This window comes from Ruegeria sp. AM1, from assembly GCF_056540745.1.
Map to the genome: position 1 here is coordinate 1 of NZ_JBQFXH010000011.1, position 56,585 is coordinate 56,585.

Sequence of the window (56,585 nt, forward strand, 5' to 3'; positions counted from 1 at the left end):
CTTGAGCTACGCAACGGCTCCGCTCAGCAGGCCTTGACCGCAACCTAAACACGAGAAAGAAACAGGAACGGATTCTACATCCAAACGGCCCGGATCAAGGGGCTGGGTCAAAGCACATGTCGAGCAGGAATTGCGTGGCAAGCTAGCGCAGATTGATCCCGACTATTTCAAACGGTAGCGCTCGGAAAAAATCGCGCGGACAGCCCTCATGGTCTGTCCGCGTTTGTTTCGCAGTTATGCTGGTGCAAAGCAGCCGTTCGATGCAATAGACTGAAAAGCACAAGGAGTGGGACTTTGCCGACATCTCAGCGGAAATCTCACGAGACTGTTTTGTACATTCACTATTGGAAGTTGGCACTGAACTCGCACCGACAGCTACGAAGCGCACTACCGATAGCGTTCAGTTCGATATGCTCCAAAAAGAAGTATTGAACTGATTTAAACTCAGGTCGAAAACCTGACTTCGACTTTGACGATAATCTACGGTAAACTCTTCAAACCAATCAGCATAGGCCTTGAAATCAAATTTTTCACGTATGATGGATTCTGCAGCTAAGGATGCTGTCTTTAGTGAGAAAGTCCAACCGGCTCCCGAGAGCGGGTCAAGAGCCATTGCTGACTGCCCGATCCGCGCCCAACCTATCCCGGCCACCGGGCGCCGGAGGTAGGAACTCGCGGGCATCACTGCGATTTCTGTTTCTTCGCCAGCACTGCTCAAAGCTAGACGCTGTTGTGTTGCGAAAGTCCTCTTAAGGCGATCGTAGAAGTATCGCTGTCTGTCCCACCTCTGTGGAGCCTCAAAAGCTTCGCAAAGGTATCCGAACACAGCTTTGCCATTCGGAAGCCCGGCTGAATACCACCATCCGTCTGGGTCGATCTCAACCAGAAGCCGAGGGTCCTGCGAGATCTTACCCTCTCGGTCCGAGACATAAGCCATTAGAGCAACCCGGTTATCTAACTCTTCTGTTTTTTCCGTGAACGCTGCATTGAAAGACGATCGACCGGAAGCAAATAACACCACGGGCGCGGTCGCAGTGAATGTACTTACTCCAATCTTTACGGAAATTCCGTGTCCGGAGCCGACTCGCTCCATCGACAGAATCTTCGCATCCTGCCAAATCCTTACGCCTCGCTGCACGAGACTATCCGCGAGCGAGCGGTCTAAGCCCGGACGCGTAACATTCCATCCAGCACCGTGCCGCCCGAAGATGAAGTCAGTCTCGTCTACGCGTTGCCCGTGCCAGATTGAGAGACTACCATGGGTTTCAATATAGAGGTCTTCGGGTATCTGCTCAGCTAACCCAAAGCTCTTTAGCAAAGATACAGCCAAAGGCGAGACCACTTCACCCGGCCGAAAATCATCGTACTCGCTACGCTCAACAACTGCGACCGCGCATCCCTTTTCCTGAAGTAACCAAGCGGCGGCTAGTCCAGCAAGTCCACCGCCAACAATTACGCAGTCAAAGTGCTCGCGAACTAAGCAATTGACCACCTCTCTCACCTAGGCAAGGTATTGTCGCGCTCGGTCTCAACATAGACTGTCTCGCCTGAGGTGCTCTGTGCTTCCCGCACGATACCAAGCCTATGGTAGTTCGCAAGCAACTGCTGATGCGACCCGTGCGTGCCTACATCGCCAAAGCTACTGGAAATCCATTCCACATAGGTGCCCGTGTTAGCCCCCGATAGGCTGCGATCCGGTCGTTGCGCAGGCCACCAAAGCCGAGTACCGCCAAACAATTCGGAATACCCTGCGCATTCCAAGAAATCGGCCTGCCATGGAATAGCCATACGCGCGGTCATGAAACCTGGGCCAGATATTGTGCGCGCCGGCCCTACGGGGTTGTTCCGGGTCAACGACAGTTTGCTTGGATCAAGCCGTGGTGAAAGGTGACCATCAATCAAATCGAACGCGTATATTTCATCCTGCGCCCATTCCCCGTACTCAATTCCGGGCAAGAAGCCTCCACCCACAGTTTGATCGAGCGCCGCGTGATCCAGTTCTGAAGCGGTGACAGGCAGAGTGGGATCGAATACAGGCGTCGCAGTGCCCAGATCCTCAGTGAAGCTACCAGCCTCCCAAGCATCTAGAATATCGACGAGGTGGCTAGGCACTTGGAGGTTTCTTAGTCGGGCGAAGGCGGCATTAAAATCGTCTCTTGCCTCGGTGCGGAAATTGGCATTCCCGTCGCTAGCATCAGACAGTTGGATCATACTTGTCGGCAGTCGCGCAAAGGCCCGTGTGTCGCGGCAGACATGCTTCAACAAAATCATGCGTTGGAGAATGGGTTGAATGTGGTGGGTGAAGGACACCGGGCTTGGTGCACTAACTACACCTGTCTGGATAGCCACCTGGCGTGCCACATCGAGAAGAGTAATCGCCGCGCGTGCCTCGGGAGCGTAGTCGGGCGGAGCAACTACAACCCAAGCCACGGGCGTGGTAAATTCCTCCCCTGTATCGCGGAGTTTGATATGTGCAGTGATCGAACCGTCTGAAGTGTCGTCGTACCAACCATCGTTATTGGCGAAGTCCATGTGGTGGTCCGGATCTCCCTCAATGCGTTCTGCTTGCGCCATCCCGCCGATTACAATCAACCTTCCCGCAGCGTCAGTCTTCAACTCACCGAGTGAGACCTCGCGTTGACCGAGGAACTCGCCCTTGGTCTTCTCGCTTGCGCTTTGCCGTGGTCCGGAGATTGCGTCGAAAGTTGAGATCAACTCTAGGTCAGATTGGGCCTTGGTCTGGTTGCGAAGCCCCGGCTTGAAAATGTTTGGGCCTGCCGATTTTTTGTTGGCAAGCACCACTGTCCAGGAGATTTCAGCCTCGGCATCGGTGATCTCACGCACTGAGGACAACGCCCCGGTTGCGTCGTCATGTTCAAAAATCCTAAAACGAGTAGCCTGTCGTTTCACTCGGCCCGCCGCCTTGTATGCCGCCAGCGGTTGCTCGCTGTCAGTCGCCAGATCAATATCAATCGCTGTTCCGCCAACGCGCTCGGGCGCTAAAAAAAAGTCGTTGCTATTACCAACTCGGGCGATTCCAATAGCGGGATGTATGCGATACACTTTCGTCATAAGTCTTCTCCTCCTCAAAAAGTCTTGAACTCAATACTTTGCTGCCCGCGAAAGCAACGCTCAGCCAAGTGCTGAGTGTTCGTTGATAAATTCCGTTCGATCCGCATCTATGCTCTTGAACACCACAAGCATTTCTTCTTCGCTTGAGTCGAGGTTACCCTTCGCTTCAATATCAGCGATTAGTGCATCTGCCCTGCTAACAAGCGTTTTCATACGCTCCAAATGCTCTTTGAACTCGTTCGGCATGGCCAAATTCGGGAGCGCAAATGGCGGTGAACCGACGGTGCCCGCGACATCAGAAGTGTCAATCTGACGCTTGAGCAAGCTACCGGTTAGGCGGGTAATGCCAAAACGCATCTCCGCGAGCGACCATGCTGCGGCTCGCTCCCGGATTGCTAAGCCATTTTCTTCAGTGCGCGCCGTTGACAGCCAAAGAGTAAAATCCATTAACATCAGTTCGTAGCGTAAATTGGATAGGTCCGAAAATGCACGCAGTGTAGATCCTTCTGGATAATCACTGGAAGTTGGGTTGACCAAAATTTTGTGGATCGTTGGCGGTGTGGAACCGTAGGTTTTATAGAGGTCAAGGAACTCGCCAAAATGCGATTCCCCGCCACTGATAGCGCCTTCTCCTTCCTCCATAACGTTGAAGATCGCTTGTAGGCAGGTCGCTCGTTCGGCTGGGGTCTCGATGGTCAATTGCACAGCACCGAGGTTAGGAAACTCCTCAATATTAGCTTGTTTGGCCGCAATGTCGGCTGGGTCCGCGAAGTCACCATCAGCAATATGGCCTGCGACACTGTGAGCGCGCAACTCCGCGGCTTCTTCTGGCGAGAAATGTAGTGGCCCCTCAGGATTGTCAGAGGACTGAAACAGCCAATAGATCTTGGCGTACAGAACGCCCACCCGGTTCACTTCGTCGCCGACTACACATTTGGCCAATTCCTGGATTGTCTTGACCAACGCTTTGTCTGCATCGGGCACGTCGTCGATGCTGGGCATCTCGGCCGCTACGGCCTTAGCAAGCATGTAGATGTCGAGCGGACGGAGAGAGAAGGGGAAGGGATCGATCTCCGGCTGAGGGCTCGCATCCTGACGAGCGAAATACGGCGGCGCGTCTAGCACCATCGCGAGGTTCTGTACACTCATCAGATGGCCCATCTCCTGAAGCGCAACCTTGCGAATGCCGGATTGGAAGCTCGAACCTTCTTTGATCGAGAGCCAAGCGTAGAGATATTCGACCATTAGTGCATGCTCGATCTCTGCGGCAACCCGAAGTAGCTCGATGGCTTCTTGTTTGGGTGAGATCGCGCCTTCGACGCGCGGTACACCATAGTTTTGCATGGACTTCAGAAGCCCGGAGCCCTCGCCATGCAAATCCATACTAGGTCGCACGGCGCTAAAGGGATTAATCGGGCCCGGAACGCCCGTGCTTGTTGACTGCGAGTTGGGTGTGAAGGCCTCGTGTGTCACACTGAGCCCTGATGGAAGCGCTTCGCGTTCCCAAATCACCTTTATTCTACGCCGCTCCTGCGCCATAATTGGCCCTATCTCATATGTTCACTTGGGTGGCACCGTCTTTATGTACGCTCCAAGTTTGCGGTCTTTTCTTGCCCCCATTTCGCTGAAGAATACGTAGCCTGAGAAAGTGCTTTCGCCAGATTACCGCTTCACTGCACGCTATCTGATGGTACCAGCGGAGACAGATTCAAGCCTCATCCTTCGAGTAAGTCAGCACCGATGTCAGCGACTTCGATAGTTTCTGGCTTCTCGGTAGAGACAACCAAAATAAAGCGCGACTGCTCGTCTGAAGTATTGCGTATCCAGTGAATAAAGCCCTGAGGAATAAAGGCGGCATCACCCTCTTCCAAAGTAAAGACTTCACGCTCGCCGCCGGGACCAACGATCCCGACCTCGCCCTGACCGCTAACGCAATAGTCCATCTGCATAGCATTTGGATGCAAATGGGCTCGCCGCAACTCGCCTGGCACCATATCAAGGTCCTGGATCGCCATTCCTCTTAAGGCGGGGAAATTCTCAACAGTAATGCGAAAAAAATCGTTTTCTTGCTTTGACGCTTGCGATCTCTGGAAGTGGAATTCTTTCATAACGCGAATCTCCAATGGTCAAATAAAAATAATAGTAGCACGATACTGTTGAATCGTGCATCTGAAACTTCTGGCCTCTATGATAGTTCAGCCTGCTGAGAATTGTTTGGTTGCTGCATCTGGTGGCTTGTGCTCTTTCCCGCTGTTCTCCTTGTTTTAAGTGTAAGCCTGATGTCGCGGTCTCTGCACTACTACCCCATCGACGGTCCATCCCGACCCCGTGTTTGCGTCGGACTAGCGCGCCGCTGGTGATCCATCGCCCAAACTGGTCGATCCTGAGTGTTGATAAAAAACCGCATGTCTTCGCGATGGCGGGTCATGGCGACATAGGCCAGATGTCGGTCCATTGAGCGGGAGGCTAAGACGAAAGACCTATCGACCGTTGCCCCCTGGGATTTGTGGATGGTGACGGCGTAGCCATGATCGAAACTTCGGAATTCCCTCGGATGGAAACGCACAAGCCGATCCTTGTTCCCATCAAGCGCAACAGCGATCTCGCCGTCGGAGGCCGTCACAACTGTGCCCAGCATACCGTTTTTGACGCCAATGTCCTTATCATTGCGGGTGAAGACAATGCGGTCTTCGGCGGAAAAGGCCCGTTTGCCGGTCTCTGTTGAGAACATCGTCTCAGATGGAGCGCTATTGTCCGACCGGAGCGCAGTTCGGATCGCCTGATTGAGTGCATGTACATCTTTGCGTTTGTGCGCAAAGGCAAGACGCGACTTGGATGCGCCATCGGCAGCAACGTCCATCGTGTAGCTCTCAACCAGCGCCTCAATCGCAGACCTGCGATCATCTACCTGTGTGACAGCATCGCGATTGCGGTAGTGATCAAAGGCTTTCGACAATTCACCCGCAGCCAGATCTCGCGAGGCCTGTTTCTGCCATTCGGCTTTTTGGCGATGAATCTCGGTCAGGCATGCCGCGCCGTGGGTGTTGACGACGTGTCGGAAGGGTGTGCCCGCTTCGATGGGTTGTAGCTGATCCGGATCACCCACCAGAACCAGCTTCGCACCGATCTCATCCATCTTGGTTGCAATGCGCGCCAACTGGCGGGTGCCGATCATACCGGCTTCGTCAACGACCAACACGTCACCTTTGGCGATTGGTTCGTATCCGTTTTTCCACGACAGTTCCAAAGAGGCGAGCGTCCGGCTGGCGATCTCAGACGCGCTCTGCAGTTCTTCTGCGGCTTTCCCGGCCAGTGCGGCCCCATGTACAGTGACACCTTGACGTGCCCAGGCATCACGGGCGGTTGCCAGCAAGGTGCTTTTACCAGCGCCTGCAAGACCGACAACCGACGACAGTTGTTTGTCGCCAAGAACACGGTTGAGAGCGATGCGTTGTTCTTCGCTCAACTCTCCACCGAATGCGCGTCGCATCTTGGCGTTCTGGGATTTGACCGCCTGTTGGATATGGGGCGCACCGACACCAAAGCCGGTTCGGGACGACATTGACCGGGCCGCACGATCCAGCGATTGCTCGGCGCGCTGATAGTCTTTGGTTGTGAAGACAGGGGCTGATCCATCATCCGGTAGACGCACCAACTGCGTTGCTTGCATCGCCCGATCCGCAGTCTTTTGCAGCACCATTGGATCGTCAATGCGTTTTGCAAGTGCCCGCAGCACGTCGACGCGTTTGAAGGCCGCGTTGGTCTGCGACACGTGATCAAGCACAAGCTCCGGTGATTTTATCAGTTGCGCCCTGGAGTGAGGCAGCCCGTCGTCGTTCAGCACAAGCGCCTGTTGCGGATCAGACTGGGTTTGTTTTTGGAACGCGGATGACAGTCCTTGTTTTTGGCCATCGTGGGTAAGGGCTTGCCGTTCAGTGAGATGCCTGGAAATGAGCGCCTGCTGCGCGTCCCGTTCGCGCTGCGCAGCTTCTTTGACCTCTTCCTTAAAACGCAGCTGCAGCGCCTGATACTGACCCGTGGCACGCGCCAGGAGGCCACGCAGGCCTTTTGGCAATTGCGCCTGACGCGCTTTGACGTCCGCGATCCGCTGTGCTTTCTGAGCTGCCATCAGGGCGGTGCGTTCCGCACGTTGAGCAGCAACCAGCTTCGCCCGCCGCGCTTCAAAGGCCGCGTTGCGCGGATCAACTGGCTGTTTTGGAAGGACTTGCAGTCGCTGGGTGACGTCCTCGACAGAAGGCAGGTCCATCTCAGAGCCAAGCCGTGCCCGCATCTCTTTAGGTTTGACCCCGCACCAGCGCGACAGCGACCAGATTTTGCCGTGGGCGTCAACGGCGACAAACCCGCGTCGATCTCCGCGTGCCAAAGCAAAACCCTGTCCATTCAGTGCAGCTTCAAAACCAGCCTTGGAATCAGAGGCCTCCCAACACGTGCGAAACATCGCTTTGAGTGCTTTGGGGTCGCGCTTCTGTCTCTTGGCCTGTCCGGCTTCCTGTCTTTTGTAGTTAAGGGGATCGCGCTTGGCCGCATCTTCGAACCCGCGCGGGACTTCCCAGTCATGCGACAGGTAGAGTTCATGAGACAGCGATGTCAGTTTGCGCTTATAGTGCGGCAGGTTGATCGCTTTAAGCTCCTGCCCATCAATCCGTGACCACACCACATGGGCATGCCGCCGCCCGTTCTTTTCATGAAACACAATAGCGCGCGGTTGACCGGAGAGCCCAAGCCGCTGTTCGGCCTGAGCAATGGCTGTCTCAAACTCTTCAACTGAAACCTCCGCACCAATTGGCGGGTTCAGCGACAATGAAAACAGGTACTTTTGACACTGCGTCGCGCCGGAGATCGCCTCAGCTTCGGCAAAGGCACCAAATAGGTCATCGGCAACAAACCCGTCGATGCGATGCACAGTGACATGATCATTGTCGCGCGGATTCAACAAATGCCGCGCCAGTTCTGCTCCATATCCGCGTTCATTGCCTTCGAGGATCATCGTGCTGACTTTTGCTTCTTGCCAAGGGCCTCCATCAGCAAGGTGCGAATGGCCATCAGATGAGCATTGGCCTCCGCGATCTGTGTTTTCTCAGCCTCACCAACGATCAGTGCGCCGATATTGGCGTGGTAGGCAAGCTGGTTAAGATTGCTCGCAATCCGCGACTGCCCCAGCAAGGCCAAGGCTTCCGCTGCGGCTTTCTTGTCCTCAATGATATCTTTAGGCCGTGTTTTGCGCAGCTTGGCGTCTTCGGCAAACACACAAGCGCGGACATAAGCGCTTAGCGTCATGCCTGCTGCCAGTTCTTCGAGACGAGTGCGTTCTTCTGGTGTAAGGCGCAGCGTCAGAGGCGACAGCGCCGTGCGTTTCTTTGGCGTGCCATCCGCCGCAGTCTTGAAAGCCGGTGTCACATTGCGATCTGGTCGAGGTGCTCCACTCATGGCGATGGCTCCTCGGGTGCTGACTGTATCAGCAGGCTATCGATATCTTCTTCTGCTTCACCGACAGCCACACGCGCAAACTCAGCCAACCTGTGGATAACTTCTGGCTCGGACTTGAGAACCTCCGTCCAGTTCTCTAATTCTTCAAGAACCCGTTCGCACTCGGAAGGTTCTAAGTTGTTCCTTTCCGGTGCACCACAATCCTTAACTGTGAGAGACGCCGTAGCGGGCCATGAACATATCGACCGCCTGCAAGGCGATCTGCTCTATTTCGTCCTGATCAAAGCTGGCCTGAATCCCCAAAATCGCGCGCCCCCACAGGCGGACCTTGCACAATTCCGAAAACTGCTCGGCCGCCATATGGATGTCTTCGACAACCAATTCGCCATTCGATACCGCTATGCTCAGGTATTCGGCCAACTCCTGCTGCCCGTTCTTGGGACCTGCCTCATAAAAAGCTTTGCCGAGCTCGGGAAAACGATCCCTCTCGGCGACGCAGATACGAAAGATCTGTTGCGAAAAGTCTGAAACAAGAAACGCCGTCAGCTGTGTGGCCGCAATCGTCAGGACCTCGCGCGCGGGCTTCGTTTCGTCGATCATCGAGATCACACGCTCGGCCAGCCGATTGCACTCTGTCTGGGCCACTTCCATAAAGAGCAGTCTTTTGTCCGGGAAATAACTATAGAGCGTCGCCTTGGACACGCCCGCAGCGCGCGCGATGTCGTCAACGCTCGCCCCTTCGAACCCATCCGCCATAAACACCTCTCGCGCGCCACGCAGAACCTGATCGAATTTGCGACCGGTGCGCAGGATGGTGGCGGCGTTGTTCATGTCTGCTCCTATCTTACGTATGCGCTAATCTTATAAACCGTTCGGTTCACATTCAACGACTTTCGGTTCGGCAAACCCGCCGCGTGCCCTGCCAGCGGCGCTTAATGCCTTGAAATCCTTGAAGCCTGGTGCGTTTCTCTGGGTCCCGACCAGTCCGCCATTGGTCGCTGGACGACGAGGTACTTGCGATGCGGTAAAACTATGTTACCAATCCTGTCATGGTCGAGATCTTTCTGCGGACGCTGCCTTTCTTTGCAATCATCGGCCTGGGGTACTGGGCCGGGCGCAGTCGCTTTTTCAGCGAAGACGCAACCGCTTATCTGACCAAGTTTGTTTTCTACTTCGCCCTGTCCGCCATGCTGTTTCGTTTCGCGGCGACCTTGCCATTTGCCGACATTTTCAATGGCAGGCTGGTGATCGGTTATCTGATAGGCACGCTGGGCGTCTACGCGCTGGCGACGCTTGTGGCGTATCTGCGCGGCCTCGACATCCCAACCGCAGCCATCGAGGCGCAATGCGCCGCGATCGGCAATGTGGGGTTCCTCGGCCTTCCCATGTTGGCGTTGCTGCTCGGCGAAGCGGCAATTGGTCCGGTAATGCTGGTGCTGGCGGTGGATCTGGTTGTTTTCTCTTCTTTGATCGTGATCCTGATCAATGGCGGGCGTGACGGACGGCTCTCGTTGGGCACGCTGCGGCTGATCGGGATTGGGCTGCTCAAAAACCCCATGATCGTCTCAATCTCTGCCGGCCTTCTGTGGTCAGCGTTGCAGGCACCGGTGCCCACGCCCCTGAACGACTTTCTGACAATCCTGGGCGGCGCTGCGACGCCGGGTGCTCTTTTTGCTATCGGCGCATCGCTGGCGACCAAATCGGCCGAACGCATTCAGGTGGCCGCCTGGCTTACGTTCTGCAAACTGGTCATTCATCCGGTCTGCGTGGCCATCGTTCTGATCTGGCTAATCCCGATTGACCCCTTTTCCACATCTGTTGCAATTGCCGCTGCCGCGCTTCCTGTGGCGGGCAATGTCTATATTCTTGCCGCCCACTATCGTATCGCGCCGCAACGGGCATCGGCGGCCATTCTGCTGTCGACAATTATCAGCACCGCGACTCTGCCCTTCGTGATTGCCTGGGTCAGCGCCTACTGACCCAAAACTGATCGAAAAATATCCGCGTCCCGGGCAGCTGCACTTTACGGCAGAGCCGCAGAACGTTAGCCATGGGCAAACCAAATCCAAGGATATGCCAGATGGAAACCCTCTCGGAAAATGCATGTTTTGGCGGTACGCAGGGCGTGTATCGCCACGCCTCAACATCGTGCAAATGCGACATGACGTTTGGGCTGTTCCTGCCCGCCGAGGCCAAAGATGGTCCGGTGCCGGTGTTGTGGTACCTCTCAGGCCTGACCTGCACGCACGAGAACGCAATGACCAAGGCCGGGGCGCAAAGCTGGGCTGCGGAACAGGGGATTGCGCTGGTGTTCCCCGACACCTCTCCGCGTGGGCCGGATGTGGCCGATCATGAAGACTATGATCTGGGGCAAGGCGCCGGTTTCTATGTGAATGCCACACAGAAGCCCTGGGCACCCCATTTCAACATGTGGGACTATGTCGCCGATGAGCTGCCCACGCTGTTGACCGAGCGCTTTGCCATTGATGGTGATCGCCAGGCAATCACAGGCCATTCCATGGGCGGTCACGGCGCGCTGACATTGGCGATGAACCTGCCCGGCCGCTATCGCTCGGTTTCTGCCTTCGCGCCGATCTGCAACCCAACCGGTGCAGACTGGGGACGCAAGCAGTTAAGTGCCTATCTGGGCGACGATGAGGCAAGCTGGGCCGCGCATGATGCCTCGCTTCTGATGAAGGAAAAGGGGTTTGACGGCCCGATTCTGATCGACACCGGCACCGATGATCAGTTCATCGACCTGTTGCGCCCCGAAGAACTGGCTCAGGCCATCGCCGAACGGTGCCAGCAGGCCATGTATCGGCTGCAACCGGGCTATGACCATTCCTATTTCTTTGTCTCGACATTCATGGAGGACCACATCTCCTTCCATGCCGAAGCTCTGTATGAGGCCTGATGTATGACGCATTACGATTATGATCTGATCATCATCGGTTCAGGCCCATCCGGCCGCGCCGCAGCGATTCAGGCAGGCAAGCTCAAACGTCGGGTTCTGGTTGTCGATCGCAAGGATCGGTTGGGGGGCGTGTCCGTCCATACTGGCACCATCCCCTCCAAAACGCTGCGCGAAACCGTTCTGAACCTGTCGGGCTGGCGCGAGCGCAGTTTCTATGGCCGCTCTTACCGCGTCAAAGACCAGATCCGTGCAGAAGACCTGAAGGCGCGGCTGCACATGACGCTGGATTATGAGGTCGATGTGCTGGAGCATCAGTTCAACCGCAATCACGTCGAAACGCTGGAGGGTCTGGCGAAATTCATTGGCCCTCACGAAGTCGAAGTGGCCACCGATGCGGGCGAGACGACACGCCTAACCGCCTCAAAATTCCTGATTGCAACCGGCACCAAAACCTATCGGCCGGACTATGTTCCGTTCAATGGCAAGACAGTTGTGGACGGTGACGATTTCCTTGAGATGGCCGAGATTCCGCGCTCGCTCTGCGTGATCGGCGCTGGGGTGATTGGCGTTGAATACGCCACCATGTTCTCGGCCCTGGATGTGCGGGTGACACTGATCGAACCGCGTGACACGTTTCTGGATTTCATCGACAGCACGATCATCCACGATTTCACGCATCAGATTCGCGAGAACGGCGTGGATCTGCGGTTGGGCTCGGCTGTGGAAAAGATCGAAGACGCTGGCGGTCATGTCGAAGTCACGCTGGACAATGGCCGCCATGTTCGCGCCGAGATGCTGCTATTTGCCGCCGGACGAATGGGGGCGACCTCGACCCTGAATCTGGACTCGGTTGGCATTGAGACCGACCATCGCAACCGCATCACTGTGGATCGGAAGACCTATCAGACCTCTGCGCCGCATATCTATGCGACCGGTGATGTGATCGGGCACCCGTCTCTCGCCTCGACCTCGATGCAGCAGGGTCGGGTTGCGGCCTGTCATGCGCTTGAAACGCCGACGCTGCCGGAAAGCCCCTGGTATCCGTACGGCATTTATTCCGTCCCCGAAATCTCGACCTGCGGCATGTCTGAGGAAGAACTGCAAGAGCGCGGCATCCCCTATGAGGTTGGCGTGGCCCGGTTCCGCGAAACATCACGCGGGCACATCATGGGGCTGGAACACGGCATGTTGAAGATGCTGCTGTCGCTGAAAACCCGGCGGGTGCTGGGTGTGCAGATTGTCGGCGAAGGTGCGACTGAGCTGATCCATATCGCTCAGGCGGTGTTGAACCTGAAAGGCACGGTGGACTACTTCGTGCAAAACACGTTCAACTATCCAACGCTGGCCGAAGCCTACAAGATCGCGGGTCTGGACGCGTTCAACCGGATGCCGATCCCTGAGGAATTCAAAGTCCGAAAAAAATCCTCGGACACGGCGCCCGTCAAGAAAGAGGCCAAAAAGGCGTGACAACAGTTTATGTCGATGGCGACGCCTGCCCGGTCAAAGCCGAGGCCGAACGGGTGGCCACCCGGCACAAGGTGCCGCTGGTTCTGGTCTCAAACGGCGGGTTGCGGCCATCCCGCAACCCATTGGTGCAGATTGTCATCGTCGATGCCGGGGCCGACGAAGCGGATAAATGGATTGCCGAACGCTGTGATCCCGGGGACGTGGTGATCACATCCGATATCCCGCTGGCAGCAAAATGCGTCGACGCAGGCGCGCGTGTTTTGCGCCCAAACGGTGAAAGCTTTACTGCGGCCAATATCGGGCAACAGCTTGCCATGCGCGATCTGATGGCAGATTTGCGCGCGGCCAATCCGCTGGGCACAGGCGGGGGTGGCAAGCCGTTTGGCAAGGCGGATCGTTCACGGTTTCTGGACGCGTTGGAGCGCGAGGTTCGGGCCGCATTGCGAAGCTGACCCTCCCGCCGGTGGGATGATGCATCAAAGATGCCCCCTCCACCGTTGGGCCCGGCAGCGCGCGGGCAAAGCCCCCGCGCTGCAGTTGCGCCTTGAAACTCTGCCCCGGTGCTGTTTCATAGCCGACGCAAGAGCTGATCAACCTGACAGGACACGAAAATGCCCGTTGAAGCCGTGATATTCGACATCGGAAACGTTCTGATCGAGTGGCAGCCCGAGCGGTATTATGACCGTGTGATCGGAGAAGACCGCCGCAAAGACATGTTCGGGACCGTGGATCTGCATGGGATGAACGATCTGGTCGATCAGGGGCACCACTTCACCGACACCATTTATCAATGGGCGGAAAAATATCCCGCGTGGCGCGATGAGATCCGCATGTGGCATGACAACTGGATCGAGCTGGCCTCCCCCGAAATTCCGCACTCTATCCGCTTGCAGCGAGCCCTGCGGGCGAAGGGTGTGCCCGTGTTTGCGTTGACCAATTTCGGGGTTCAGAATTTTGACTATGCCACCACAATCTATCCGTTTCTGAACGAGTTTGACCGGCAATACGTCTCTGGACGGATGAAGACGGTGAAGCCACACAACACGATTTACGAAATGGTTGAGGCAGATTGCGGGCACGCGCCAGAGACGCTGCTGTTTGCGGATGACCGGATCGACAATATCGAAACTGCACGCCGCCGGGGCTGGCAGACGCATCATTTCAAAGACCCGCAAGGATGGGCAGATCGTCTGGTGGCCGAGGGGTTGTTGCAGGCCGGCGAAGCCGTTTGACTCAGGCGGGTGCCGCAACCCCGGGGCGGTTCTCGCGCACGGGCAGATGGACGATCGCACTGAACGCGCCGATGGCAACGCCGATCCACCAGACCAGCACATAGTCACCATATTGGTCGTACATGCGCCCCCCGAGCCAGACGCCGAGGAAACTGCCCAACTGATGGCTGAAAAAGATGATGCCGTAGAGCGTTCCCATGTATCGCACACCGTAAAGATGGGCCACCAGACCGGATGTTAAAGGCACCGTCGCCAGCCAAAGCGAGCCCATGACGAGCGAAAAGATGATCACCGACATCGGGGTGATCGGAACGATGATAAACGCAGCGGCCGTAAGCGCACGTGCCGCATAGATCGACGCCAGCAGGTACTTTTTAGGAAAGTGGTTTCCGGCCCAGCCCGCCAGCAGCGTACCAGCAATATTTGCAAGCCCGATGAGCGAAATAGCAAGCGCGCCAAGCGCTGATGTCGAGATGATGCCGATCGAATGCAGCACACCGCCCGGCTGCACGGGGCCACACATTTCGGTCACGAAGGCCGGGAAATGAGCGGTGACAAAGCCCAGCTGATAGCCGCAACTGAAAAAGCCCAGAAAGATCAGGGTGTACGACGGATCGCGCAGCGCCTTACCCAAAATCTGGCCCATGCTTTCTTCGATATCCTGTTTGCTTGCAGTCTGCTGCGGTGCCCGCATGAACGGCAGCACAAGGATCAGTGCAAGAATGGCGGCGGCAAACACCACAAAGACCTGTTGCCACGGAATAAAGCCAAGCAACCATTCGGCTGTTGGCGCGCCGATCACCTGGCCGAAACTGCCTGCTGCGGTGACAATGCCCAGCGACATTGACCGGTTCTTGTCCGAGGCAGCGCGGCCAACAACCGCTAGAACAACGCCAAATCCCGTGCCAGCAATGCCAAAACCCACCAGCCAAGCATATAGCTGATGACCAAACGGGGTGACCGACCATGCGGACAGCACCATGCCAGCCGCATAGGTCAGCGCCCCAAGTATGATAGCGCGCCGGTCTCCGACCTTCTCTGCAACCGCGGCAAAGATTGGCTGACCGATACCCCAGGCCAGATTCTGGATTGCAATCGCCAGCGAGAAATCGGTGCGCAGCCAGCCAAACTCAGTTGCGATTGGAATCTGGAAGACACCAAACGAGGCGCGCACGGCAAAGCTGACCGTGATGATGATACATGCGACAATCAGAATAGGGTTCATCAGGCGAGTTGATTGCGGCATGGGGTCTCCGACCAAACGATCTGGATTGAACCTCAACAAGGTCGGGCGCGTCAAATCAGTTATTTTGTATCGTCGAGTCACCAAAATTGATGCGCGGTGAATTTGTCTGCTTTTCAAGGCCCAAAGCGACCGCTATGGCTCTGATATGACGGATTTGATTTCGCTTTATGAAACCCGGATTGCAGACGGCATCCTGACCCGGGACGACGCGCAAGAGGCGGTTTTGCCCGAGTTTGAGCGTATCCGCGCCGCTCTAACCGCTCCGGCAAAACGCGGGTTGTTTCGCAAGGCCCCGCCACCGCCCAAAGGTCTGTATCTGTGGGGCGGTGTCGGGCGCGGAAAGTCCATGCTGATGGATATGTTCGTCGAGACCCTGCAGGATGTTCCGGCGCGACGGGTTCATTTTCACGCCTTCATGCAAGAGGTGCATGCAGGCATGCACAAGGCGCGCGAGGACGGTGTGCAGGACGCATTGGCCCCCGTTGCCGCGACGGTAATCAAATCTGTCCGCCTGCTGGCGTTTGATGAGATGCAGATCACCGACATCACCGATGCGATGATCGTCGGACGGCTGTTTGATCTACTGCATGAGGGAAATGTAGTAATTGTAACAACTTCAAACCGGCATCCTGATGATTTGTACAAAGATGGTTTGAACCGACAACTGTTCCTGCCGTTCATCCATCACATCAAGGAACGGCTGAAGGTGTGGGAGCTGACCTCACCCACCGACTATCGACAAAACCGGCTGGAAGGATCGCCTGTTTATTTCTCGCCCATCGGCCCCGAGGCGCGAGCGAGCATCCGGGCGGTGTGGAACGACCTTTCCGGGGGGCCTGCTGATCCGCTCAATCTGCAGTTCAAAGGGCGCGAAGTGGTGTTGCCCGCGTTTCGCAATGGCGTTGCACGCGCATCGTTCTATGATCTCTGCGGGCGGATGCTGGGACCGGGCGATTATCTGGCGATTGCAGATGCGGTGAAGGTTCTGGTGCTGGAAGACATACCCCAACTGTCCCGCAACAATTTCAACGAGGCCAAACGCTTCGTGACTCTGATAGACGCGTTGTATGAAGCCAGGGTCCGTCTGATTTGTTCGGCGGCGGCAGAACCCGAAATGCTTTATGTCGAGGGCGAAGGCACGTTCGAATTCGAACGCACTGCATCGCGATTGCGTGAGATGCAGGACAAGGATTGGGGGCAGGAATGATACTGCGCGACCAGCCCAACCAGTGGGAGATCTTTCTGATCGTCAAAGGATCGATTGTCCCACGAATTCTTCCCAACATTGTCGGCGCGGCACTTTGGGCGCTGATTGTTCTGCTATTGGATCAGTTTGTCGGCTGGATCCCTCGCGTATCAATCGGAGTGATGGGAGTCTTTGGCCTGTCGCTGTCTTTGTTCTTAGGCTTTCGCAACAACGCGGCTTATGACCGCTGGTGGGAGGCGCGGAAAATCTGGGGCAAGATGGTTGCCGATGTACGCAGCTTTGCGCAAGAGTTGCGGATATTCTCGAACAGTCGCGAAGACGATGCATTCATCCTGACGCATCTGCTGGCGTTTCACCATTTGCACCGGGGCCAGCTGCGCGGCGACGATGTCAGAGACGATGTCACCCGCTGGGTTGGAGAGGATGAAGCCGAGCCACTTATTGAGGATATCAACGCCCCGAACGCCGCGCTGCGCGCCATTTCGGTACGTCTGCGCGACATGGCAGAGGCTGGCAAGCTTGATGGGTTCGGGCAAAAAGCGCTGGCCGAAAGGCTGGCTTGTTTTCCCGCCGCGCAGGCCGGAAATGAAAGGCTGCTGACCACGCCGCTGCCGTTCGTGTATTCCTTGCTGGTTTGGCGCACGACCTATCTGTATTGTCTGCTGCTGCCCTTCGCCCTGTTGGACAGTGCCGGGTGGTTTGAACCTTTGGTTGCAGCAGTTGTGGCCTATGTTTTCTTTGGGCTTGCGCAGGTCACACACGAGTTGGAACACCCGTTCCGGGACAAGGCTGCAGGCATCCCCCTGTCGGCGCTGTGTCGGGTCATGGAGATTTCCGTTTGCAACGCGCTGAACCGCCCTGCCCCGTCACCGCTAACACCCACCAACTACGTGCTGGAATAGGTGCCGCAGCCTAGCCGTTTTCACGCAGAATATGACCGGCCAGATAGAGCGATCCGCAAATCAAAACCCGCGCTTGCGGGTCGTTTGCGATGATAGCTGCCAAAGCCTTGGCCACGCTGTCTGCGGTGGAAGCAGGCAGGTTCACTTTGGCGGCGGCAGACGCTGTTTCTGCGGCGGGAAGCGTATTGGCCTCACCCGGAATCGACACGGCTGTCAGGCTGCTGGCCTGCGTGGCCAGCGGGGCCAGATAGCCGGTCACATCCTTGGTGTTCAGCATACCGCAAATCATATGGGTCGGGCGTTCGGGAAGTTTGGCCAGAACATCCGCCAGCGCGATCCCGGCGGCGGCGTTGTGACCACCATCCAGCCAAAGCTCGGCCTGCGGTGCGGATTGCACCAGCGGGCCGGTTTTCAGGCGCTGCATCCGCGCGGGCCATTCTGCCTGCGTAACTGCAGCCTCATAAGCCTGATCCCCCATATCCAAATGGCGCAGAACCGCCAGCGCTGCGCCTGCGTTCTGGATCTGATGCGCGCCCAAAAGGTTGGGCAAGGGCAGATCACGTAGGCCGGTTTCATCCTGATAAACGAGACGCCCGTTTTCTTCATGCACGTGCCAGTGTTGGCCATGCACCAACAACGGCGCGCCAAGACGGGCGGCAGTGTATTCGATAACCTCCAGCGCCTCGTCTTGCTGCGGGCCAACGATACAGGGCACACCAGGTTTGATGATCCCCGCCTTTTCCGCCGCTATCTTGCCCAGCGTATCGCCCAGAAACTGCTCGTGATCGATCGACACCGGGGTGATCACGGTCACGGCAGGCTGTTCGATGACGTTGGTGGCGTCCAGACGCCCGCCCAGACCAACCTCGAGCAGGGTATAGTCGGCCTGCGCGCGCGCAAACGCCAGCAGCGCCGCGCAGGTGGTGATTTCGAAATAGGTGATGTTTTCACCGCCATTGGCCGCGTAGCATTCATCCAGCACCGCCGTCAGATCCGGTTCCGAGATCAGCTCGCCCGCCAGACGGATACGCTCGTGAAAGCGGGCCAGATGGGGCGAGGTATAGGCGTGCACCTTGTGCCCTGCTCCCTCAATCCCCGCGCGGATCATCGCCTGGGTTGACCCCTTGCCGTTTGTTCCGGCGATATGGATCACCGGCGGCAGTTTGAGTTGCGGATTGCCCAATGCGGCAAGCAGCCGCCAGACCCGGTCCAGCGTCAGGTCTATAATCTTGGGATGCAGCGCCATCATCCGGTCAAGGATGACGTCAGAGTTTTGTGCACTCATTCCTCGGCCTTAGCCTCGGGCTCGGCATCTTCTGCGACCTCTTCTGGCTCGGGCGCGGGCAGATCACCTTTAATCGCCGGGGGCTGGTTCATCAGCATACGGGTGATGGTGATCAGTTCTTCGCGCATCTCGGTTCGTTTGGTGACGCGGTCGAGCATACCGTGATCCAGCAGATATTCGGCGCGCTGGAACCCTTCGGGCAGTTTTTCGCGGATGGTCTGTTCGATCACACGCGGGCCGGCAAAGCAGATCAGCGCGTTAGGTTCGGAGATATGCACATCGCCTAGCATCGCATAAGACGCGGTCACGCCACCCGTTGTCGGGTGGGTCAGTACAACGATGTAAGGCAGGTTCGCCTCTTTCAGCATCTCAATCGCAACCGTCGTGCGTGGCATTTGCATGAGGCTGAGGATGCCTTCCTGCATCCGCGCGCCACCAGCGGCGGAAAACAGGATCAGCGGGCGACCGAGTTTCACCGCCTCTTGCGCGGCGGCGATGATGGCGTTGCCGACATACATGCCCATCGACCCGCCCATGAACGAGAAATCCTGCGCCGCTGCCACGATGGGTGTGCGCCCGATTTCACCGGAGGCGACCAGCATCGCCTCTTTCTCACCGGTCTTCTTTTGCGCGGCCTTCATGCGGTCGGGGTATTTCTTTTGATCGCGGAATTGCAGCGGGTCGTCTTTGGGGGCCGGAACGTCGACTTCGGTGAAGATGCCGCCATCGAACAGGTGCCCAAAACGTTCACGCGGCGTGATGGCCATGTGATTGTCACATTGGGTACAGACGTTCTGGTTTTCCGCCAATTCGCGGTGAAACAGCATCGTTCCGCATTCATCACACTTATGCCAAAGGTTTTCGGGCACCTCGCGACGCGAGAAGATCGAGTTGATCCGGGGACGGACGTAGTTTGTGATCCAGTTCATGTCGGAACCTTGCTAATACGGCGTTGACGTCAAATAAGACGCAATGACAGGAATTGCAATCAACGCCTGAGTGCAAGGCGCACAGCCAGCCAGCTGACGATCATAACCGCAAAATCAACCATCAGCCATTGTCTGAGCATGCCGGTATCCGACATCTCGAAAGGCAGATGAAAGAGGGCCAGACCGCTAAGGCTGTCTGGCAGGGACACAACCAGCAAGGCAACGGCATTGTTGAGAAAATGCATGGCAATTGCCGGGCCAAGCGTTCCTGCCCGCGCGGTCAGATCGGCGCTGAGCAGGCCAAAGACAAAGGCCCAGATCGCCACCAGCAGCGCATTGGCCCCGGCCACCGCCGGCGCATAGTGTCCGACCGCGAATAACAGCGATGGAAGACCCATCCAGATCAGCGGGGACGGGAAACGGACCGCCAGGCTTTGTTGCAGAAAGCCACGAAACAAAATTTCTTCGGCGCTGGTCTGTATGAGAACTGCCAGCAACGACAGCGGCAGCAGCAAGAGCCAACTTACGAAAGGCAGGTTCGGCTCAAGCGGGGTGCTGAAATTATACGGCGGCAGGATGAAAATAACCGCGCCCAGCAGCAGCAACACCCAGATAACACGGAGAAACTGCGCGCTGGCAATGGTCCGTGATCCGATGACGGTGGCAAGGCTGCGGTGCTGCATCTGTTGCACTGCAAAGGCGACACCTACGGTTACGAAGCTGAAGCTTGCGAGCAACATCAGCAACGCGGTTGGGGATGAACCATCCTGTAGCGCAGAAATCAGTGTGTCCGAGGCGGTGCCGGCCACCAAACCAAACATGAACAGGTTCAAAACGGTATATACGGCAAGGACAATGGCGAGGCCAACGAGCAGCCGCCATAGTTCCGGATAGAGCCGTACCCTGTTCAACAACAACTCGTGGCTGGCATACCCAGCAGGCCAGCGCTTATCCATCTTCGATCCGCGCGGGTTCATCTGCGGTTATCAGTGTATTTGTCTCGCGCATGCGTTCGGCCAGACCGGTCAGATAGCCTGACACGGTTTGAAGCAACTGCATAGCCACGGTCGCATCACTTTCGACAACCGCCAGTAACTCTTCGGCTCCTATTCTGAGGAACGAACAATCCGAGATCGCAACCAGATCCAGCTGCCTTGTTTCGCCCGTGATAATCGACAAATCCCCAATCAGGCGCCCGGGCTCGACAATCGAGATTGAGCCCTTTTCGCCATTGCCTTGCGTCCAGTCCAGGCTGGCCTGACCCGAGATACACAGATATGCAGCATCCGGGTTCTGACCCCGAGAGAATATCGTTTGGCCTGCCTTTACATCATACCACTGCGCCGAAAATGCCAGCAGCCGCTGGTTGCGCGCATCGATGCGGGAGAACAAATCGGTGGACGCAATTATCTTGAGCTTGCGACTTAGATCAGCCGACCCCCCTGTTTCGATATCTGGCTGCGTCCGCGATATGCCGTCGATCCGGCCCTCTTTGACCTCGACAAACAGATCATAAGCCTCTGGATGAGCAAAGTGATCTTCCATGAAGATCATCACCGAGTCAGGCAGCAGCTCGCGCAGCTTGAGCCGGGTGCGTAGCCGGCTTTCGGAATCGTGACTGGCCAGCGCTTTGTCGAGAATCAGAACATCAGGACGTTTGATCCCTGCCCGTGAAAAGGCAGCCCGTTCCTGAAAGACGGTTGGCAGGTTGTTTCCACCCAGACCGGACGGAAGGTCATAAATGATTGATGCCGCCCGGCGCCGCAACCCCGCCTCGTTCAGAACCTCGGCCACCACTTCTTCGATCTCGTCAGTGCGGGCACCCGCCATCAGCGAGATCCGTCCATAGATCGCGTTCTCGATGACCGTCAGCCGCGGTGCATAGGTCTCGGGGGAGACAGGAATGAACAATCCTTCCAGAGAATTCCGCAATCCTTCGGCATGGCTTTTGCGAATCGACAAGATGCGTTCTTTGTACTCCTCGGGAAAGCTTGGTCCGATCTGCTCAGCCGTCAACAGAAATGGAACTGTAAGCAGCAGCGCCCGTTCCTCATCGCTGAGATCCGTCTCTCCCTTAGTTTTTCGGCGATCTTCGAGGTCGAGCAGCCGATGGAACATATCCTTGGCCATGCCAAGCCGCAGGAATAGCGGGTGATCGGTCCCATCCCGCCCAAATGTCTGATGCAGTGTCGCCAGCACCGCGTCCGCGATACCCATAGCGTCATCATCAAGCTCATGAAGCCTGAGCATCTGCATAAAACGGTCGTCACCGGCCAGAATGTCAGGCGATATATCCCGTGACGGTGCGGCAAACAGCAGATTGCCACCCAGAGGCACCGCAGGATTAAACTGTTCGGGATCAAAGCGGTAGACATATTGATCCAGTCCACGCTCTTGCAACCGCAGCGTCACGGTATCGCGCAGTTTCACGATCTCAGCTGCTAGAAATGGGTGGAGTTCGGGGTCAAGACGCGACCGCAGGGTGCGGTGGAACATGAACTCATCAATGCCCATCGCTTCGACCAGTTCGAACCACCAGTCGCGAATATCATCGATGTCATCCAACCCGGCAAGGCTTGGGTCAACCCATTCATCCGACAGCGAATCCGGCGGGTTTCCGGCGCGGACCGCTTCGATCTGACGACGGGTCGGTGCCTTGATCGCATCAGATTGATGCCTCGGACGCGTGCGCAGGGGCATCATCAGATTATCGCCAAGCGTGCCGTCAAACAGGTAGGGCCGCGAATAGGCATACCCGATCCGGGCAGCGATCACCGCCTGATGCAGCCCCCGCAAGTCATGCCCTGCAATGATTACGTCACCCTGTGTCGGCAACAGTTCGCGCGTCAATAGTTGCGCCAACGCGTTGCGTTCGGACGCGTGTGTTGCCTGAATGGCAACCCGTGCGCCCTGAGGAATCGTCAGGTCGATATCTTCCAGAACGATCTTTCCGTCATCATCCTGAACCGTGACATTACGTAGTTCGATATCACCTTTGAGATGCGGAATTTCGTCGGGCTCATTCTCGAACAGCTCTTCGGGGATCATGTTCGAGGGTGCAAACCGCTCTGTCACGATCTGCCAGCGCAGCGACATGTCCTGCACCTGATTGTAATAGGTCAGAAGATCCTTCCATGGGCCGCTCAAATCCTTGTATGCACCAAGTGCGGCGACCAGAGCACCCACTGTCACCTCTCCGGTGATCGCCAGATAACCGCCCACCGAATAAAACAGGAACGGCGTCATCTGCGTGATCAGATTGTTCAGGAACTTCATGAAGAACTTCTTGTTGTAGATCTTGAACCGGATCTCAAACAGTGTTCCCAACCGGTGGCTGAACTGCGCTAGACGATAGCGCCAGCCGCCATTTGTGCGCAGATCGCTGATCCCCGCCGCACTTTCGCCGATTTCCGAGCTGAGCTGCCGGACCTCCTGAATGCGGTCCTTGTTCAACAGGTTGATCTGGCGCTGCAGCTTTGGGATCAACCAGGCCTGAAGCGGGATCAGCGCAATGCTGGCAAGCCCGAACCAGACGCTTTGCATGAACAGAAAGGTGACAATCGTCATCATCTGCCCGAACTGGAACACCGGTTGCGCGATGGCATCGCCCATCAATCCGCCCATCGGCTCGGCCTCAGACGTGATCATCGATACCAGTTCGCCCTGACTGGTGGTGGCAAAATATGACTTGGGAAAGCGCATCGACCGGCTGATCAGCGTGAACCGAAGGCGCCGCAGCATACGTTCGGCCAGCACGCCTTTCATTGTGTTGATGCGCATTTTCATCAGGCCGCTGGCAATGACCGTTGCAAGAAACGCAAAGCAGAGGATCAACAGATACTGAATCTGCGTGACCGTTATTCCGAAAGTCGTAACCGTGTCACCGGGCGCGCCAATCGCATCGTTGATGATCTGCTTGGGCAGCTCCAGCGAGGCATAGAGAAAGGGAAAAGACAGCACTGTCAGCAACAGCAATGTCAGCTGCTGCTTCTTCGAGTATTTCCAGATGAACGCGAATAGCGTGGGTTCCATGCCCCGGCCTCGTTATGAAAAATCTGAGTGATCTGCGGCACATTGCGGGAAATCCACGGCGACCGGGTGCCTGACGGTAAGCGCTGGTCTGGACTATTTCAAGAACACCGCCGGTGGTCCAGACCGGAAAGCACAGGTTCTATGTCTATCTGTTCACAGTTCCGTTTTTTTCGCGGCCTGCCCGCGCAACATGGGTTTATCCCGCCCCGGTTCTTTGGATAAAGGGGAGCAGTTTCGGACACCGGGGACATGAGCGGAATTCTGTATCGATACCTCAACCGCAGGGCGCTGAAGCGTTGGCAACAGGCCGCGCTGCGCGCCACGGATGCGGCCCTGCCGGTATTGCGGCGGCAACGGGATGACGCACGTGCGTTGCGTCTGCAGCTGGATCGCGTGATCCATGCAGCGGATGGCAGGCTGACCCGGCCCCTGATCGGATCGGAACACTTCCCGAAACCGCTGGGCACCGACTGGTCCTGTCGGCCCGATCTGTGGCGCGGCCCCCTGTCCCGCCCGGGGCTGGCTGCTGTCGCCCGCAAGGCGTCGCTGGATGAGCAGGTGACGCTGTTTCACGACTGTGGGCTGTCAGAGATAGCCGTGCGGCAAATCAGAAACACCGGAGAAGATGATCTGGCACCGTTCAGCCTGGCGCTGGAGGTTTTTGAGTTCACCGGCTCATTCCTGTCACTGTCGGTCGAGTTTCCGCCGGACGCAGCCTTGGGTCTGACACGCCAGCATCTGATCCGTGCGAACGCATTGATCGATTGCGAAAAACCGGTTGGGATGTTTGCACGGCTCAATATCCAGCATGGCCCGAATACGGAACAGGTTCTGCGCGAGCTGGACCTTGCCCAGCCTTCTGTGTCGATTGATTTCGATCTTGCCCATCTCAGCCTGAACGAACGCCGGATCGACAAGATCTGGCTGGACCTGATCGTCAATAATCCGCGGATGAACCGCGTTGTTTTGCGCGATCTGACACTATGTCGCCACCATCGGGCCGACCTATGAAAGGCCACATTATGAACCAGACAATTCTGACCCCGATCCGGTTCGACAATGCAATGTGGGAGGGGCGTCTGAACACCGCAACCCCACCCCGGATCGAGGCGCGTTATGGCGATGAGGTGTTGCCTGACGTCAAGACCGTACCGGCCGATGAGGGCTGCGTTCTGTGTATCCCGGTGCCAGCCCGCCTGCTGTCAGAAGGGGTGCATAACGTCATCATCTGGGACCTGGATACCGATCAAAAACTGGGCAGTTTTTCGGTAGTCGCCGGAGCACCCGCTGAGGACGATATCCGCGCAGAAGTGGCCTTGCTGCGCGCCGAACTGGACATGCTGAAACGTGCGTTTCGCAGACTCAACCACACAGACGAGGCGTCCTGATCCCGATCTGAGACACCAATCAGGACGATTGCGCCGGACCCTTTTACCTATCTTTTCCGCGCCGACCATGCATCATGGACCGTGTTTGGAACAGCGCAGGTGATCCAATGGAACGCAAACATATCGTACTGATCATCGCCTTGATGGTGACCGCGTTCGGGATCGGGATAGATTTCACCGGTGCGCTGATGCTGGTCCCTGCGATAGAGAATGCGTTTGACTCCGACATCACCAGCACACAATGGGTTTTGAACATTTATGCCTTGTTCTTTGCGATGACGATGGTCGCGGGCGGGCGCATGGGGGACATGTTCGGTCATCGCAAGATGATGCTGATTGGTCTGTCGATTTTCCTTTTCTCCTCAATACTTTGTTTTGTTGCGCCGACTCTAGAGTTTCTGGTGGGCGCACGCGCGCTGCAAGGCATTGGCGCGGGGTGCGTCTGGCCCTGTACGCTGGCCTTTGGCGCAACAAAAGTCGGGCGGGACGAACATCGGGCTATGGTGATGGGGTTGATCCTGGCGGGCGTGACCACCGGTAATGTCTTTGGTCCAATGATCAGCGGTTTCGCCGTCAGCCTTGGTGACTGGCGGTGGTTCTTCGTGGCAAACGTGGTGTTTTCCTGCATTTCCATCGCCACGGCGCTGATCCTGATGGAGCGAGAGAAAACGCACAAAAAGGACGAGCATATCGATTTTGCTGGCATGGCCGTGCTGTCTTTTGCTGTATTACTGCTGCTTTATGGATTGGATGTCAGCTCGGACTGGGGCTGGAGCTCGGTTCCGCTGTTGTTGTTGTTTTTTGTCAGCGCTGTTTTGTTCTTCCTGTTTCCCAAGGTCGAGAAGCGAGTCAAAGAGCCATTACTACTGCCTCAGATGATGCAGAACCGTCAGTTTTGCATCACGCTTGGCCTGAATATGTTCAACGTGTCTGCAGCCTTTGTCGGCCTGTTGTACTTTCCGCAATACATGCAAAAGGTGATGGGCTGGTCGACGTTTCAATCTGCGCTGGGGCTTGCGCCGCTTACCGTATTGCTGGCCGTCGGCTCGATCATATCCGGCACGCTTTATAACGATTTTGGCCCCAAGAAATTGCTGTTCTGGGGGTATGTCTGCGCCACCACCGGTGCGGCCAGCATCGTGTTGCTGCCGGGCAGTTGGGGGTATTTTCAGATCCTTCCCGGTATGGCGATGATCGGGCTCGGGGCAACACTGACTGTTGGTCCGTCAGGGACAGCCGCCGTCTGCGCGGTCAAGCCCGAGCGCGCGGGTCTGGTGGGCGGGCTGAGCTTTATGACTCATCTGGTTTACGGGGCCATCGCAGTCGCCTGTGCGACAACCATCATGTACGACACCAGCCTGTCCAGTTTGCACGATCAGCTCAGTTCTGCAGGTATCAACCTATCGGAAGCTGCTCTGAGGGCCGTCAATGGTGGGTCGCTTGCCACCTCATCTGCACAGGGCGCGCTAATACATCTAAAACCGGCAGAAGTAGATCAGGTGAAAGAGGCGATTTCAGAGGCCTTCAATACAGGTATGAACATGGCCTTTATCTTTGCGGCCATTTCAGTGTCGTTCGGAATCGTTCTAGCGTTGCTGTTGGACGAGGAAAAACTGCGCAAAGTCGAGAGCTGATGCGCAAAGAAAAAGGGCCGCGTCTGGCGCGGCCCTGATTTTGTTACTGCGAAGGTCCGTTCGGCCGGAACGCAGAGAGACCTTTGAGAATATCGATGGCATAGGCCAGCTGATAATCTTCTTCCCGCAGTTCGGCGGTTGCCTCAGCCTTGGCCCGATCTTCTTCGATCTGGCGGATTTCATCCTCGCTCAGGCTGTCATTGTTGAGGCTGCCCCGCAGGTCGGCTTCGGACCGCGAAAAGCCGTTATCTTCCTCTTCCTCGGCCTCAGCTACAGGGCGGGGTTGTTCGACGATGATGTCAGGGCTCACACCAAGCGCCTGGATCGAGCGGCCCGACGGCGTGTAATAGCGTGAAGTGGTCAGGCGCATGGCCCCGTCACCGCGCAGCGGCATGACCGTTTGAACCGAACCTTTACCAAAGCTCTTGGTGCCGACGACAATTGCGCGGTTGTGATCCTGCAGCGCGCCCGCAACGATCTCGGACGCCGAGGCCGAACCACCGTTGATCAGCACGACAATCGGTTTGCCATCGGCCAGATCGCCGGGGGTTGCGTTAAACCGCTCACCCTCGCCGGGATCGCGACCGCGGGTCGAGACGATCTCGCCTTCGTTCAGAAACGCATCCGAAACCTTGATCGCCTGGGTCAGCAAACCGCCCGGGTTGTTGCGCAGGTCTAAAACAAAGCCGTTGACCTTTTCGATGCCACCCGCTTCTTCGATCTGTTCTTCCATGCCGGCCTGAAGGTTCGGGAAGGTCTGATCGTTGAACGTGGTGACCCGCAGAACAACGCTTGTTCCTTGGGTCCGGGCGCGCACGGCGGTCAGTTTGATCGTGTCGCGAATGATCGTGACGTCAAACGGCTCTTGCTCGCCCTCGCGCACCACTGTGATCACGATTTCCGAGCCAACGGGGCCCCGCATCAGATCAACCGCCTTGTCCAGCGTCAGGCCCAGAATGCTTTCGCCATCGACATGGGTGATGAAATCGCCGGCCTCAATCCCGGCCTCATCAGCGGGTGTGTCATCAATTGGGGACACCACTTTGACAAAGCCTTCTTCCTGCGTGACTTCGATGCCCAGCCCTCCGAACTCACCGCGCGTCTGAACGCGCATTTGTTCTGCGTCATCCGGTGACAGATAGCTGGAATGCGGATCAAGCGAGGTCAGCATGCCGTCGATGGCGGCTTCAATCAGCTCTTCGGGCTCGACCTCTTCGACATATTGGGCGCGAATGCGTTCGAAAATGTCGCCGAACAGATCCAGCTGCTCATAGACGCTGGCGTTGTTTTCGGCCTCTTGCGCCAGCAAAGGGCCAGCGATCTGAGTGGTTGCAACAATCCCTGCCACGGTTCCGGCCAGACCGGCCATCACAAATTTCTTCATACTCGTTTATCCATCCTTGTCTGTCCGAAACCACGATTCCGGATTCACGGGAGTATTTTCTTCTCTGACCTCTATATAGAGCGTTTCTGAACGATCAGTTCCAGTGCCATCACCGCTTGTTGACAATATCGCGCCGATTTCCGGCGTTTCGCCCGGCATAAGGCCTACTGGGGTACCTTCGGGGATCACCTGGCCGGGTTCTCCGTAAACTTCCTGCAAGCCTGAGAACACAAACAACAATCCGGGCTGCGGCTCCAGCATAACAAGGTTGCCCAGATCCAGCAGCGGCCCCCGGTAACGGATTGTTGCAGCGGTGGGGGAAACAACCAGCGCGCGGGGCCGGGTGCCCATGACAATACCGGGCCGGACTACGCCCGCTGCGTCCGTCTCATATGCCTTATGCAGCAGGACGCCCTGCACCGGCAGGGCAATCTGGCCCTTTTGATCCGTCACATTGATATCGGTTTCCGGAATCTCACCTTCCGAGATTTCCGACAGGCCGCTGGCGAATCCGTCCAGTGTTTCCGTCGACGCAATCAAAATGGCCGTACGCACCGGATCCTCGACAAAACGGCGCGGCAGATCGGTGCGATCCGCGATTGCTTCACTCAGCTTGGTGCGCGCCTCCTGCACGCCTGTCAGCCCTTCGGTCAGGGTTTCCGCCGCGCTTTGCTGCAACTGGCGCAGGGTCTGAACCTCTTGCAGGTCAATTGCCAGGGCCTGCGCGCGGGCATTCAGGCCCGGCGTGACCTCGGACAGCATCATACCCGTGCGCGCAGCCCCCAGCGGACCAGAGGGGTGCAGCATCAGCACCGGTGGCGACGTCGTCTCGATGGTCTGCAAAACGCCAAGCAGCTGCGCCACGTCGTCTTCCCGCGCGCGCAGCTCGGCGGTCAGTTGGGCCTCGCGCGTGGCCGCCTTGCGCAACCCTTCGCGCATGGCGCTGAGGCCCGCCTCATAGGCCTGCAAGGTTTCGGTCAGTGCCTGAACGCGGTCGCGGGCTTTCTCAGCCTCAGTCAGCGAGATCGAGGCCTGTTCCAGCATCTCTGCCGCCTCCAGCGCCGCCTGCGCCGTGTCCCCGTACGCAGGTACGGCCAGCAGAGCAGAGGCAAACAGAAGCGCGCGCGCGATCATGACAGCAGGCTTTCGCCCGTCATTTCGGGCGGCTTAGGAACGTTCATCAAGTCCAGCAGTGTGGGCGCCAGATCAGACAGGCGCCCGTCCCGCAGCTTGACCCCTTCGGGCCCGCCAATCAGCGCCACAGGGACAGGGTTCAGTGTGTGTGCGGTGTGTGCCCCGCCGGTTTCAGGGTCGACCATCAGTTCGCAATTGCCGTGATCTGCGGTCACGATCATCGCGCCGCCAACCCTTTTCAAAGCCGCAACAACCTGCGCCAGACCCTGATCCACTGCCTCACACGCCTTGATGGCCGCCTGCAGGTCACCGGTATGCCCCACCATGTCGGGATTGGCATAGTTGGTAACGATCAGATCATAACCCGCCTCAATGGCGTCGACGAACTTGGCCGTCACCTCACCGGAGGACATTTCCGGTTGCAGATCATAGGTGGCCACTTTGGGCGATTTCGGCATAAAGCGGTCCTCGCCCTTCTCAGGCAGCTCTTTGCCGCCATTCAAGAAGAAGGTGACATGCGGATATTTCTCGGTCTCGGCCAACCGGAACTGCCGCAGCCCCTGCTTGGCGACCCATTCACCCAGCGTGTTCACGATGTCGCGCTTGGGGAAAACCGTAGTCATATAATCGTTGTGACCATCGGAGTATTCGACCTTACCCAGCAAACCTGACAGGTTGGGACGCGAGCCGGTCTCAAAATCGGCAAAGCCAGGCTCTCCGATCGCGCGCAGAATCTCACGCGCGCGGTCGGCACGGAAATTGAGGCAGAACACCCCGTCCCTGTCTTGAACCCCGGCGTAGTCGCCCAGAACGGTTGGCGTGATAAATTCATCGGTTTCTGACTGGTTATACGCCGCCTCAACCGCCGCATGCGCTGTGTCCGCCGCGCGGCCCTGCCCTTTGATCATGGCCGCATAGGCCCGACTGACGCGATCCCAGCGATTGTCGCGATCCATGGCAAAATAGCGCCCGCCAACAGTGACGATGCGGGCCCCTTTAGGCAGCCGGTCTTCAAGCTCGGCAACATAGGCGAGCGCTGATTTCGGGGCGACGTCGCGCCCATCGGTGATGGCGTGCAAGGCCACCGGCACACCAGCGTCGGTGACGGCTTTGGCTGCAGCAACGATGTGGTTCAGATGCCCATGGACGCCGCCATCAGACACCAGTCCCATGAGATGCGCTGTGCCATTGGCAGCTTTGACTTTACCGATGAACTCCTGCAGCGCGGCGTTTTCAAAGAACGATCCGTCCTCGATGGCCAGATCAATCTGCCCGAGATCCATCGCCACAACCCGACCGGCGCCGATATTCGTATGACCGACCTCAGAGTTCCCCATCTGCCCGCTGGGCAGGCCCACATCCGGCCCATGGGTGATCAGCGTAGCGTGGGGACAACCCGCCATGATGGTATCAAAGGTCGGAGTTTGGGCCAGATGTGGCGCGTTGGCCCGAGTATCATCAGACAAGCCCCAACCATCGAGAATGCACAGGACTACGGGTTTGGGGGCGGTCATGAAGGATCTCCGGCTACTGCTCTTGCGCAGTCTTCTACCCCCTGCCCGCGTGGGCGTGAACCGCCTTTTGTTGAAAATAAACCGCCAAGCGGGTGGTGCGGGCAATCAACGGTACCGCGCGCGCCGGATCAGGCCTGGGTTTCCTGACGTTCCATCTGCTCAAGCATCTTCCTGGCGCGCTTACATTGCAGCTGATCGCGCAGCGGACTGTTGGGATCGACGTCTTTCTGGCAAACAACGCATTTGTCAGCGCCCGAGATTGCATTCAGGCCACCGCAGCTGCCCTTGATGGTTTTGCCCATCAGCATCACGCCCAGCGACATGCCGACCATGATGATCAGCAACAATCCAAAAGCCAGTATAAAGGTGGTCATCCCGGTTCCTGTGTGTCAATCGGTTCCCAGCGCGTCTTTGAATGCGCTGCTTTGTACCGTGATATAAGCGTCTTCACCACCCGATACATCCCGAGAGATGAAGAACACGGCAAGTTGATGTTCTTCGGCCAGTTTCAGACCCTCGTCCTGACCCAACGCAAGCATCGCTGTGGCCCATGCATCCGCCATCATCGCATTTTCGGCCAGCACCGTGACCGAGGTAGTGCGGTGCGTGATCGGACGTCCTGTCGTTGGGTCAATGATATGAGAATAGCGAATGCTGTCCTGCTCAAAGAAATTCTTGTAGTCGCCAGATGTCGCCATGCCCTGGTTGTCGAGTGGAACAACTAATTGAATGATCTGCGCGCCGGCCTCGGGCTTTTCGATACCGATCTGCCAGCTGTCGCCCTTGTCATTGAAGCCTTTGGCAACCAGATCGCCGCCAATCTCGACTATGTAGTTCTCGATCCCAGCATCGGCCAGCGTCTGTGCAACCGCGTCGATACCGTATCCCTTGGCAATGGCCGACAGGTTGATACCTACGGCAGCATTGGCTTTCGCCAGGGTCCCAGCTTCACGATCCAGGGTCAGCAGACGCCCCTGCCCAACCTGGTCGAGCGCCGCCTGAATGTCCGCATCTGCAGGCACCGGATCTTCGGGCTTGCGCGGGCCAAACCCCCACAGCTCGATCAAGGGGCCCAGCGTCACGTCGAAAGTGCCATTGCTCTTGTCGTGCACCTCGTTTGCAGCCGCGATGACAAAGGCAAACTCATCAGAAACCGATGCGGGTTCGGTGCTGTCAGAAGCGGACAGGACCGAGACCTCTGATTCAGGATCCCAGTTGGACATCCGGGCGTTGACCTCGGCCAGCGTAGCTTCGACAGACACACCGAGAGTGGCCTCATCCAGATCCTCGCCGATCGCGGTGATATTGAAGGTGGTTCCCATCGTCTCGCCCGACAGGCGAACCACGTCGGGTTCTTTGTCGAACAGACAGCCGGAAACGACGAGTATCAGGGCCAGTGCAGACAATTGGCGCATTGGAAACCTCCTGGGAAAACCGTGACCGGCATATGCCAGTGGCCCCATTCAGAGTCAAACCGGCATCAGATCTTGAGCGGCAGAAAGCCCAGCACAAGCAACCCCAGCGCGGCTGGCACCCCAAACAACCACGCGCGTCTTTGCCAGCCATCTTGCTGCAGCTTCCACGTTTTGCGGAAATTATGGCCACACACAACCACAAGGACAAAGATCAATACGGCCACAGGTGGGGTCAGGTACAATTGGGTCACGAGACCGGATTTCCTTGTGATGCGGCGAAGTTGCGCCTGTTTGTGCATTTGCACCCTATACAGGTTCTGTCCCTGCGGTAAGGTGGAGGTATCTGCCAATTCCGGTAAAGGAGGAGACCGTACATGGCCCCAAGCTCTTACCAGCCCCCAACGCGTGGCGACAAGGCCGAGACCCACACCTATAGCCAGTCCGCCGAGTCGAACCTGTCACATACGCAGACGACGGTGGCCAAGTTGCTGGAAGGCAAAGGGGATGCGGTGATCGCGGTGCGTCCAAACGATACGATTCACGCTGTGGTCGACATCCTCAAGGCAAAGCGGATCGGGGCGGTGGTGGTGACCGACCAGAACGGCGCTTTGCAGGGCATCCTGTCAGAGCGTGATATCGTGCGGCGCATGGCTGATACGCCCGGTCAGACCTTGCCGCAATCGGTGCAGGACCTGATGACCCGCGATGTGCAGACCTGCGCCCCGGACGATCTGTTGATGGATGTGCTGAAAACCATGACAGAAGGCCGGTTCCGTCACATGCCGGTCCTCAGCGATGGCAATCTCAGGGGCGTCATCACAATCGGTGATGTCGTTCATTTCCGGCTGAAAGAGCTGGAATACGAAGCCCTGCGCATGAAACAGATGATCGTGGGCTGATCCCTCACGCGGCATAATAGCGGGCGAGCGCGCCATAGGCCCGCCCGTTCCGCTTTGTTGATGTGCCATTTGATTTCAGGTCAGACATCACAAGGCCCGAAACATGCAGGTTGACGCTTGCAAACTCGCGCAGCGCTTGCTGCACCTGTGCCCGCGTGGTTGTTTCAACCGCAACCGTCATCAGAATTGCATCTGCCAGCTGCCCGATCACCCGGGCATCCGGCACCGCCAACACCGGCGGGGTGTCGATCAGAATATGGTCGTAATTGTTGCGAAACCCCTGCAGCAGATCGCGAAAACGCGTGGATGAGAACAGGTCGGCGGCGCTGCTGCGGCTGCTTTCCCCCATCAGCACATCCACCCCCAAACGGGTATCGGTGCGGACCACATCCTCAACGTGGGCCCTTTCAGACAACAAAGAGACCACACCCCCAAGCGGGTTTTCGGGAAAATACTCGTGAAACGTCCGGCAGCGAATATCTGCTTCGATCAGTAATACGGACCGGCCCAGCCCGGCCAGATTATGGGCCAATGCAATGGCTGCTGTGGTCTTACCCTCGTTCGGTAGAGACGAGGTGCATAAGATGACCTGGGGCGGCGTATCCCGTTTCGGCAACAAGAGCGAGGTACGCAGATTGCGGACCGCTTCGGACAGCGGGGCAGTCGGATTGGCGGTCAGATATCCGACCAGCTGACGCCGGTCCCGAATTGGGGCTTTGGGCAGGTGACCCAGAACCGGCACGCTGGTGGCGGCTTCAAGCTGTTCTGCGGTTGGGATCGCCGATCTACGCTGATGCCTAAAAACCACAAAAGCCGCACCGACACAAAGGCCGATCACCATACCCAACACGGTCATACGCGCGGTTCGCGGCATCACCTTTTCGCCGGGTATCGCGGCCGAAACGATCCTGCTGTCCGCGCGTTGCAACCCCCGGCGCAGGACGGTTTCCTTCAAACGGGTCAGGAAGGTTTCATGCAGCAATTCGGTCGCCCTTGCGTCACGTTCAACCTTTCGCAATCGGGCCAGTACAGCGGCCTGTTCCTCGAACTCGACCTCAAGCGCGGCCAGCATATCTGTCAGGGCACCCACCTGTTGCCCCGTCAGGTCCATGTCGCGATCAGTCTGATCTCGCAGGAGCCGCAGGCGATTGTCGAACCCGACCGTCTGGCCCTGCTGCGCGGGCCCCAACAACGCTTGCAGCCGGGCGTCATCAATCTGCGACAGAAGGACGGCAGACGCGTTCGACACAGTCAGGGTCTCCAACATTTGCGCCCGATCACCAAGCATGTCTTGCCGCCGTTGCAACGACACCAACTGCGCCCGGGTCTCGTTCAACCGTTGAATCAGAATGTCGGCATCCGGGCTGCCGAGACTGGCGCGCAGGCGCTGCGCGGATGCCTCATGCGTGTCGATATCGGCCTCGAGCGAGGCCACCCGTTCCGAGAGCCAGTCGACCGAGGCATCGATGTTAAGATGCTTGTCATTGACCTGACCCTGCACATAAAGCTCTGCCAGCGTATTGGCCAGAAGGGACGATTTAAGCGGATCATTGCTGCGTGCTTCGATCTGCAGGACGTGTGAATTGCGGATATTCGTGATGCGAATCGCCTTTGAAACACGGGTGGCGATAGCATCCGAGTTCGCGCCCGCCCCGGTATCAGGCGCATCAAAAAACAGCAGCCCCGCACGCAGCCGTGTGTTGAACTCGGGATCCCGCACAAGATCGAGCCGGTCAACCAGATCCAGCATCATCTGATGTGATCCGATCACCTCCATCTCTGTGGTGATATAGGAAATGTCGTTGGCAAGACCCGGCACGACAGCCGATCGGTCAATCGGCAGATCATGCGAGGGCGTCAGGATCAGTGTCGCGTCAGAACGGTATTGAGACTTAAGGATGAAAAGCGCCGCCGCCAGCGCGAGGATCAGGCCCGCTGCACCGCAGGCGGCAATCAGCGCCCGACCCGCCCAAAGCACCCCGACCAGATCCAGAAGATCCGCCGGGCTGTCTGCTCCCACCGCAGTCGGTTTGGGTTTCGCCATATCTTGGGGGACTATTCTGTTCACGGTAATCTGGCCTTTCTGCACATGGATTAGCTGTGGACCGCGTCACATACCTTTGAGGCTGAGCACGGTCTGGATCGTCCGCCAGAAAATCCACACCTCCTGACCCAAGCCGGGGCTTTGGATGTAGCGAAGATCGGCCCGCACCTTGGCGGCAACTACTGCGCGCCCTTGCGCGTACCCTATTTCGGTCTGCGCCAGCCCGCTGATGCCCGGACGCACCTGATAGCGGGCCAGATATCCCGGAATATGGCGACCATAATGCCGCGCATGCTCGATGCAATCAGGCCGTGGCCCGATCAGGCTCATCTCGCCTTTCAGCACATTTATGATCTGGGGCAGCTCATCTATACGCGTGCGACGTAAAACCTGCCCCAGGGCTGTTATCCGATTGGTTTCAACGGGATCAAAAGGCCTGCGGGAGAGGCATTTCAGGGGTGTCATCGAGCGAAACTTGTAGGTCACAAAAGGCTTACAGCCCCGCCCCATCCGAATCTGAGCAAAGACAACCGGACCTCGGTTCAGTGCCGGGTTCAGCACCATCAGCAATAGAGAGACAAGAATTAACAGAGGCAGCAACGAAAGCGACAAACCGATATCCATGGCGCGTTTGACCGCAAAGAACATTTTGATCTGTCGGGACCTTTGGTCCGGCGCTGCGTTGACACGTTGCGATGTTGAAATTCCAATATCCACAGATGCCCTCCTTGATCCTGAGGGCATGACCGTGCTGGCCTGGCTACCCCTGGACACAGCACAAGGGTCGCTTCAGACTGGTAAATTCTCGGTTAACGTTAACAAGAGCTTAGCGCCAAAATTGGAAAAAGCCCGCGCATAAGATCCGCTTATGATAGCAGTTTTCTCATAAGCCGTCTGACCTCAGTCCCCGGTGGCTATGAATCGAATGTTTCCGGCGGATATTTCGGCGGCGGTCAGTTGCCCGGTGGCGAACGCACCCGTGTCGATGGACACAATGCGCTGACGGATGCGCGGGCTTGAAACAATAGTATGTCCGTGAACCACCCATTGCCCATCACGCCGCGGCGCGCTGCGGAACTGCGGATGCCCCCAAAGGCACACCTGACGCGGCTGCGCATCAAAGGGACATGATGGATCAAGCGCGGCATGAACCACCGTGACATTTCCGCTGGTCCAGGTCAGCGGCAGGGTTTTCAACCACTCCAAGGTCAGATCACCGATCTGGGCGCGTAAACGGTTGGCGACCTCGACGGCGGCCTCTCCCATAACGACCTCGTCGACGTCATTGAGGCCAAAAGACGAAAGCGTCTGCAGCCCGCCATTTTGCAACCATAAGCGCCCCATGCGCTTGGGGTCGTCAATGAACCGCAAAAGCATCTCTTCGTGATTGCCCAGCAGGCATATGGCGCGGTGATCCCGGTTCTTGCTGAGATGCCGGAGCTGGTGCAAAACCTGCGCACTATAATCCCCGCGATCAATATAGTCGCCCACAAAGACCAACGGACAACCGGCATCCAACCGGGGCAGCAGAGCCTGCAACAGGTCCAGCCGGCCATGGATGTCGCCAACCACGATGAAAGGGGCCTCTGGCGCCAGATCGGACAGCGCAACCTCCCGATCCTGCTCCGACGGCCTGCCGGTGAGTTTGGTGATCCATTCCCTAAACATCGTTTCAGCTCAGTACCCTGACCAGCCGCTGGCGGCAATCACCAAGTGGATCGGGCCCATCGCAGGCTGCCGAACCCGTAAACAGAGAGTCAAACAAGCGTTCGGGCAACTCCGGGCGCGGCGCGCCTAATGTGGCCGCCGTCAAACAACAGGAGCTTCTTATGCCCTCCATCACTTTCAAGCCATCCGCAGTCTGGGCTGCACATAATCGTCATACCGCTGCAGCCGATCAGGACGTTCTGCTCAGCAGCGCGGGCGGCGCCCCCGTTCGCTTTGAGATCACAACAGACGATACTTTGCCTGCGCTCGACGCAGCGCTTGGTCATACGGTGCAGCCCGGCCGTTCGGTGGCCATGCAACTGAAAACCGGGGAACGCCTTTGGCTGGTGGGCGACGACGCCCAGGCAACATTGCTGATCGGGTGAACGATGACACCAGGAGGACGCTTTGAAGGAGGCCGTTTCGCAGATAGCGGCCGCACCCGGGGCCATATGGACCCCTGGGCCAGCTACGCAGCCAACGGTCTGCAACCGGACGTCGTGTCGGACTTTCGGTCCGGGGCATACAGGGGGCTGGATAGCGGCCCCGTCAGTTTCGACCAGATGTTCGCCCTGTCGCGCACGACAGAGGCGGCTTACACCAACGCCGAGGGTATCCTGTCGCTGGCACCGCCGGGCGGCCCCCGTTTCGATCATGTCTGGCAAGACGGCCAGTGGGTCTGCCGGGGATTGCTGATCGAAAGCGCGGCACGTACAAACCTGCTGCGGCATTCGCAAGGCTTTGATCAGCCCGTCTGGTCGAAAAGCCGTGCAGTTGTCGCTGCCAACGATCATCAGGCACCCGATGGCACTCATACCGCCTCGCGGTTGACCAGCACCGCCAGCACCTTTGACGGCGCAGTGCGGCAGACGATCAGCTATGCGTCCGGTGACCGCCTCAGCTTTGCGGTTTATGCCAAAGCGGGCGACCGCCCGTTCCTGTTTTTGCGCGAACGCACAAAAGGCTTTGCCAAGGATAGCTATTTCGATCTGGCAAACGGCGTGCCAGGCACCGTGAATTCGGCGCATTCGGCGCAGATGACACATGTCGGAGGGGGGTGGTACCGATGTGCGATATCGGTGACTGCGACGCAAACGGCAGCAACCGGTTTCGAAATATACAACTCGCAGGATGACCTGAACACCGGCTCAACCCAGCCCGGGTTCACATATATCTGGGGCGCGCAGCTGGAACAGGGGCCCGAGGCGTCGTCTTATATTTCGACCTCAGATCAACCCGAAACCCGCTCGGCCGAGGCCGTGTCTCTGCAGGCGTCACAGATGATTGACCCAAGCCTATCGGGCGGTGTGTCGCTGGCACTGGCCGGACGCGAGCGCCTGACCCCGGAAGGTGGGCAGGCTGTCCTGATCGACTGGTCCGCAGGCGTTGACGATTACGTCAGGCATAGCGTCAGCCCGGGAACAGGCCAGCTCAGCCTGGATCAATCCTCTGCCACCGGTGCGGTCCAGATAACATCGGCCCCCGGTGCGATCGCCGAAGGGCAGGCTGCACCCTACTCCATTGCATCGCGGCACCTTTCGAACCAGGTTGAGGCGGCGCTGGACGGGGCCTTGGTCAATGCAGCATCTGTGGATGCCATCCCTGACCTGACTGCCGGAACATTGTCGCTTGCGCCTGACTATATGGGCCACATCGCGTTGTTCCGCCTCTGGCGGGGCGATATCGCATCGGCGGGGTTGCAGCAGGCAAGCGGATAGACGCAGCTCAGACCGGCACGGGTTGCGGGATTTTGTCGACAGCGTCTTCTGGCACAGTCGTTCGAACCTCGCGACCCATCACGCTGATCAACAGATGCAGCCGTTGTTGCGGGGCCAGGTCTTCAATCCGCGAGATCAGACCGGCAAAGGGTCCGGTAAATATCCGGACCGTATCGCCATGTTCGAGCGTTTGGCCCTTGTTAATAAGACCGTTGTCGTCGCACCGACAGAGCAAACCGGTCATGAATGCCGCCGGCAACGCGCACGGAGGCCGCCCCGGTTCCGCCAGAACACGCACGACACCGCGCGTTGAGTTTAAAACCTGCAGGTTCCGCGACCCCGCGTTGCTTTGCACAAAAAGATACCCCGGAAACAAGGGCCGGGCTTCGGTTTTCAGGCGGCCTCTTCTCTGAAACGTTTCCAGACGGGAGGGGGCAAAAACGCCAAAGCCCTGCTGCCTCAGATTACGCTCGGCAATCAGGCGCATATTGGGGCGCAATTGTACCGCAAACCAGTTCTCGCCCGTCGGCACCCCCACAGCGGTCGCATGACCATCCGCTGTCTCTGCCTGAGTGTGGGACACATCCCGTCTTGTCTGACCTGTATTCATTCCACGCCCTCGCCTTGCTGGTTCGAGCGTTGGGGGAATTGGTTAACAATATCCTAAGACTTGCGAGGCTCATGCAGATGGCCCCGCCGGGCGATGTGGTCGGGCAACAGTCGATATTAGCGATTGAAATCTGATCATTTGCGGATACAGTTTCCGCCATGACAAGCGCACCCCAGAAGATCGACCTCCGTCTCTTCCGGTGCGGTAGCCGTTGATCAATCATTTCCAAGAATATGTCACAAAATAAGAACTCAGCCGGTGCCACCCCGGCACGTGTTACAGGTAAACAAATTCGCGCGGCACGCGGCGCTTTGAACTGGTCCGTGCGGGATCTATCAGAGCGATCGGGCGTTGGGGCAGCGACCATCACACGCTATGAGGCCATTGATGGTGTCCCGCAATCGCGCAAGGACAATCTGCGCAAGATCCGCGATGTTCTGGAAGATCAGGGCATCCGTTTTGTAAGTGATCGCCGCACCTCGTACGGGGTGCTGTTCGACATTATGATGCCTGCGACCTGATCCCGCACATATGAAGATTTCCATCGTCACGCCGGTTCTGAACCGGGCCGAGACAATCACAGATGCCCTGTCTTCGGTGTCAGCGCAAATCCATGACGACATCGATCACGTGGTGCAGGATGGCGGCTCGTCCGATGGGACGCTCGAGATCTTGCGCAATTGGGTGCGCGATCCGGCGATACGATGGCAGTCACAGCCTGATCGCGGCCTCTATGATGCGCTGAACCGCGGCATTTCGCGCTGCCGGGGCGAGGTTATCGGGCTGCTGCATTCGGATGACATCTTGGCGGACGCAGATGTGGTGAGGGATGTCGTGGATGTTCTGGCGGATGATCGGTTTGATGGCGCCTATGGCGACCTCGAGATGATCTCGGCCGCCGGTCGGGTTTTGCGGCACTGGCGCGCGGGGCCGTTCGACGCCAAAAGAATGCGTTGGGGCTGGGCGCCGCCGCATCCAACCCTCTATCTGCGCCGGGACGTTATCGAGCGGTTGGGGGCTTATGATTCCAGCTTTCGGATTGCCGGTGACTATGATGCAATGCTGCGCTGGATTTGGACCGGTGAGATCCGTTTGGCCTATATTCCACGGGTGTTGGTGCGCATGCGCCATGGCGGGGCCAGCACCGGATCTCTGTCAGGGATTCTGACCAAGTCGCGCGAGGACCTCAGCGTCATCCGAAAGAACCGGATTGGTGGGATAGATACGCTGATGGCTAAGAACCTGCGCAAGCTGGGACAGTTCTCGGCCTTGGTCCGAGGGCCGGGGCGGTGACATCCCGCCCGCCATTCGCTCGGCAGCAAAAGGTTGACGCTTTGCCCATTGCGGCGGATATGACGACCGGGCTGCGGGAAAACCTCTTGACCTCTTGGGGCGGAAAGGGTCCCTGATGCCAGAAGTGTTTGAATTGCGTTTGAGGGTTTCATGAAACGGGTATTGGTTACGGGTACGGCGGGCTTTATCGGGTTCCATCTGGCAAAGCTGTTGCTGTCAGAAGGGTTCAAAGTGCATGGCTATGACGGGATGACAGACTATTACGATGTCGCCCTGAAACACCGCCGGCATCAGATGCTGCTGCAGACGCCGGGCTTTTCGGCCACCGAGGACCTGCTCGAAAACCACGAACGCCTGATGCAGGTCGCGGATGAGTTTCAGCCAGAGGTGATCGTCCACCTCGCCGGGCAGGCGGGTGTGCGCTACAGCCTTGAGGAACCGCGCAGCTATATCGACTCGAATATCGTTGGTACTTTCAACGTGATGGAGGTCGCGCGGCAGCATAAGGTGGATCACCTGCTGATGGCCTCGACCTCTTCGGTCTATGGTGCCAACGAAGAGATGCCGTTTACCGAGGTTGAAAAGGCGGACACCCAGCTGACGATCTATTCCGCCACCAAAAAGGCCAATGAGGCGATGGGACACTCCTATGCGCATCTATGGGACCTGCCGACGACGATGTTCCGGTTCTTCACCGTCTATGGTACCTGGGGGCGGCCCGATCTGGCGCTGTATAAATTCGTAGATGCGATTCTGGATGGTCGTCCGATCGATATCTATAACCACGGCGATATGTATCGCGACTTTACCAACGTGAACGATCTGGTGCGTGGCATCAGATTGTTGATCGACGCAGCCCCAATTCGCCCCGCCAGCGCCGATGAGATCGAAGAGGGCGATAGCCTCTCGCCGGTTGCACCGTACCGGGTTGTGAATATCGGCAATGGGGACAAGGTGCGCTTGATGGATTTTGTCGAAGCCATAGAAGAGGCAGTGGGTCAGAAAGCGATCCGCAACTACATGCCGATGCAGATGGGTGATGTGCCCGCGACCTGGGCCAATACCGATCTTTTGCAGCGCCTGACCGGGTATCGCCCGCAGACAGATTTCAAGGATGGTATCGCGCAATTCGTCAAATGGTTCCGCGACTACCACGGTAAATGAGCAAAGGCGGCTGAATGCTGGAAACGAACCCCAAACTGCGCAAGATCGCTGTAATCGGTCTGGGCTATGTCGGCCTGCCGCTGGCGGTCGCCTTCGGCCAAATCGGCCGGGTTGTGGGGTTCGACATCAATCCCTCACGCATTGACGCGCTGCGTCGGGGTCAGGACACCACTCTGGAGGTTGAGCCAGAGGATTTGGCGGCAGCCTCAGGGCTGACCTTCACCACCGACATTTCCGATCTGGCCGATTGCGACACCTATATCGTGACGGTACCGACCCCGATCACCGCGGGCAAGCGGCCTGATCTGACACCGCTCTTGCGTGCCTCCGAGACGGTGGGCAGCGTGCTGAAACCGGGTGATCTGGTGATCTACGAATCCACCGTCTACCCGGGTGCCACCGAAGAAGACTGCGTACCGGTTCTGGAGCGCGCTTCGGGCCTGCGATTCAATCTGGACTTCTTTGCCGGGTACAGCCCGGAACGGATCAATCCGGGCGACAAAACCCATCGGATTGCCGATATCTGCAAGGTTACATCCGGCTCGACACCCGAGGTGGCAGAGCTTGTGGATGCACTTTACGCCCAGATCATCACGGCGGGCACCCACAAGGCCGAAAGCATCCGCGTGGCCGAGGCCGCCAAGGTGATCGAGAACACCCAGCGCGACCTGAATATCGCACTGGTGAACGAGCTGGCGATGATCTTTGGCCGTCTGGGGATCGACACCGCAGCTGTGCTGCGTGCGGCGGGTACGAAATGGAACTTTCTGCCCTTCCGGCCGGGCCTCGTGGGCGGGCATTGTATCGGCGTCGACCCCTATTATCTGACCCACAAGGCCGAGGCTGTCGGGCATCACCCGCAGATCATCCTTGCCGGGCGGCGACTGAATGACGGGATGGGCGGCTATGTCGTCTCGCAACTGGTCAAGCGCATGACGCGCGACGGCATCGATGTCAGCGCCGCGCGGGTTCTGGTGATGGGGCTGACCTTCAAGGAAAACTGCCCCGATCTGCGCAATACCCGCGTCGTCGACATTGTTACGGAGCTACAAGATTACGGCGTCACCGTCGATGTTCACGATCCTCATGCCGATGCGCAGGCCGCGCGTGACGAATATGCGATCAATCTGGTGACAGAGCCTCAGACCGGTGCCTATGACGGTGTGGTTCTTGCGGTCGCGCATCGGGAATATCTGTCGATGCCCGCTGCCAATATCCGCGCATATGGCAAGGACCAGAGCATTCTCTTTGACGTCAAATCCTGTCTGCCCAAGGACGTAAGCGATCTCAGGTTGTGAGCCGCTGACCTTCTGATGACGGTATCTCTGAAACTGTGAAACCAATGACCGCACGGTCCGAGGCTTTTTGGGTTGCGTTGGGACAGGCCTGTCTGCTGTTCGGAGCCCTGATACTCGTCCGGGTACAGACGGAGCTGCTGAGCCCGCTGGAGTATGCGCGTCTGGCGTTGGCGATGACCGTTTTCAGCTTTGGTCAGGTCGCCATATTCGGTGGCCTGAATCACACGATCACCCGTTTGTACGCGCTGGCCGGACGGCGCGGCGCGCGCGCGGCCTACAGGCGTATCGCGCGCAGACGGTTCGTACAGATCGCCACGGCATGGTCAGCATTGCTTGGCACAGCGGCGGCAACGCTTTGGCTTGCCGGTTGGGCGACGTGGTCCGCGTTGCTTGTGCTAGTGCTGCTTTATTCGCTGCTAAACGGCGGCCTCAGCGCCCTGATTGCCATGAGCAATGCCGCCCGCCACCGCCGCCTTGTTGCGCTGCATCAGGCGAGCGATGCGATGTTGAAGGTTGCGCTGGTCCTACTGGTTGCGCAGGCCTTTGCCCCCTCCGTGGCTATGCTGTTCATTGCCTATGCAAGTGCAAGTCTGATCGTCCTGATCTCACTGACATGCTGGGTGCGCCACTCTCTGACCCCCTCTCCTGCGAATGACAGCGACATCGATGGCATATTCGGGAGGTTTTCCAAGCCGATATACCTGTGGTCACCCTTCACATGGGGTCTGCTTGTGGCGGATCGCTGGGCGCTGCAGACATTCGCGGGTGCATATGCGCTCGGCCTCTACGCGGTGGCGTCTCAAATGACCCTCGGGCCCGCACGGATCACGATGACCGCGTTGCTGCGCTATCTCTCGCCACGCCTGTTCGACCGGCTGGAGGCAACGGGGGCTGAACCCGCAGACGGATTGCGCCGGGCCCTGATCTGTGCGCTGATCCTGACCCTTGCCGGGTTTGCCATCGCAACACTGTTCCATGGCTGGATATTTTACATTCTGGTCGCGCCAGACTACCGCGCGGCGTCCCCTCTTTTGCCATGGCTCGTCCTCGCAGCCGGGCTGGGCGCAAGCGGAGAGCTGGTGGTGCTGCGCCTGTTTGGCGCCATGAACAGCGCCGCCCTGATCCGGCCCAGAATCGCGACGGCGGTGCTGGGTATCCTGCTGATTTTCGGCGGGGCCTGGAGCTTTGGGCTTTGGGGTGTCGTTGCGGCTCAGGTCATTCAATCCGGCGCGTTCCTGATCTGGGCGCTCAGCTGTGCGGGCTTCTGGAAAGTGCAGAACGCGTGATCACACTGCCGCTGTTTCAGGTCAGCCTGATCCTGATGCTGAGCCTGTGCGTTATACGCGATGCGCTGAGGCGCAGGCTGGTATCCGCCTGCATGCTGGCAACGCTTCTGCTGTATTCCGGTTATCTTCTGGCCATCGACATTACCGGCCAGATTGCGCAGGTGCGCGTCTTTGCCGATCTGCCCGCTGAATTTGTCGCTGCCAACTGCACCATTGTCGCCAGTTTCACCCTGTGGTTTCTGATCGGTGGATGGGCTGTCAGCCGGATTATTCCCGCGCCCACTAAACCTGCGGATACGGGCAAGAGCGTCCTCGGGCCGCTCTTTCTGGGCGTGGCGCTGGTTGCGCTTTCCGCCGACGGCTGGTGGCTGATGACCCCCTATCCGCAAAACAAAGGCGCCTTTCAACTGATACAGCTGGGGGGCGCAGGCGCCGTGGCCAACCTGCTGATCCTGATCGCGCTGACCAATGCACATTATGCCAAGCGGCAGCTTGGAATTGTGCGCTGCTGCTTTTGGCTGGTGGCCCTCCATTATGGCCTTGCCGGAGATCGCGGGTCATCGGTCTTTCTGCTGATCGGAGCCTATGGCATTCACCTTGCCAGCCTGCCGCGCCTGCGGTGGCACCACGCTGTTCAGACGATCTGTCTGGGCGCCGCTTTGCTGATCGCGCTGGAACAAATCTCTTACCTGCGATCCTGGGGGCAACAGGCACCGTCGCAGGGCGGTTCATTTCTAGAGGAAATCGATCTGTTGCCGCAGTCGGTGGCCCATATGTTCCACGCCATCTCGATACATCAGGCGGGGTATCAGACATTCGAGGGCGGAGCGATGGATTTCCTGGCAACCCTCTGGATACAGGTCATCCCGTCGGGCCTGCTGAACGCGCTGGGGGTCGATCTGTATAACGGCCCTATCATGCTGTCGGATTTCGTGATCCATGGCGGCGGATTCTTCGTTCCGGCTGAGCTGTATTTTGCAGGCGGGATGCTCCCTCTTGGCCTGACAGCAACCTATTTCGGGGCGTTGGCCGCCCTCGCCGACCGGATCGCATCGCGGCGCGGCGACACCCTGATGATAACCGTTGTCCTGCTGGTTGCTGCGTCAAGCGCGTATACAATGTTCTATGGGGTGCAGGCGGTTAATCGAATGCTGACGCTGCCAATTGTGCTGCTTCTGCTCAGGTCCGTTGTGCAGAGATCGCTGCAACGCCTCAATGGGCGGGGCGCATGGTAGCGGCCCCTACCCCTATCAGGGATGCGCAAAAGCTGCGGATGCAATGGCTCGCGCGCGGATTGGCCAGCCATGCCACGCGAATTTATGCGGGCTCACTGGGCCGCGCGCAGTGCGTTGCCATCTGCGGCTATCCGCGATCGGGAACCTCGTGGATCAGTGCAGTGCTGGGGCAGTATTATGCCCTCCCCGTTCCGCGCCACTATGCGCGCCCGCAGTTTTACCCTCAGGTGTTGCATGGCCACGATCTGCGCCTCGGGTCGATCCGCCGGGTCTTTTACGTGATGCGCTCGCCCTTTGATCTGTTTCCGTCTCTGTTCGTCAAACGATATGGCATCAACACCCCCTCAGAAGAGGCCCGAGGCCAGTTCACTGCGTTCCTCCGGGCCGAGCTGCAGACCCCGTTTGAATCACCTCTTTGCTGGGCTGATCATGTTGCTTTAGCCTGCCGGAAATACGGCCCTGCCTCTGTTTTGACCTATACATGTGACCCGGATCAGATGGCGCAGCAATTGACGCTGCGCATCAGAACGCTGGACGGGTACTGCAATACAGACAGGCTGCTCTACCTCACCGCGCAACGCAGCACCGGGCCCAACGCGCCAACCACGGTCACCTCTGCTGCGGCACGCCGGTTCGACTGGTTCACCCCTGAAGCTCACCGCTTGATCCAGGCAGAGCTTAGCCGCCTGCACAGACTATGCCCCGATCTGGATCACGGCGCTTTGGGCAAGGAAGAGGTCAAAGGTTAATGCGTGTCCTGCATGCCATCCCATCAATCGCCCTGCATCATGGAGGCCCAAGCCAAAGCGTCGCCGGGTTACTGAATGCCATGGCCAACCTGCCAGAAAAGCAGGCCCAGGTGTCGCTGATTTGCGGCCAGCACATGCAGGAACCTAGATTGTCCAACATACAGCGACATGAACTGCGGTACTGGCTGCAACGGTACTGGTGCCCTGCCCCGGCTTCGATCGCGGACATGCGCCGCACCGTCGGATCGGCCGATATCGTGCATGTGCATTCCTATTGGAACGGCATGGCGGCCATGATGATTTCCTTGGCACGACACGCAGGTAAATCCGTGGTCCTGTCACCGCGCGGATGCCTGCAGTCCGGTGCCGTACACCGGTCCTCTGCGCGCATCAAACAACTCTTTGCCGTTGCGGGGGGGCGTCGGCAACTGGCCGGGCTGTCCGGCTGTCATTTCCAGACCGAGGATGAGGCCATCGCCAGTATCGGGGTCGCCGGTCTGCCGTCGATCATCGTGGACAACGGGGTCGCATCACCTGCCCCTGCACAGTCGCGGACAGAACTGCGCGCGCAGTTGTTTCCGGAAACGCACAGCAAGCTCAACCTCGTGTTCCTTGGGCGCATGGCGCGGATCAAGGGGATCGACCTGCAATTGGAGGCGCTGCACCGGCTGCGGGCGGGGGGGCACGACGCGGTGCTTCACCTTGTCGGGCCTGACGGGGGCGATCTTGCACGCTTGCGAGCCATGGCAAGTGATCTTGGGGTGACCGACAGCCTCTATGAACATGGCCCTGTCTACTCCGAGCGCAAGCTTGACTGGCTGTACGCCGCGGACGCGGTGCTGATGTCGTCTGAATTCGAAAACAACTCGAACGCAGCGTTGGAGGCCATGGCCGCAGGCGGCAGACTGATTGCAACCGCAGGGTCTGTTGCCGATGCGCCCGTCAAGGCTGGTGCAGTGATCCGGGTACCCCGGAACGCAGAGGCTCTGGCCCGCGCAATCGCCGGGACCGGACCGAGCGCCATGAGAAAGAACGCGCGCGCCTACGTTCTGAAGCATCACGACTGGACCAGTCGTGCAGCCCTCATGATCTCATTCTATGAAAGCCTTCTATGATTGATGTTGCCGCAAATCGTGCCGCACGCAAATATCCGTGCCGTATTCAGGTGGCCCGGGTACTGTGGGGATGCGCCACGCCTCTGTTCCGCCTGAGCCCGCGGCCTTGTTGGGGGCTCAGACGCCGTTTGCTGCGGCTGTTTGGGGCCCGGGTTGGCGACAACGTACATATATACCCCACGGTACGGATCACGATGCCGTGGAACCTGTCGCTGGGATCAGACTGCGCGGTCGGGGATCGCGCAATCCTCTACGCGCTCGGCACCATCACCATCGGCCCGCGCGCCACTGTCTCACAAGGTGCGCATCTCTGCGCTGGCACACATGATCACCGCCATCCCGACCACCCGCTGCTGACCCCGCCGATCAGCATCGGCGCCGACAGTTGGATTGCTGCCGAGGCCTTTGTCGGGCCTGGCACAGACATTGGCGCCGGGGCAATTGTGGGCGCCCGCGCCGTTGTGATGAAATCCGTCGCCCCTCATAAAACCGTTGTCGGGAACCCCGCGAAAGTGCTGGAGTGATGCTGACCGTCATCCTTCTGACCCGCGACGAAGAGGTCCATATCGCGCGCGCAATCAGGTCCGTTCAGAACCTGGCCGAACGCATCGTGGTGGTGGACAGCGGCTCAAGCGACAAAACCTGCGACATTGCGCAACAGCTTGGGGCCACAGTTCTCAAACGCCCGTGGCGCAACTATGCGGATCAGTTCAACTGGGCTCTGGATCAGGTTGTCTCTGACGCTGACTGGGTCTTGCGGCTGGACGCCGATGAGATCGTCAGCGCCACGCTGGTCTCGGAAATCAGGAACAGACTACGCACGCTCGACCCTGATGTCGCGGGCGTCTATGTGCCTCGATATATGAATTTTCTCGGAGGACCCGTGCGACGCGGCGGCTTGTTCCCCGTGCAGGTTCTGCGGCTGTTTCGCGCCGGGGCCGGGCAATGTGAAAACCGCTGGATGGACGAGCATATACGGGTCAAGGGACACACCGTTCGCTTTGCGGGGCATATTCTGGACGACAACTTGAAGCCGTTGACCTGGTGGGTCGGGAAACACGATGCCTATGCCAGCCGCGAGGTTGTGGACCTTTTGAACCTCAAACACGGTTTTCTGCCCCGTGACAGCATCGCGGATATCCGCGCGGGACAGGCCGGGCGCAAGCGCTGGATCAAAGAGAACATCTATGCGCATCTGCCAGCCGGTTTGCGGGCCGCCGCGTATTTTCTGTGGCGATACATCATCCGTCTTGGTGTTCTGGACAGCCCACAGGGGCGCCGCTTTCACCGCCTTCAGGGGTTCTGGTATCGCCGCCTTGTCGATGTAAAGCTGCGCAAGGTTCAAACCCATATGCGCCGGCATGCGGTCGATCCGCCAACAGCCATTCAGGCCGTGCTGGATATTGATGTCACATGAAAAAACCGGCGCACATGGCGCCGGTTTCTTTGTCTCTTACCCGCCAAAATCGTCGAGCATGATGTCTTCGCGGTCCACACCCAGATCCAGCAGCATGTTGATCACCGACTGGTTCATGATGGGCGGGCCACACATGTAGAACTCACAATCCTCGGGCGCTGGGTGGTTCTTGAGGTATTCCTCAAAGAGGACATTGTGGATGAAGCCGGTATAGCCCTTCCAGTCATCCTCGGGTTGCGCATCCGACAGCGCAACGTGCCATTCGAAATTGTCGAACTCTTCGGCCAGCGTGTCGAAATCTTCGACAAAGAACATCTCTTTCTTTGACCGCGCACCATACCAGAAGCTGATCTTGCGGTTGCGGTTCTCAAGGCGTTTGAGCTGATCGAAGATATGGCTGCGCATGGGTGCCATACCGGCGCCACCACCGATGAACACCATCTCTTTTTCCGTCTCACGGGCGAAAAACTCGCCAAACGGGCCCGAGATCGTCACCTTGTCACCCGGCTTGAGGTTGAAGATATACGACGACATCTGGCCCGGCGGGATACCCTCGGCCCCCGGCGGGGGTGAGGCAACCCGGACGTTCAGCATGATCATACCCTTTTCATCCGGGTAGTTCGCCATCGAGTAAGCGCGTTCGATCGGCTCAGACACAGTGGATTTGTACTGCCACAGGTTGAAGCGGTCCCAATCCTCGCGATACTCTTCTTCGACGTCGAAGTCGGTGTACGACAGCTGGTGTGCGGGCGCTTCGATCTGGATGTAGCCACCAGCGCGGAAGTTCACATCCTCACCTTCGGGCAGGTCCAGCGTCAGCGCCTTGATAAAGGTTGCGACGTTTTCGTTCGACCGGACGGTACATTCCCATTTTTTGACGCCAAAGACCTCTTCGGGGACTTCAACCTCCATGTCCTGCTTGACGGCAACCTGACAGGACAGGCGATCACCGCAAGACGCTTCGCGCTTGGTGATGTGGCTTTCTTCGGTCGGCAGGATCGATCCGCCGCCAGAATGCACGCGCACCCGGCACTGCGCACAGGTACCGCCGCCACCACAAGCGGAGGGCACAAAGAGTTTCTCGGCCGCCAGTGTTTGCAACAGTTTCCCACCCGCCGGAACCGAGATGGTTTTCTCGCCATTGATGGTGATGTTGACGTTCCCCGTCGACACCAGTTTTGACCGGGCGGCCATGATGATGGCCACCAGACCCAAAACAATCAGAGTAAAAAGGATGACGCCTAAGCCAAAAGTTTCCATTGCGCCCTCCTTACAGTTTCACGCCCGAAAAGGACATGAAGGCCATCGCCATCAGCCCTGCGGTGATGAAGGTAATGCCCAGACCCTGCAGACCATCGGGAATGTCCGAATACTTCAGCTTTTCGCGCACACCCGCCATCGCGGTGATCGCCAGCGCCCAACCAAAGCCCGACGACAGGCCATAGGTCGCAGCCTCGGCAAAGTTATAGTCACGCTCGACCATGAATAGCGAGCCACCCAGAATGGCGCAGTTCACCGTGATCAGCGGTAGGAAAATCCCAAGCGCGTTGTAAAGCGGCGGGAAATACTTATCCAAGACCATCTCGAGGATTTGTACCATCGCCGCGATCACACCGATATACGAGATCAGGCCAAGGAAGGTCAGGTCCACATCCGGGAACCCAGCCCAGGACAGGGCGCCTGGTTTCAGCAGGTAGTTCAGCAGCAGGTTGTTTGTGGGAACGGTAATGGCCTGCACGACCATGACCGAAATCCCCAGCCCCAGCGCTGTCGAAATCTTTTTGGACACGGCGATGAAGGTACACATCCCCAGAAAGAAGCTGAGCGCGAGGTTTTCGACAAAGATGGCCTTAACGGCCAGTGAGATCAGACCTTCCATCAGTGGGCCTCTACCTGCTGAATTTTGTATTCACGTTCTTCGACCTGGTTCGGCTTCCATGTACGGAAACCCCAGATGATCAGGCCAATGATGAAAAACGCCGAAGGTGGCAGCAGCAACATCCCGTTCGGCACGTACCAGCCGCCATTGTTGACCGTCTCCAGAATGGTCACGCCGAACAGCGAGCCGGCGCCGAACAGTTCGCGAATGAAGCCAACCATCAGCAGGATCAGGCCATAGCCCATCCCGTTGCCCAATCCGTCAATGAACGATGCGACCGGAGGGTTCTTCATCGCAAACGCCTCAGCCCGGCCCATCACGATACAGTTGGTGATGATCAGGCCCACAAAGACCGACAGGGTTTTTGAAATTTCAAACGCATAGGCCTTGAGGATCTGGTCCACCAAGATCACCAGCGAAGCGATGATCACCATCTGCACAATGATCCGGATCGAGCCCGGGATCTGGTTGCGCAGGCAGGAGATAAAGAAGGACGAGAACGAGGTCACGAAGATCACCGCCAGCGCCATCACCATCGACACCTGCAGCGACGAGGTCACCGCCAGCGCCGAACAGATGCCCAGCACCTGCAAGGTGATCGGGTTGTTGTCGACAAGCGGGTCGACCAGCATCTCTTTCTTGGTCTGGGACATCAGAGCTCTCCTGCTTGCAGTTTGGCCAGAAACGGAGCGTAGCCCGCATCGCCCATCCAGAATTTCACAAGGTTATCAACACCCACCGAGGTCAGCGTGGCGCCTGCCAGCGCGTCGATATAGAAATCAGGCCCCGCAGCGGGCTGCGACTTGGCCACCGTGATCTGCAGATCGCCTGCATCGTCGCGCAGCTTTTTGCCATTCCACAACGATTTCCAGCGTGGGTTGTCCACCTCGGCCCCAAGACCCGGCGTTTCACCGTGCTGATAGAATTGCAGGCCGTAGATATCGTTGCCGTTATTTTCCAGCGCGATAAATCCATAAAGCGTAGACCACAGGCCATAGCCATGCAGCGGCAGGATCACCTTGTCCAAGCCACCGCTCTCATCGCGCAACAGATAGATGACGCGGTATTTTGACTTGCGACCGATACCGGCGGGATCATCATCCAGCGCAACGCTCAAGTCCGGATCGCTGGCAGCGGCGATGTCATCAAAGGTGGTCGGATCAAACTGATCATCGACAAAATCACCGGTCGACAGTTCCAGCACATGCGGCTCGAAGGCGGCAAAGGCTTCGGTGACATCGATGCCCGGTTCATAGACACCTGCCACCTGCAGAACGTTCACCTGCTTGTCTTTCAGCCGGTTGGTTTCCTGCACCGGGCGCAGGCTGACCGCAGCGGCAGACACGACCATTGAGGCGACAAGGCAGACGGCAACCGCGACAAAAATCGTCTTGCCAACCGAATCCGGCGAGGCCGCCAGAAACTTGGCAATCGCGCCTTTGGTTTCTTGAGGTTGCGGATCAGACATGGCGACGCGCCCTCCGTTTGATATTGGCTTGCACAACGAAATAGTCGATCAGCGGTGCAAAGACATTGCCGAACAGGATGGCAAGCATCATGCCTTCGGGGAAGGCCGGGTTCACCACACGGATCAACACAACCATGACACCGATCAGCGCGCCATAGACATAGCGACCGACATTTGTGTGGCTTGCCGAAACCGGTTCGGTCACCATGAAGGCCAGACCAAAGGCATAACCACCCAGAACGATATGCCAGTACCACGGCATAGCGAACATCGGGTTGGTGTCTGAACCGATCAGATTCAGCAGCAAGGTAAAGCCGATGGTCCCGGCCAGACAGCCCACAATCAGGCGGTAGTTCGCAATCTTGGTCATCAACAGGAAGGCCAGACCAATCATACAGGCCAGCGTCGAGGTCTCGCCAAAGCTGCCCTGAATGGTGCCAAAGAAGGCGCTCGCCCAGGTGATCCCGTCGGCCGCAAGCGCCTGCACGCCTTCGGCCGCCGTAACACCCAGCGCGGTGGCGCCCGAGAAGCCATCAACCGGGGTCCAGACCGAGTCACCCGACATCTGCGCCGGATAGGCGAAATACAGGAACGCGCGACCCACAAGCGCCGGGTTCAGGAAGTTCTTACCGGTGCCGCCAAAGACTTCTTTGCCGATCACAACACCAAAGATGATGCCCAGGGCCACCTGCCACAACGGCGTCGTGGCCGGCATAATCAGGGTGTAAAGCATTGAGGTCACAAGGAAACCTTCGTTCACCTCATGACCGCGCACGGTGGCAAAGATGACCTCGAAAATACCACCTGCCACCAGCGTGACGATGTAAATCGGTAGGAAATAGAGCAGCCCGTGCGCCACGTTGGCGAAGATACTGGACGGGTCCAGCGAGATGCCAAACATCTGCAGCAAGGCAATCCGCCATCCGGTCGCCGCATCCGGCCCAAGCGCGGCGATGGCCGAGTTGGCCTGATAGCCGGTATTGAACATCCCCCACAGAATACAGGGGATTGTCGCAATCACGACATAGGTCATGATCCGCTTCATATCCACGTAAGACCGCGCGTGCGGTGCAACGGTGGTGACGGTTTTCGGAGTGTAGATAAAGCTTTCCACCATCTCGTAGATGGGGAAATACTTCTCGTACTTGCCGCCCTTGGTAAAGTTCGGCTCGATCCGATCGAAGAAGCTGCGCAAACCCATTTGGATCAGCCCTCCTTTTCAATCTTGGTCAGGCAGTCGCGCAGCGCCAGCCCGTATTCATATTTTGCCGGACAGGCAAAGCCCACAAGGCCCAGATCCTCTTCGTCCAGCTCCAACGCGCCCAGTGCCTGCGCAGTGTCGGTATCCATCACGAGCAGCGCCCGCAGCAGTTGGGTCGGCAAGTAGTCTTGCGGCATCAGCTCTTCGAACGTGCCCGTGGGCACCATCGCGCGGCGCCCACCGTTCAGGTTCGAGGTGAAAGCATAGAGTTTCTTGGCAAAGGCCGAGCCCAGCACCGGCTGCACCGCATATTTCGACGGCATCGGAAGAATCCAGCCCAGCGTGTGCTGATCATGGTCTTCGCGGATGATTGTTACCTGACGGGCAAAGCGGTTGAGATACGCAAATGGTCCCTCAGCGTGACGGCCCGATAGAACAGAGCCGGAAATAATCCGCGCCGGTCCATCAAAGTTGACCTCGTCACGGGTCAGGTCCTCCGTCGAGGCCCCCATGACGGTGCGCACAAGGCGTGGCTGGCGTGCGCCGGGACCAGACAATGCGACAACGATGTTAGGGTCCAGATGGCCGGTCTGCATCAGACGGCCAATGGCGATCACGTCCTGATAGCCAATGGTCCAAACCTGCTTGTCACCTGCAAGCGGCTCCAGAAAATGAATATGCGTCCCCGCCAGCCCCGACGGGTGCGGCCCTGAGAAAGCTGCCGCCTCAACGCCCGGCAGGTCAGCACCGGGTAACGTGTCGCCATCCTTCTGGCACAGATACGTCTTGCCCTCAGTCAGCGTCGAGACAGCCTCAAGCCCCTTGGCGAAAGCCTCTCCCGCATCCGAGACAATCAGCGCCGCATCCCCTGCCAGCGGGTCAGTGTCCATGGCGGTTACGAAAATCGCAGCAGGTTTGCTGCCGGGCTCGGGCATCTTTGAATAGGGCCGTGTGCGAAACGCGGTCCAAAGACCCGCCGCGCAGAGTTTAGCGGTCACACCTTCGGCGGTCTCAGAATCACCAACTGCCGAGAAATCTACGCCGGTGTCATTGGCATCTGACACCGCGATGACGACGCTTTGCAAAACGCGGCGCGCGCCACGGTTGATGGCGACAACTTTGCCGCTGAGCGGTGCCACCATCATCGCGTCCGGCACGTCCTTGTGGCAAAACAGCGGTGCGCCCCGCTGAACCTCATCGCCTTCCTGCACCAGCATGCGCGGCTTGAGACCAATATAGTCTCCGCCCAATACGCCAACGCTGGCATAGTCCGGCCCCGGCTGGATTTTCTGTTCGGGCGCACCGTCTATCGGCAGGTTCAGCCCCTTTTTCAGTTTGAAAGTTTGCATGTCGCTACGTTCTTCCAAGCCTCTTTCCTACGCCAGCTATTCAGGGTTCCGCAGACGGAAGATGAATAGCGCGAAACCCATGTTTGTACCCGTGCGATTGCATCAGATACCAACAGGACTCTGCATACGTTTTTCCAATCCCGGCCCGTTTACGCGGGGACGAGCCTAAACGCAAACCTGTAACCGTTCAAATTTCACCCCAAAGGTCACTTTTGATCCGCGACAGGACCTGACGACACAATTTCCGGGCAAAATTTGCCTGTCGCGCCCCTGTGGCATCCAGTGTAAGCAACCGGAATGACACATCCTGACCTCGAGATTTTTCTGATCGCCACCCCTGGCCTCGAAGCCGCCTTGTGTGCTGAGGCAAAAGAGCGCGGATTTGCAGGCGCGCAGATCGTTTCTGGCGGGATCAGCTGCCGCGGCGATTGGTCCGAGGTCTGGCGGGCCAATCTGCAGCTGCGCGGGGCAAACAAAGTCCTCGTGCGCATCGGCTCATTTCCGGCAGTCCATCTGGCACAGCTCGACAAACGTGCGCGCAAATTTCCATGGCAGGACTTTCTGCGGCCCGACATCCCCGTCAAGGTCGAGGCAACCTGTCGCAAATCGCGTATATATCACGCCGGCGCAGCGCGTCAGCGGATAGAAACTGCGATCAGCGAAACACTGGGCGCGCCAATCTCGTCAGAGGCAACTTTGCGGGTGATGCTGCGCATTGAACGCGACCTCTGCACCCTGTCACTGGACAGTTCCGGCGAGCCTCTGCACAAACGCGGACATAAGGCAGCCGTCGCAAAAGCACCAATGCGCGAAACCATGGCGTCCATGTTTCTGCGAGAATGTGGCTTTACCGGGACCGAGCCGGTGCTGGACCCGATGTGCGGATCGGGCACCTTTGTCATCGAAGCCGCCGAGATCGCCGCCGGGCTGCAACCGGGCCGCTCGCGCAGCTTTGCCTTCGAGGATTTCGCAGGGTTTGACCCTGCCCTCTGGCAACAGATGCGCGCCGAGAACGCCAGCTCGCCCACTGACTGTGTATTTTCAGGCTCTGATCGCAATCCCGGCGCAATCGAAGCCGCGACGGTAAATGCCGATCAAGCGGGAATCGGAGACATCACGCGCTTTCAGCAGCGCACGATCAGTGACATTAAGCCTCCGGCGGGCCAAACCGGTCTGGTTATCGTCAACCCGCCCTACGGCGCCCGGATCGGAGATGAAAAACGCCTGCGCTCGCTCTATGGCAGCCTCGGCAAAACCCTGATGTCCCGCTTCAAGGGTTGGCGTGTCGGGATCGTGACCAGCAACCCGTCTCTTGCCCGAGCAACCCGTCTTCCCTTGCTACCAGCAGGTCCCGTGGTCGATCACGGCGGCACGAAAATCCGGCTCTACCGCACAGACGCGCTCTCGTAGCACTGCCCGACGGAATGCCCCCGATTGCGCAAGAAACCCCCTTGCGCATCCAGATTGCCGGGTATAGATCACCCGCCACGGTCGGAGTGTAGCTCAGCCTGGTAGAGCACTGTCTTCGGGAGGCAGGGGTCGGAGGTTCGAATCCTCTCACTCCGACCAAATCAGCAACTGTCAAATGCAGAGATGTTTTGCCTTTTGACCAATTAACTTACCTTTTCGCCAACTAAAGTTACCTCTGGTTGCCTGAAGTGTTGCCAGTTCAAGTCTCAATTTTTGAACGAACGGCCCATTCCTGCCGTTGCCCGAGGCTTTCTGTCTCTTATCAAATCGACCTAAACTGTCCCACTGGCGCTGACGTCAGACAGCTTAGACCCAGCTAAATGGAACGAACGACCGCTTCTCTGGCATTGCGATGATCTCATCAACGCCATCGAACGGTCTGTTCCAGATGTCCGCGACGATGGTGACAGCGACATGTCAATGTGGTAACTGGCGCCATGATCTGAACGTTTTCCATCTATCCGCACTCAACACGGACGT

The 56,585-nt window shown here is 58.0% G+C and carries 52 protein-coding genes and 1 tRNA gene; 25 read left to right on the forward strand and 28 right to left on the reverse strand.

The window, feature by feature from the left end; translation table 11 throughout:
- Positions 1–400: 400 nt before the first annotated feature.
- From ACR0I7_RS16870 to ACR0I7_RS16900, 7 genes are all read right to left on the reverse strand, one after another.
- The gene (locus ACR0I7_RS16870; protein WP_480513075.1) at positions 401–1,501 is read right to left on the reverse strand and encodes an NAD(P)/FAD-dependent oxidoreductase; all 1,101 of its coding nucleotides are present in this window, start codon (positions 1,499–1,501) and stop codon (positions 401–403) included.
- Complete coding sequence (locus ACR0I7_RS16875; protein ID WP_480513077.1) at positions 1,498–3,072, reverse strand: LodA/GoxA family CTQ-dependent oxidase; 1,575 nt, start codon at positions 3,070–3,072, stop codon at positions 1,498–1,500. The genes ACR0I7_RS16870 and ACR0I7_RS16875 overlap by 4 nt, the downstream gene beginning before the upstream one ends.
- Before the next feature lie 60 nt (positions 3,073–3,132).
- On the reverse strand, positions 3,133–4,416 hold the full coding sequence (locus ACR0I7_RS16880) for a ferritin-like domain-containing protein (protein ID WP_480513079.1): 1,284 nt from the start codon (positions 4,414–4,416) through the stop codon (positions 3,133–3,135).
- A gap of 371 nt (positions 4,417–4,787) precedes the next feature.
- Positions 4,788–5,180, reverse strand: coding sequence for a cupin domain-containing protein (locus ACR0I7_RS16885; RefSeq protein ID WP_480513080.1), 393 nt, complete (start codon positions 5,178–5,180; stop codon positions 4,788–4,790).
- Positions 5,181–5,371: 191 nt separating this feature from the next.
- Entirely contained in the window at positions 5,372–8,080 is a 2,709-nt protein-coding gene (locus ACR0I7_RS16890; protein ID WP_480513082.1) for an AAA family ATPase, read from the reverse strand.
- Positions 8,077–8,520, reverse strand: a complete 444-nt coding sequence (locus ACR0I7_RS16895) for a plasmid mobilization protein (RefSeq protein ID WP_480513084.1) — start codon at positions 8,518–8,520, stop codon at positions 8,077–8,079. The genes ACR0I7_RS16890 and ACR0I7_RS16895 overlap by 4 nt, the downstream gene beginning before the upstream one ends.
- A 204-nt stretch (positions 8,521–8,724) precedes the next feature.
- Positions 8,725–9,351: a TetR/AcrR family transcriptional regulator gene (locus ACR0I7_RS16900; RefSeq protein WP_480513086.1), complete on the reverse strand. Its 627-nt coding sequence runs from the start codon at positions 9,349–9,351 to the stop codon at positions 8,725–8,727.
- Between the two features lie 218 nt (positions 9,352–9,569).
- Between ACR0I7_RS16900 and ACR0I7_RS16905 the strand changes: the two genes are divergently transcribed.
- The 5 genes from ACR0I7_RS16905 (at position 9,570) to ACR0I7_RS16925 (ending at position 14,133) form a co-directional block, all read left to right on the forward strand.
- Entirely contained in the window at positions 9,570–10,499 is a 930-nt protein-coding gene (locus ACR0I7_RS16905; protein WP_480513087.1) for an AEC family transporter, read from the forward strand.
- Between the two features lie 101 nt (positions 10,500–10,600).
- Positions 10,601–11,434 (forward strand): S-formylglutathione hydrolase, encoded by an 834-nt coding sequence (gene fghA, locus ACR0I7_RS16910; RefSeq protein WP_480513089.1) that lies wholly within the window; start codon positions 10,601–10,603, stop codon positions 11,432–11,434.
- Between the two features lie 3 nt (positions 11,435–11,437).
- Positions 11,438–12,901 carry a Si-specific NAD(P)(+) transhydrogenase gene (gene sthA / locus ACR0I7_RS16915; RefSeq protein WP_480513090.1) on the forward strand — a complete coding sequence of 488 codons (1,464 nt, stop codon included), beginning with the start codon at positions 11,438–11,440 and terminating at the stop codon, positions 12,899–12,901.
- The gene (locus tag ACR0I7_RS16920; protein WP_480513092.1) at positions 12,898–13,353 is read left to right on the forward strand and encodes a YaiI/YqxD family protein; all 456 of its coding nucleotides are present in this window, start codon (positions 12,898–12,900) and stop codon (positions 13,351–13,353) included. Before sthA ends, ACR0I7_RS16920 begins: the two co-directional genes overlap by 4 nt.
- Before the next feature lie 159 nt (positions 13,354–13,512).
- Positions 13,513–14,133 (forward strand): HAD family hydrolase, encoded by a 621-nt coding sequence (locus tag ACR0I7_RS16925; protein WP_480513094.1) that lies wholly within the window; start codon positions 13,513–13,515, stop codon positions 14,131–14,133.
- 1 nt (position 14,134) lies between these two features.
- Here ACR0I7_RS16925 and ACR0I7_RS16930 read toward each other — a convergent pair whose 3' ends face one another.
- Positions 14,135–15,379: an MFS transporter gene (locus ACR0I7_RS16930; RefSeq protein WP_480513096.1), complete on the reverse strand. Its 1,245-nt coding sequence runs from the start codon at positions 15,377–15,379 to the stop codon at positions 14,135–14,137.
- A 145-nt stretch (positions 15,380–15,524) separates the two neighbouring features.
- On the opposite strand from ACR0I7_RS16930, the gene zapE reads away from it, so the two are divergent.
- Positions 15,525–16,586 carry a cell division protein ZapE gene (gene zapE, locus ACR0I7_RS16935; protein WP_480513098.1) on the forward strand — a complete coding sequence of 354 codons (1,062 nt, stop codon included), beginning with the start codon at positions 15,525–15,527 and terminating at the stop codon, positions 16,584–16,586.
- On the forward strand, positions 16,583–17,488 hold the full coding sequence (locus ACR0I7_RS16940) for a bestrophin family protein (protein ID WP_480513100.1): 906 nt from the start codon (positions 16,583–16,585) through the stop codon (positions 17,486–17,488). The genes zapE and ACR0I7_RS16940 overlap by 4 nt, the downstream gene beginning before the upstream one ends.
- 10 nt (positions 17,489–17,498) lie before the next feature.
- Here the strand turns inward: ACR0I7_RS16940 and ACR0I7_RS16945 are convergent, their stop codons facing one another.
- Genes ACR0I7_RS16945 through ACR0I7_RS16960 form a run of 4 tightly spaced genes read right to left on the reverse strand, consistent with a single transcriptional unit; the run spans position 17,499 to position 23,734 of the window.
- Positions 17,499–18,773, reverse strand: coding sequence for a bifunctional folylpolyglutamate synthase/dihydrofolate synthase (locus ACR0I7_RS16945; RefSeq protein ID WP_480513102.1), 1,275 nt, complete (start codon positions 18,771–18,773; stop codon positions 17,499–17,501).
- Entirely contained in the window at positions 18,770–19,702 is a 933-nt protein-coding gene (accD, locus tag ACR0I7_RS16950; RefSeq protein ID WP_480513104.1) for an acetyl-CoA carboxylase, carboxyltransferase subunit beta, read from the reverse strand. Before accD ends, ACR0I7_RS16945 begins: the two co-directional genes overlap by 4 nt.
- A gap of 59 nt (positions 19,703–19,761) precedes the next feature.
- Positions 19,762–20,658, reverse strand: coding sequence for a CPBP family intramembrane glutamic endopeptidase (locus tag ACR0I7_RS16955; RefSeq protein ID WP_480513106.1), 897 nt, complete (start codon positions 20,656–20,658; stop codon positions 19,762–19,764).
- Entirely contained in the window at positions 20,651–23,734 is a 3,084-nt protein-coding gene (locus tag ACR0I7_RS16960) for an ABC transporter transmembrane domain-containing protein (protein ID WP_480513107.1), read from the reverse strand. The genes ACR0I7_RS16955 and ACR0I7_RS16960 overlap by 8 nt, the downstream gene beginning before the upstream one ends.
- A 249-nt stretch (positions 23,735–23,983) precedes the next feature.
- Between ACR0I7_RS16960 and ACR0I7_RS16965 the strand changes: the two genes are divergently transcribed.
- The 3 genes from ACR0I7_RS16965 to ACR0I7_RS16975 all read left to right on the forward strand — a co-directional run bounded on the left by ACR0I7_RS16965 (position 23,984) and on the right by ACR0I7_RS16975 (position 26,756).
- Complete coding sequence (locus ACR0I7_RS16965; RefSeq protein ID WP_480513109.1) at positions 23,984–24,745, forward strand: DUF6478 family protein; 762 nt, start codon at positions 23,984–23,986, stop codon at positions 24,743–24,745.
- An 11-nt stretch (positions 24,746–24,756) separates the two neighbouring features.
- On the forward strand, positions 24,757–25,122 hold the full coding sequence (locus ACR0I7_RS16970; protein WP_480513110.1) for a hypothetical protein: 366 nt from the start codon (positions 24,757–24,759) through the stop codon (positions 25,120–25,122).
- A 74-nt stretch (positions 25,123–25,196) separates the two neighbouring features.
- Positions 25,197–26,756: an MFS transporter gene (locus ACR0I7_RS16975; protein ID WP_480513112.1), complete on the forward strand. Its 1,560-nt coding sequence runs from the start codon at positions 25,197–25,199 to the stop codon at positions 26,754–26,756.
- A gap of 43 nt (positions 26,757–26,799) precedes the next feature.
- On the opposite strand, the gene ACR0I7_RS16980 is transcribed toward ACR0I7_RS16975, so the two are convergent.
- From ACR0I7_RS16980 to ACR0I7_RS17005, 6 genes are all read right to left on the reverse strand, one after another.
- On the reverse strand, positions 26,800–28,140 hold the full coding sequence (locus tag ACR0I7_RS16980) for a S41 family peptidase (RefSeq protein WP_480513114.1): 1,341 nt from the start codon (positions 28,138–28,140) through the stop codon (positions 26,800–26,802).
- 6 nt (positions 28,141–28,146) lie between these two features.
- Entirely contained in the window at positions 28,147–29,274 is a 1,128-nt protein-coding gene (locus tag ACR0I7_RS16985; protein ID WP_480513115.1) for a murein hydrolase activator EnvC family protein, read from the reverse strand.
- Positions 29,271–30,788, reverse strand: coding sequence for a 2,3-bisphosphoglycerate-independent phosphoglycerate mutase (gpmI, locus tag ACR0I7_RS16990; protein WP_480513117.1), 1,518 nt, complete (start codon positions 30,786–30,788; stop codon positions 29,271–29,273). Before gpmI ends, ACR0I7_RS16985 begins: the two co-directional genes overlap by 4 nt.
- A gap of 128 nt (positions 30,789–30,916) precedes the next feature.
- Positions 30,917–31,162 (reverse strand): (Na+)-NQR maturation NqrM, encoded by a 246-nt coding sequence (gene nqrM / locus ACR0I7_RS16995; protein WP_480513119.1) that lies wholly within the window; start codon positions 31,160–31,162, stop codon positions 30,917–30,919.
- A gap of 15 nt (positions 31,163–31,177) precedes the next feature.
- Positions 31,178–32,203 (reverse strand): FAD:protein FMN transferase, encoded by a 1,026-nt coding sequence (locus tag ACR0I7_RS17000; RefSeq protein ID WP_480513121.1) that lies wholly within the window; start codon positions 32,201–32,203, stop codon positions 31,178–31,180.
- A 65-nt stretch (positions 32,204–32,268) separates the two neighbouring features.
- Positions 32,269–32,454, reverse strand: coding sequence for a hypothetical protein (locus ACR0I7_RS17005; protein ID WP_480513123.1), 186 nt, complete (start codon positions 32,452–32,454; stop codon positions 32,269–32,271).
- Positions 32,455–32,577: 123 nt separating this feature from the next.
- On the opposite strand from ACR0I7_RS17005, the gene ACR0I7_RS17010 reads away from it, so the two are divergent.
- Positions 32,578–33,102 carry a CBS domain-containing protein gene (locus tag ACR0I7_RS17010; protein WP_480513125.1) on the forward strand — a complete coding sequence of 175 codons (525 nt, stop codon included), beginning with the start codon at positions 32,578–32,580 and terminating at the stop codon, positions 33,100–33,102.
- 4 nt (positions 33,103–33,106) lie between these two features.
- Here ACR0I7_RS17010 and ACR0I7_RS17015 read toward each other — a convergent pair whose 3' ends face one another.
- The 3 genes from ACR0I7_RS17015 to ACR0I7_RS17025 all read right to left on the reverse strand — a co-directional run bounded on the left by ACR0I7_RS17015 (position 33,107) and on the right by ACR0I7_RS17025 (position 36,814).
- Positions 33,107–35,146, reverse strand: a complete 2,040-nt coding sequence (locus ACR0I7_RS17015) for a GumC family protein (RefSeq protein WP_480513127.1) — start codon at positions 35,144–35,146, stop codon at positions 33,107–33,109.
- A 66-nt stretch (positions 35,147–35,212) separates the two neighbouring features.
- On the reverse strand, positions 35,213–35,863 hold the full coding sequence (locus ACR0I7_RS17020; RefSeq protein WP_480513129.1) for a sugar transferase: 651 nt from the start codon (positions 35,861–35,863) through the stop codon (positions 35,213–35,215).
- Positions 35,864–36,046: 183 nt separating this feature from the next.
- Positions 36,047–36,814 carry a metallophosphoesterase gene (locus ACR0I7_RS17025; protein ID WP_480513130.1) on the reverse strand — a complete coding sequence of 256 codons (768 nt, stop codon included), beginning with the start codon at positions 36,812–36,814 and terminating at the stop codon, positions 36,047–36,049.
- Positions 36,815–36,975: 161 nt separating this feature from the next.
- Between ACR0I7_RS17025 and ACR0I7_RS17030 the strand changes: the two genes are divergently transcribed.
- Positions 36,976–37,239 (forward strand): hypothetical protein, encoded by a 264-nt coding sequence (locus ACR0I7_RS17030; RefSeq protein WP_480513132.1) that lies wholly within the window; start codon positions 36,976–36,978, stop codon positions 37,237–37,239.
- Positions 37,240–37,305: 66 nt separating this feature from the next.
- Complete coding sequence (locus ACR0I7_RS17035) at positions 37,306–38,571, forward strand: phage head spike fiber domain-containing protein (RefSeq protein WP_480513134.1); 1,266 nt, start codon at positions 37,306–37,308, stop codon at positions 38,569–38,571.
- A gap of 7 nt (positions 38,572–38,578) precedes the next feature.
- Here ACR0I7_RS17035 and nusG read toward each other — a convergent pair whose 3' ends face one another.
- On the reverse strand, positions 38,579–39,181 hold the full coding sequence (nusG, locus tag ACR0I7_RS17040; RefSeq protein ID WP_480513136.1) for a transcription termination/antitermination protein NusG: 603 nt from the start codon (positions 39,179–39,181) through the stop codon (positions 38,579–38,581).
- A 233-nt stretch (positions 39,182–39,414) separates the two neighbouring features.
- Between nusG and ACR0I7_RS17045 the strand changes: the two genes are divergently transcribed.
- From ACR0I7_RS17045 to ACR0I7_RS17090, 10 genes are all read left to right on the forward strand, one after another.
- Positions 39,415–39,702: a helix-turn-helix domain-containing protein gene (locus ACR0I7_RS17045; RefSeq protein ID WP_480513138.1), complete on the forward strand. Its 288-nt coding sequence runs from the start codon at positions 39,415–39,417 to the stop codon at positions 39,700–39,702.
- Positions 39,703–39,712: 10 nt separating this feature from the next.
- Positions 39,713–40,474 (forward strand): glycosyltransferase family 2 protein, encoded by a 762-nt coding sequence (locus tag ACR0I7_RS17050; protein WP_480513140.1) that lies wholly within the window; start codon positions 39,713–39,715, stop codon positions 40,472–40,474.
- A gap of 150 nt (positions 40,475–40,624) precedes the next feature.
- Positions 40,625–41,638, forward strand: coding sequence for a GDP-mannose 4,6-dehydratase (locus ACR0I7_RS17055; RefSeq protein ID WP_480513142.1), 1,014 nt, complete (start codon positions 40,625–40,627; stop codon positions 41,636–41,638).
- Positions 41,639–41,652: 14 nt separating this feature from the next.
- On the forward strand, positions 41,653–42,936 hold the full coding sequence (gene tviB, locus ACR0I7_RS17060; protein WP_480513144.1) for a Vi polysaccharide biosynthesis UDP-N-acetylglucosamine C-6 dehydrogenase TviB: 1,284 nt from the start codon (positions 41,653–41,655) through the stop codon (positions 42,934–42,936).
- Positions 42,937–42,980: 44 nt separating this feature from the next.
- Positions 42,981–44,222 carry a lipopolysaccharide biosynthesis protein gene (locus ACR0I7_RS17065; RefSeq protein ID WP_480513146.1) on the forward strand — a complete coding sequence of 414 codons (1,242 nt, stop codon included), beginning with the start codon at positions 42,981–42,983 and terminating at the stop codon, positions 44,220–44,222.
- Positions 44,219–45,457, forward strand: coding sequence for a hypothetical protein (locus ACR0I7_RS17070; protein ID WP_480513148.1), 1,239 nt, complete (start codon positions 44,219–44,221; stop codon positions 45,455–45,457). Before ACR0I7_RS17065 ends, ACR0I7_RS17070 begins: the two co-directional genes overlap by 4 nt.
- Positions 45,451–46,206 carry a hypothetical protein gene (locus ACR0I7_RS17075; RefSeq protein WP_480513149.1) on the forward strand — a complete coding sequence of 252 codons (756 nt, stop codon included), beginning with the start codon at positions 45,451–45,453 and terminating at the stop codon, positions 46,204–46,206. Before ACR0I7_RS17070 ends, ACR0I7_RS17075 begins: the two co-directional genes overlap by 7 nt.
- Complete coding sequence (locus ACR0I7_RS17080) at positions 46,206–47,321, forward strand: glycosyltransferase family 4 protein (protein ID WP_480513151.1); 1,116 nt, start codon at positions 46,206–46,208, stop codon at positions 47,319–47,321. The genes ACR0I7_RS17075 and ACR0I7_RS17080 overlap by 1 nt, the downstream gene beginning before the upstream one ends.
- Positions 47,318–47,845: an LbetaH domain-containing protein gene (locus ACR0I7_RS17085; RefSeq protein ID WP_480513153.1), complete on the forward strand. Its 528-nt coding sequence runs from the start codon at positions 47,318–47,320 to the stop codon at positions 47,843–47,845. The genes ACR0I7_RS17080 and ACR0I7_RS17085 overlap by 4 nt, the downstream gene beginning before the upstream one ends.
- Positions 47,845–48,738: a glycosyltransferase family 2 protein gene (locus ACR0I7_RS17090; RefSeq protein WP_480513155.1), complete on the forward strand. Its 894-nt coding sequence runs from the start codon at positions 47,845–47,847 to the stop codon at positions 48,736–48,738. Before ACR0I7_RS17085 ends, ACR0I7_RS17090 begins: the two co-directional genes overlap by 1 nt.
- Before the next feature lie 36 nt (positions 48,739–48,774).
- Here the strand turns inward: ACR0I7_RS17090 and nqrF are convergent, their stop codons facing one another.
- From nqrF to ACR0I7_RS17120, 6 genes are read right to left on the reverse strand one after another with little or no spacing between them, the layout of a single operon-like run.
- A complete protein-coding gene (gene nqrF / locus ACR0I7_RS17095; protein WP_480513157.1) occupies positions 48,775–49,998 on the reverse strand; it encodes an NADH:ubiquinone reductase (Na(+)-transporting) subunit F in 1,224 nt (407 codons plus the stop codon).
- Positions 49,999–50,008: 10 nt separating this feature from the next.
- A complete protein-coding gene (nqrE, locus tag ACR0I7_RS17100; protein ID WP_480513158.1) occupies positions 50,009–50,617 on the reverse strand; it encodes an NADH:ubiquinone reductase (Na(+)-transporting) subunit E in 609 nt (202 codons plus the stop codon).
- Positions 50,617–51,270 carry an NADH:ubiquinone reductase (Na(+)-transporting) subunit D gene (locus ACR0I7_RS17105; protein ID WP_480513160.1) on the reverse strand — a complete coding sequence of 218 codons (654 nt, stop codon included), beginning with the start codon at positions 51,268–51,270 and terminating at the stop codon, positions 50,617–50,619. Before ACR0I7_RS17105 ends, nqrE begins: the two co-directional genes overlap by 1 nt.
- Complete coding sequence (locus tag ACR0I7_RS17110) at positions 51,270–52,085, reverse strand: Na(+)-translocating NADH-quinone reductase subunit C (RefSeq protein WP_480513162.1); 816 nt, start codon at positions 52,083–52,085, stop codon at positions 51,270–51,272. The genes ACR0I7_RS17105 and ACR0I7_RS17110 overlap by 1 nt, the downstream gene beginning before the upstream one ends.
- Positions 52,078–53,286: an NADH:ubiquinone reductase (Na(+)-transporting) subunit B gene (locus ACR0I7_RS17115; protein ID WP_480513164.1), complete on the reverse strand. Its 1,209-nt coding sequence runs from the start codon at positions 53,284–53,286 to the stop codon at positions 52,078–52,080. Before ACR0I7_RS17115 ends, ACR0I7_RS17110 begins: the two co-directional genes overlap by 8 nt.
- Before the next feature lie 5 nt (positions 53,287–53,291).
- A complete protein-coding gene (locus ACR0I7_RS17120; protein WP_480513166.1) occupies positions 53,292–54,635 on the reverse strand; it encodes a Na(+)-translocating NADH-quinone reductase subunit A in 1,344 nt (447 codons plus the stop codon).
- A 297-nt stretch (positions 54,636–54,932) separates the two neighbouring features.
- On the opposite strand from ACR0I7_RS17120, the gene ACR0I7_RS17125 reads away from it, so the two are divergent.
- Together ACR0I7_RS17125 and ACR0I7_RS17130 are read left to right on the forward strand one after the other, a co-directional pair.
- Complete coding sequence (locus tag ACR0I7_RS17125) at positions 54,933–56,045, forward strand: THUMP domain-containing class I SAM-dependent RNA methyltransferase (RefSeq protein WP_480513168.1); 1,113 nt, start codon at positions 54,933–54,935, stop codon at positions 56,043–56,045.
- Between the two features lie 82 nt (positions 56,046–56,127).
- A tRNA-Pro gene (locus tag ACR0I7_RS17130) sits at positions 56,128–56,204 on the forward strand.
- Positions 56,205–56,585 lie beyond the last annotated feature (381 nt).

What these genes read in the sequence shown, in the direction of transcription:
- ACR0I7_RS16875 (WP_480513077.1), bottom strand. Translation starts at nt 3,072, where the DNA reads ATGACGAAAGTGTATCGCATACATCCCGCTATTGGAATCGCCCGAGTT.
- ACR0I7_RS16880 (WP_480513079.1), bottom strand. Translation starts at nt 4,416, where the DNA reads ATGCAAAACTATGGTGTACCGCGCGTCGAAGGCGCGATCTCACCCAAA.
- ACR0I7_RS16885 (WP_480513080.1), bottom strand. Translation starts at nt 5,180, where the DNA reads ATGAAAGAATTCCACTTCCAGAGATCGCAAGCGTCAAAGCAAGAAAAC.
- ACR0I7_RS16890 (WP_480513082.1), bottom strand. Translation starts at nt 8,080, where the DNA reads ATGATCCTCGAAGGCAATGAACGCGGATATGGAGCAGAACTGGCGCGG.
- ACR0I7_RS16895 (WP_480513084.1), bottom strand. Translation starts at nt 8,520, where the DNA reads ATGAGTGGAGCACCTCGACCAGATCGCAATGTGACACCGGCTTTCAAG.
- ACR0I7_RS16900 (WP_480513086.1), bottom strand. Translation starts at nt 9,351, where the DNA reads ATGAACAACGCCGCCACCATCCTGCGCACCGGTCGCAAATTCGATCAG.
- ACR0I7_RS16905 (WP_480513087.1), top strand. Translation starts at nt 9,570, where the DNA reads ATGGTCGAGATCTTTCTGCGGACGCTGCCTTTCTTTGCAATCATCGGC.
- fghA (WP_480513089.1), top strand. Translation starts at nt 10,601, where the DNA reads ATGGAAACCCTCTCGGAAAATGCATGTTTTGGCGGTACGCAGGGCGTG.
- sthA (WP_480513090.1), top strand. Translation starts at nt 11,438, where the DNA reads ATGACGCATTACGATTATGATCTGATCATCATCGGTTCAGGCCCATCC.
- ACR0I7_RS16925 (WP_480513094.1), top strand. Translation starts at nt 13,513, where the DNA reads ATGCCCGTTGAAGCCGTGATATTCGACATCGGAAACGTTCTGATCGAG.
- ACR0I7_RS16930 (WP_480513096.1), bottom strand. Translation starts at nt 15,379, where the DNA reads ATGCCGCAATCAACTCGCCTGATGAACCCTATTCTGATTGTCGCATGT.
- zapE (WP_480513098.1), top strand. Translation starts at nt 15,525, where the DNA reads ATGACGGATTTGATTTCGCTTTATGAAACCCGGATTGCAGACGGCATC.
- ACR0I7_RS16940 (WP_480513100.1), top strand. Translation starts at nt 16,583, where the DNA reads ATGATACTGCGCGACCAGCCCAACCAGTGGGAGATCTTTCTGATCGTC.
- ACR0I7_RS16945 (WP_480513102.1), bottom strand. Translation starts at nt 18,773, where the DNA reads ATGAGTGCACAAAACTCTGACGTCATCCTTGACCGGATGATGGCGCTG.
- accD (WP_480513104.1), bottom strand. Translation starts at nt 19,702, where the DNA reads ATGAACTGGATCACAAACTACGTCCGTCCCCGGATCAACTCGATCTTC.
- ACR0I7_RS16955 (WP_480513106.1), bottom strand. Translation starts at nt 20,658, where the DNA reads ATGGATAAGCGCTGGCCTGCTGGGTATGCCAGCCACGAGTTGTTGTTG.
- ACR0I7_RS16960 (WP_480513107.1), bottom strand. Translation starts at nt 23,734, where the DNA reads ATGGAACCCACGCTATTCGCGTTCATCTGGAAATACTCGAAGAAGCAG.
- ACR0I7_RS16965 (WP_480513109.1), top strand. Translation starts at nt 23,984, where the DNA reads ATGAGCGGAATTCTGTATCGATACCTCAACCGCAGGGCGCTGAAGCGT.
- ACR0I7_RS16970 (WP_480513110.1), top strand. Translation starts at nt 24,757, where the DNA reads ATGAACCAGACAATTCTGACCCCGATCCGGTTCGACAATGCAATGTGG.
- ACR0I7_RS16975 (WP_480513112.1), top strand. Translation starts at nt 25,197, where the DNA reads ATGGACCGTGTTTGGAACAGCGCAGGTGATCCAATGGAACGCAAACAT.
- ACR0I7_RS16980 (WP_480513114.1), bottom strand. Translation starts at nt 28,140, where the DNA reads ATGAAGAAATTTGTGATGGCCGGTCTGGCCGGAACCGTGGCAGGGATT.
- ACR0I7_RS16985 (WP_480513115.1), bottom strand. Translation starts at nt 29,274, where the DNA reads ATGATCGCGCGCGCGCTTCTGTTTGCCTCTGCTCTGCTGGCCGTACCT.
- gpmI (WP_480513117.1), bottom strand. Translation starts at nt 30,788, where the DNA reads ATGACCGCCCCCAAACCCGTAGTCCTGTGCATTCTCGATGGTTGGGGC.
- nqrM (WP_480513119.1), bottom strand. Translation starts at nt 31,162, where the DNA reads ATGACCACCTTTATACTGGCTTTTGGATTGTTGCTGATCATCATGGTC.
- ACR0I7_RS17000 (WP_480513121.1), bottom strand. Translation starts at nt 32,203, where the DNA reads ATGCGCCAATTGTCTGCACTGGCCCTGATACTCGTCGTTTCCGGCTGT.
- ACR0I7_RS17010 (WP_480513125.1), top strand. Translation starts at nt 32,578, where the DNA reads ATGGCCCCAAGCTCTTACCAGCCCCCAACGCGTGGCGACAAGGCCGAG.
- ACR0I7_RS17015 (WP_480513127.1), bottom strand. Translation starts at nt 35,146, where the DNA reads ATGGCGAAACCCAAACCGACTGCGGTGGGAGCAGACAGCCCGGCGGAT.
- ACR0I7_RS17025 (WP_480513130.1), bottom strand. Translation starts at nt 36,814, where the DNA reads ATGTTTAGGGAATGGATCACCAAACTCACCGGCAGGCCGTCGGAGCAG.
- ACR0I7_RS17030 (WP_480513132.1), top strand. Translation starts at nt 36,976, where the DNA reads ATGCCCTCCATCACTTTCAAGCCATCCGCAGTCTGGGCTGCACATAAT.
- ACR0I7_RS17035 (WP_480513134.1), top strand. Translation starts at nt 37,306, where the DNA reads ATGGACCCCTGGGCCAGCTACGCAGCCAACGGTCTGCAACCGGACGTC.
- nusG (WP_480513136.1), bottom strand. Translation starts at nt 39,181, where the DNA reads ATGAATACAGGTCAGACAAGACGGGATGTGTCCCACACTCAGGCAGAG.
- ACR0I7_RS17045 (WP_480513138.1), top strand. Translation starts at nt 39,415, where the DNA reads ATGTCACAAAATAAGAACTCAGCCGGTGCCACCCCGGCACGTGTTACA.
- ACR0I7_RS17050 (WP_480513140.1), top strand. Translation starts at nt 39,713, where the DNA reads ATGAAGATTTCCATCGTCACGCCGGTTCTGAACCGGGCCGAGACAATC.
- ACR0I7_RS17055 (WP_480513142.1), top strand. Translation starts at nt 40,625, where the DNA reads ATGAAACGGGTATTGGTTACGGGTACGGCGGGCTTTATCGGGTTCCAT.
- tviB (WP_480513144.1), top strand. Translation starts at nt 41,653, where the DNA reads ATGCTGGAAACGAACCCCAAACTGCGCAAGATCGCTGTAATCGGTCTG.
- ACR0I7_RS17065 (WP_480513146.1), top strand. Translation starts at nt 42,981, where the DNA reads ATGACCGCACGGTCCGAGGCTTTTTGGGTTGCGTTGGGACAGGCCTGT.
- ACR0I7_RS17075 (WP_480513149.1), top strand. Translation starts at nt 45,451, where the DNA reads ATGGTAGCGGCCCCTACCCCTATCAGGGATGCGCAAAAGCTGCGGATG.
- ACR0I7_RS17080 (WP_480513151.1), top strand. Translation starts at nt 46,206, where the DNA reads ATGCGTGTCCTGCATGCCATCCCATCAATCGCCCTGCATCATGGAGGC.
- ACR0I7_RS17085 (WP_480513153.1), top strand. Translation starts at nt 47,318, where the DNA reads ATGATTGATGTTGCCGCAAATCGTGCCGCACGCAAATATCCGTGCCGT.
- ACR0I7_RS17090 (WP_480513155.1), top strand. Translation starts at nt 47,845, where the DNA reads ATGCTGACCGTCATCCTTCTGACCCGCGACGAAGAGGTCCATATCGCG.
- nqrF (WP_480513157.1), bottom strand. Translation starts at nt 49,998, where the DNA reads ATGGAAACTTTTGGCTTAGGCGTCATCCTTTTTACTCTGATTGTTTTG.
- nqrE (WP_480513158.1), bottom strand. Translation starts at nt 50,617, where the DNA reads ATGGAAGGTCTGATCTCACTGGCCGTTAAGGCCATCTTTGTCGAAAAC.
- ACR0I7_RS17105 (WP_480513160.1), bottom strand. Translation starts at nt 51,270, where the DNA reads ATGTCCCAGACCAAGAAAGAGATGCTGGTCGACCCGCTTGTCGACAAC.
- ACR0I7_RS17110 (WP_480513162.1), bottom strand. Translation starts at nt 52,085, where the DNA reads ATGTCTGATCCGCAACCTCAAGAAACCAAAGGCGCGATTGCCAAGTTT.
- ACR0I7_RS17115 (WP_480513164.1), bottom strand. Translation starts at nt 53,286, where the DNA reads ATGGGTTTGCGCAGCTTCTTCGATCGGATCGAGCCGAACTTTACCAAG.
- ACR0I7_RS17120 (WP_480513166.1), bottom strand. Translation starts at nt 54,635, where the DNA reads ATGCAAACTTTCAAACTGAAAAAGGGGCTGAACCTGCCGATAGACGGT.
- ACR0I7_RS17125 (WP_480513168.1), top strand. Translation starts at nt 54,933, where the DNA reads ATGACACATCCTGACCTCGAGATTTTTCTGATCGCCACCCCTGGCCTC.